The 49,115-nt window shown below is 63.3% G+C and carries 46 protein-coding genes and 3 pseudogenes; 25 read left to right on the top strand and 24 right to left on the bottom strand.

Features of this window, described 5'->3' with window-relative positions; genetic code table 11:
* The 5 genes from VKI00_RS21455 to VKI00_RS21430 form a co-directional block, all read left to right on the top strand.
* A partial coding sequence (locus tag VKI00_RS21455; protein WP_324440993.1) for an acyl-CoA dehydrogenase family protein occupies positions 1-502 on the top strand: 502 nt, incomplete at its 5' end.
* Positions 503-518: 16 nt separating this feature from the next.
* Positions 519-1,328: an enoyl-CoA hydratase/isomerase family protein gene (locus tag VKI00_RS21450; RefSeq protein ID WP_324440991.1), complete on the top strand. Its 810-nt coding sequence runs from the start codon at positions 519-521 to the stop codon at positions 1,326-1,328.
* A 19-nt stretch (positions 1,329-1,347) separates the two neighbouring features.
* Positions 1,348-1,992 carry an SDR family NAD(P)-dependent oxidoreductase gene (locus tag VKI00_RS21445; RefSeq protein WP_324440989.1) on the top strand — a complete coding sequence of 215 codons (645 nt, stop codon included), beginning with the start codon at positions 1,348-1,350 and terminating at the stop codon, positions 1,990-1,992.
* Positions 1,989-2,222: an SDR family oxidoreductase gene (locus tag VKI00_RS21440; protein ID WP_324440988.1), complete on the top strand. Its 234-nt coding sequence runs from the start codon at positions 1,989-1,991 to the stop codon at positions 2,220-2,222. Before VKI00_RS21445 ends, VKI00_RS21440 begins: the two co-directional genes overlap by 4 nt.
* A 547-nt stretch (positions 2,223-2,769) precedes the next feature.
* Positions 2,770-3,879 (top strand): adenylate/guanylate cyclase domain-containing protein, encoded by a 1,110-nt coding sequence (locus VKI00_RS21430; RefSeq protein ID WP_324440986.1) that lies wholly within the window; start codon positions 2,770-2,772, stop codon positions 3,877-3,879.
* Here VKI00_RS21430 and dmpG read toward each other — a convergent pair.
* The 10 genes and pseudogenes from dmpG to VKI00_RS21380 all read right to left on the bottom strand — a co-directional run bounded on the left by dmpG (position 3,863) and on the right by VKI00_RS21380 (position 12,619).
* A pseudogene (dmpG, locus tag VKI00_RS21425) lies at positions 3,863-4,901 on the bottom strand (4-hydroxy-2-oxovalerate aldolase). The gene VKI00_RS21430 and the pseudogene dmpG sit on opposite strands and share 17 nt — an antisense overlap.
* 122 nt (positions 4,902-5,023) lie before the next feature.
* Positions 5,024-5,419, bottom strand: a pseudogene (locus VKI00_RS21420) (acetaldehyde dehydrogenase); the annotation flags it as partial.
* A pseudogene (locus tag VKI00_RS21415) lies at positions 5,416-6,214 on the bottom strand (2-keto-4-pentenoate hydratase). The pseudogenes VKI00_RS21415 and VKI00_RS21420, both read right to left, overlap by 4 nt.
* Before the next feature lie 34 nt (positions 6,215-6,248).
* Positions 6,249-7,016 (bottom strand): SDR family NAD(P)-dependent oxidoreductase, encoded by a 768-nt coding sequence (locus tag VKI00_RS21410; RefSeq protein ID WP_324440984.1) that lies wholly within the window; start codon positions 7,014-7,016, stop codon positions 6,249-6,251.
* A complete protein-coding gene (locus VKI00_RS21405; protein ID WP_324440982.1) occupies positions 7,013-7,504 on the bottom strand; it encodes an aromatic-ring-hydroxylating dioxygenase subunit beta in 492 nt (163 codons plus the stop codon). The genes VKI00_RS21410 and VKI00_RS21405 overlap by 4 nt, the downstream gene beginning before the upstream one ends.
* The gene (locus VKI00_RS21400) at positions 7,501-8,811 is read right to left on the bottom strand and encodes an aromatic ring-hydroxylating dioxygenase subunit alpha (RefSeq protein ID WP_324440980.1); all 1,311 of its coding nucleotides are present in this window, start codon (positions 8,809-8,811) and stop codon (positions 7,501-7,503) included. The genes VKI00_RS21405 and VKI00_RS21400 overlap by 4 nt, the downstream gene beginning before the upstream one ends.
* Positions 8,808-9,644 (bottom strand): alpha/beta fold hydrolase, encoded by an 837-nt coding sequence (locus tag VKI00_RS21395; protein WP_324440978.1) that lies wholly within the window; start codon positions 9,642-9,644, stop codon positions 8,808-8,810. Before VKI00_RS21395 ends, VKI00_RS21400 begins: the two co-directional genes overlap by 4 nt.
* On the bottom strand, positions 9,641-10,717 hold the full coding sequence (locus VKI00_RS21390) for an extradiol ring-cleavage dioxygenase (RefSeq protein ID WP_324440976.1): 1,077 nt from the start codon (positions 10,715-10,717) through the stop codon (positions 9,641-9,643). The genes VKI00_RS21395 and VKI00_RS21390 overlap by 4 nt, the downstream gene beginning before the upstream one ends.
* Positions 10,623-11,636, bottom strand: coding sequence for an amidohydrolase family protein (locus VKI00_RS21385; RefSeq protein WP_324440994.1), 1,014 nt, complete (start codon positions 11,634-11,636; stop codon positions 10,623-10,625). Before VKI00_RS21385 ends, VKI00_RS21390 begins: the two co-directional genes overlap by 95 nt.
* Positions 11,637-11,887: 251 nt before the next feature.
* Positions 11,888-12,619, bottom strand: a complete 732-nt coding sequence (locus VKI00_RS21380) for a FadR/GntR family transcriptional regulator (RefSeq protein ID WP_324440974.1) — start codon at positions 12,617-12,619, stop codon at positions 11,888-11,890.
* Positions 12,620-12,704: 85 nt separating this feature from the next.
* Here VKI00_RS21380 and VKI00_RS21375 point away from each other — a divergent pair, with 85 nt between their 5' ends.
* From VKI00_RS21375 to VKI00_RS21310, 14 genes are all read left to right on the top strand, one after another.
* On the top strand, positions 12,705-14,384 hold the full coding sequence (locus tag VKI00_RS21375; RefSeq protein WP_324440972.1) for an AMP-binding protein: 1,680 nt from the start codon (positions 12,705-12,707) through the stop codon (positions 14,382-14,384).
* 429 nt (positions 14,385-14,813) lie between these two features.
* Complete coding sequence (locus VKI00_RS21370; RefSeq protein ID WP_324440970.1) at positions 14,814-15,584, top strand: ABC transporter permease; 771 nt, start codon at positions 14,814-14,816, stop codon at positions 15,582-15,584.
* A 9-nt stretch (positions 15,585-15,593) separates the two neighbouring features.
* Positions 15,594-16,448 (top strand): ABC transporter permease, encoded by an 855-nt coding sequence (locus tag VKI00_RS21365; RefSeq protein ID WP_324440968.1) that lies wholly within the window; start codon positions 15,594-15,596, stop codon positions 16,446-16,448.
* 4 nt (positions 16,449-16,452) lie between these two features.
* Positions 16,453-17,865 carry an MCE family protein gene (locus tag VKI00_RS21360; RefSeq protein WP_324440966.1) on the top strand — a complete coding sequence of 471 codons (1,413 nt, stop codon included), beginning with the start codon at positions 16,453-16,455 and terminating at the stop codon, positions 17,863-17,865.
* Between the two features lie 46 nt (positions 17,866-17,911).
* Positions 17,912-18,940, top strand: coding sequence for a virulence factor Mce family protein (locus VKI00_RS21355; RefSeq protein WP_324440964.1), 1,029 nt, complete (start codon positions 17,912-17,914; stop codon positions 18,938-18,940).
* Positions 18,937-20,277, top strand: a complete 1,341-nt coding sequence (locus tag VKI00_RS21350) for an MCE family protein (protein ID WP_324440962.1) — start codon at positions 18,937-18,939, stop codon at positions 20,275-20,277. Before VKI00_RS21355 ends, VKI00_RS21350 begins: the two co-directional genes overlap by 4 nt.
* Complete coding sequence (locus tag VKI00_RS21345; protein ID WP_324440960.1) at positions 20,277-21,638, top strand: virulence factor Mce family protein; 1,362 nt, start codon at positions 20,277-20,279, stop codon at positions 21,636-21,638. Before VKI00_RS21350 ends, VKI00_RS21345 begins: the two co-directional genes overlap by 1 nt.
* Positions 21,635-22,792, top strand: coding sequence for a virulence factor Mce family protein (locus VKI00_RS21340; RefSeq protein ID WP_324440958.1), 1,158 nt, complete (start codon positions 21,635-21,637; stop codon positions 22,790-22,792). The genes VKI00_RS21345 and VKI00_RS21340 overlap by 4 nt, the downstream gene beginning before the upstream one ends.
* A complete protein-coding gene (locus tag VKI00_RS21335) occupies positions 22,793-24,247 on the top strand; it encodes an MlaD family protein (protein ID WP_324440956.1) in 1,455 nt (484 codons plus the stop codon). It abuts the gene before it with no gap.
* A 58-nt stretch (positions 24,248-24,305) separates the two neighbouring features.
* Positions 24,306-24,908, top strand: coding sequence for a mammalian cell entry protein (locus VKI00_RS21330; protein WP_324440954.1), 603 nt, complete (start codon positions 24,306-24,308; stop codon positions 24,906-24,908).
* Positions 24,905-25,558 carry a hypothetical protein gene (locus tag VKI00_RS21325; RefSeq protein ID WP_324440952.1) on the top strand — a complete coding sequence of 218 codons (654 nt, stop codon included), beginning with the start codon at positions 24,905-24,907 and terminating at the stop codon, positions 25,556-25,558. Before VKI00_RS21330 ends, VKI00_RS21325 begins: the two co-directional genes overlap by 4 nt.
* Before the next feature lie 19 nt (positions 25,559-25,577).
* Positions 25,578-25,949 (top strand): DUF732 domain-containing protein, encoded by a 372-nt coding sequence (locus VKI00_RS21320; protein WP_324440950.1) that lies wholly within the window; start codon positions 25,578-25,580, stop codon positions 25,947-25,949.
* A gap of 19 nt (positions 25,950-25,968) precedes the next feature.
* A complete protein-coding gene (locus tag VKI00_RS21315; RefSeq protein ID WP_324440948.1) occupies positions 25,969-26,652 on the top strand; it encodes a CAP domain-containing protein in 684 nt (227 codons plus the stop codon).
* 795 nt (positions 26,653-27,447) lie between these two features.
* Positions 27,448-30,942, top strand: coding sequence for a protein kinase domain-containing protein (locus VKI00_RS21310; protein ID WP_324440946.1), 3,495 nt, complete (start codon positions 27,448-27,450; stop codon positions 30,940-30,942).
* Between the two features lie 6 nt (positions 30,943-30,948).
* Here the strand turns inward: VKI00_RS21310 and VKI00_RS21305 are convergent, their stop codons facing one another.
* The 14 genes from VKI00_RS21305 to VKI00_RS21240 form a co-directional block, all read right to left on the bottom strand.
* The gene (locus VKI00_RS21305) at positions 30,949-31,335 is read right to left on the bottom strand and encodes a DUF2834 domain-containing protein (RefSeq protein ID WP_324440944.1); all 387 of its coding nucleotides are present in this window, start codon (positions 31,333-31,335) and stop codon (positions 30,949-30,951) included.
* Positions 31,336-31,392: 57 nt separating this feature from the next.
* Positions 31,393-32,226, bottom strand: a complete 834-nt coding sequence (locus tag VKI00_RS21300) for a hypothetical protein (protein ID WP_324440942.1) — start codon at positions 32,224-32,226, stop codon at positions 31,393-31,395.
* A gap of 126 nt (positions 32,227-32,352) precedes the next feature.
* Positions 32,353-33,378, bottom strand: coding sequence for a phosphotransferase family protein (locus tag VKI00_RS21295; RefSeq protein WP_324440940.1), 1,026 nt, complete (start codon positions 33,376-33,378; stop codon positions 32,353-32,355).
* Positions 33,378-34,310: a DUF7064 domain-containing protein gene (locus VKI00_RS21290; RefSeq protein ID WP_324440938.1), complete on the bottom strand. Its 933-nt coding sequence runs from the start codon at positions 34,308-34,310 to the stop codon at positions 33,378-33,380. The genes VKI00_RS21295 and VKI00_RS21290 overlap by 1 nt, the downstream gene beginning before the upstream one ends.
* Positions 34,307-35,161, bottom strand: a complete 855-nt coding sequence (locus VKI00_RS21285) for an enoyl-CoA hydratase/isomerase family protein (protein ID WP_324440936.1) — start codon at positions 35,159-35,161, stop codon at positions 34,307-34,309. Before VKI00_RS21285 ends, VKI00_RS21290 begins: the two co-directional genes overlap by 4 nt.
* On the bottom strand, positions 35,158-35,970 hold the full coding sequence (locus VKI00_RS21280; RefSeq protein ID WP_324440934.1) for an enoyl-CoA hydratase/isomerase family protein: 813 nt from the start codon (positions 35,968-35,970) through the stop codon (positions 35,158-35,160). The genes VKI00_RS21285 and VKI00_RS21280 overlap by 4 nt, the downstream gene beginning before the upstream one ends.
* Positions 35,971-35,985: 15 nt before the next feature.
* On the bottom strand, positions 35,986-36,768 hold the full coding sequence (locus VKI00_RS21275; protein WP_324440932.1) for an enoyl-CoA hydratase/isomerase family protein: 783 nt from the start codon (positions 36,766-36,768) through the stop codon (positions 35,986-35,988).
* A 41-nt stretch (positions 36,769-36,809) separates the two neighbouring features.
* Positions 36,810-37,568 carry a glucose 1-dehydrogenase gene (locus VKI00_RS21270; protein WP_324440930.1) on the bottom strand — a complete coding sequence of 253 codons (759 nt, stop codon included), beginning with the start codon at positions 37,566-37,568 and terminating at the stop codon, positions 36,810-36,812.
* A gap of 36 nt (positions 37,569-37,604) precedes the next feature.
* Positions 37,605-38,549, bottom strand: coding sequence for a hydroxymethylglutaryl-CoA lyase (locus tag VKI00_RS21265; protein ID WP_414687257.1), 945 nt, complete (start codon positions 38,547-38,549; stop codon positions 37,605-37,607).
* A complete protein-coding gene (locus tag VKI00_RS21260) occupies positions 38,543-39,769 on the bottom strand; it encodes an acetyl-CoA hydrolase/transferase family protein (RefSeq protein WP_324440926.1) in 1,227 nt (408 codons plus the stop codon). The genes VKI00_RS21265 and VKI00_RS21260 overlap by 7 nt, the downstream gene beginning before the upstream one ends.
* Positions 39,766-40,968, bottom strand: a complete 1,203-nt coding sequence (locus VKI00_RS21255) for a thiolase family protein (protein WP_324440924.1) — start codon at positions 40,966-40,968, stop codon at positions 39,766-39,768. The genes VKI00_RS21260 and VKI00_RS21255 overlap by 4 nt, the downstream gene beginning before the upstream one ends.
* Positions 40,968-41,744 (bottom strand): SDR family NAD(P)-dependent oxidoreductase, encoded by a 777-nt coding sequence (locus VKI00_RS21250; protein WP_324440922.1) that lies wholly within the window; start codon positions 41,742-41,744, stop codon positions 40,968-40,970. Before VKI00_RS21250 ends, VKI00_RS21255 begins: the two co-directional genes overlap by 1 nt.
* Positions 41,744-42,910, bottom strand: coding sequence for an acyl-CoA dehydrogenase family protein (locus tag VKI00_RS21245; RefSeq protein WP_324440920.1), 1,167 nt, complete (start codon positions 42,908-42,910; stop codon positions 41,744-41,746). The genes VKI00_RS21250 and VKI00_RS21245 overlap by 1 nt, the downstream gene beginning before the upstream one ends.
* Before the next feature lie 107 nt (positions 42,911-43,017).
* Positions 43,018-44,094, bottom strand: a complete 1,077-nt coding sequence (locus tag VKI00_RS21240) for an acyl-CoA dehydrogenase family protein (protein ID WP_324440918.1) — start codon at positions 44,092-44,094, stop codon at positions 43,018-43,020.
* A 242-nt stretch (positions 44,095-44,336) separates the two neighbouring features.
* On the opposite strand from VKI00_RS21240, the gene VKI00_RS21235 reads away from it, so the two are divergent.
* The 6 genes from VKI00_RS21235 to VKI00_RS21210 all read left to right on the top strand — a co-directional run.
* Positions 44,337-45,641, top strand: a complete 1,305-nt coding sequence (locus VKI00_RS21235) for an ATP-dependent 6-phosphofructokinase (protein ID WP_324440916.1) — start codon at positions 44,337-44,339, stop codon at positions 45,639-45,641.
* Positions 45,642-45,810: 169 nt separating this feature from the next.
* On the top strand, positions 45,811-46,836 hold the full coding sequence (locus tag VKI00_RS21230; protein WP_324440914.1) for an NAD(P)H-dependent glycerol-3-phosphate dehydrogenase: 1,026 nt from the start codon (positions 45,811-45,813) through the stop codon (positions 46,834-46,836).
* 178 nt (positions 46,837-47,014) lie between these two features.
* Positions 47,015-47,791, top strand: coding sequence for a hypothetical protein (locus VKI00_RS21225; RefSeq protein WP_324440912.1), 777 nt, complete (start codon positions 47,015-47,017; stop codon positions 47,789-47,791).
* On the top strand, positions 47,778-48,389 hold the full coding sequence (locus tag VKI00_RS21220; protein ID WP_324440910.1) for a cytochrome c oxidase subunit 3: 612 nt from the start codon (positions 47,778-47,780) through the stop codon (positions 48,387-48,389). The genes VKI00_RS21225 and VKI00_RS21220 overlap by 14 nt, the downstream gene beginning before the upstream one ends.
* A complete protein-coding gene (locus VKI00_RS21215) occupies positions 48,389-48,664 on the top strand; it encodes a cytochrome C oxidase subunit IV family protein (RefSeq protein WP_324440908.1) in 276 nt (91 codons plus the stop codon). The genes VKI00_RS21220 and VKI00_RS21215 overlap by 1 nt, the downstream gene beginning before the upstream one ends.
* 207 nt (positions 48,665-48,871) lie before the next feature.
* Positions 48,872-49,115 (top strand): ATP-binding cassette domain-containing protein (locus VKI00_RS21210; RefSeq protein ID WP_324440906.1); only part of this gene is annotated, 244 nt, incomplete at its 3' end.

The following is a 49,115-nucleotide window of genomic DNA, read 5'->3' as shown; positions in this document are numbered from 1 at the left end:
TCCGGCAACGCACCTGATCGGCCACGAGAATGATGGCTTCGTCCAGGTGATGCAGGGCTTGGATTACAGCCGTGCCCTGATCGGGCTTCAGTGTCTGGCGGTCGCCCGGCAGTCGCTCGAGGAAACCTGGTCGTCCACCGCGGAGAGGACCAGCTTCGGCAAACCGCTGATCGCGAATCAGGGTGTGTCGTTCCCGTTGGCCGAGGCCGAGACCCAACTGGAGGCGTGCCGGTTGCTGTGCTTGAAGACGTTGTGGCTCAAGGACCAGGGGCTGCCGCATACCGCTGAGGCGGCGATGTGCAAATGGTGGGGACCCAAGTTGGCGTTCGGCACCGTTCAGACCTGTCTGCTGCTTCACGGTCACGGTGCCTACACCGAGGAAATGCCCTACGCGCAACGCCTGCGCGATGTCCTGGGCCTGCAGATCGGGGACGGCACCGCCCAAATCATGAAGCTGATCATTGCCCGACACAAAGCCGGCCGCAGCGCGGTCTCGGCATGACTCCCGAGGGAATTCGATGACCAAGGTGATCTACGAAAAACGCGGTCAGATCGCGTACATCACGCTGAACCGGCCCGAGGTCCACAACGCCATCGACACCGAGACCGATGAGCTGCTGTTCGAGGCGTGGACACATTTCCGCGACGATCCGGACATCCGTGTCGCGATCCTCACCGGGGCCGGCGACAAGACCTTCTGCGCGGGCGCCGACCTCAAATCGCATGTCGATCCGTGGCTCAACGCCGGGCCCGAACTCGGACGCAGCCTGCTCGACAAGGGATTCGCGGGCCGGATCACCCGAGGGCTGCACCGGACGCCTAAACCGATCATCGCGGCGCTGAACGGTTGGGTCATCGGGGGCGGCATCGAACTCGCCCTGGCCTGTGACATCAGGATCGCGTCCGAACGCGCGAACTTCGGCTTCTTCCACATGCGGCGCGGCATGCATTTCGCCGACGGGGGCATCGTCCGGCTGGTCAACACGGTGGGGGTGGGTATCGCGATGGAATTGGAACTAATGGGCGAGCCCATCGACGCGCAACGGGCCAAGGAAGTACATCTGGTCAATCGCGTTGTGCCCCACGGCGACCTGATGGCAACGGCCGAGGACATCGCGGCAAAGATTCTGCGAAACCCCAGGGCCGCAGTGGAATCAGCGAAGCAGACAATCCTTGAGGTCGTGGGCCGCCCATTGGACGACCAGCTCAGGCTTGAGTGCCTGTATGGATATTCGACCATGGGTAATCCGGAGATCGTCGAGCGCCAGCTGGAGTTCCTCGAACGGCGCGACGCCGACCGGGTAACGACGCGCTCCGACCGCAACTGACGAGCCCAGGACGGAACACGTGTCATACAAGTCGATCTACCGTCGCGACCTATTTCGTGACCACATCGTCGTCATCACCGGCGGCGGCAGCGGTATCGGGCGTTGCACCGCCCATGAGTTGGCCTCGCTCGGTGCCCATGTCGCGATCGTCGGGCGCAACGAGGACAAACTCGAGCGTGTGCGCTGTGAGATCGCATCCGACGGTGGTTCGATTTCCGCCCATGTCGCCAACATTCGCGATGAACACGCGGTCATCGCCACCGTCGAGCGGGTGCTGGCCGACCATGGCCGCATCGACGGCCTGGTGAATAACGCGGGCGGCCAATATCGCGCTCCGATGAGAACGATCTCGACAAAGGGGTTCGAGGCCGTGGTCAGAAGCAATCTGACCGGTGGATTCATCGTCATGCGGGAGGTCTACAACCGGTGGATGATCGATCACGGCGGCGCGATCGTCAACATGATCGCCGACATCTGGCACGGGTGGCCGCATTTCTCGCATTCCGCGGCGGCGCGCGGCGGAATGCTCACGCTGAGCGAGTGCGCGGCGACCGAATGGGCCGAATCGGGTGTCCGTGTCAACACCGTCGCCCCCGGATCGATCGCGTCGCAGGGTCTGGACACCTACGAAGACAAGGACGCAGCGTTTATTCGAACGACTTGACGCCAGGTATCCCGTTGCAGCGGTTCGGAACTGAAGCCGAAGTCTCGGCGGCGATCGTCTTTCTGCTGTCGCCGGCGGCGAGCTATATCACCGGCTCCTGCATCCGCATCGACGGGGGAGCGCCGAACGCCCGCCGTGGATGGTGGGATCTGCAGCCGGCCAAGAACAATGTGGCCTTCGATGGGTTCCACCGGTCCTCGCTTCCCGCGATCCTCGACGAGGTGCCGTGATCTCTGTGCAGTCCGAGCTTTCGCCGACTGAGGTCTTCGATCGCGTTGCGGCTCGCCATGGTGGCCGGGTGTCCTTTAGCGCGGCCGTCGGTCGTTGTTGCCAAATTGATGCCTGCTCAAAGAGCCGCCGGTGCGGTAGCAGATTTAGAGGATCTGCCGCTGCACCGATCCTCGCATCGCCCGCTGCTACCCCGCATCTGGAAGTTGCGGCATGTCGTTACACCCCCTATGACGCTGCGTACGTCGCATTGGCCGAGGCCTTAGACGTTGTCCTTGTCACCGATGACGGTCGTCTCTCACGGGCTTCCGGCGTCGAATGCGAGATCGAGGCGATTGGCGCGGCTGGCCGAAGTTGACGCTCAGGTCAGGTGGCGGTTCCGCCAGCGTGCGAGGCGGTTTCTCGACACGTCGGTCGCGGCCATGATCCGGCTAGCGGAAATCGGCACCGGTCAGGCAAATCCCTGGAGAAGAGTTCAAGGCCGAAGTGAAGCTGTGCTGCGCCCGCACCGCCCCGCAGGCTTAGATGGGCAGGCTTTAGATTGGCAACGTGGCAGCAGACTTCGATTTCGAGGCGTTGGGCCTGCTTGACGGTCTCGACGGAGCGGCGCGTGCGGAGCGCGCCGAACTCATCCAATGGCTGCTCGACCGAGGCTTCAGTATCGAGCACGTATGCGCGTCGGCCGCCGCCCCGCTGATGCTGCCGGCGAGCAATGTGCTCGGCGACGACGGCCACTACGTGTCAGCCCGTGAGGTCAGCGAGGCGACGGGGATTGAGCTGGACCTGTTGCAACGGCTGAACCGGGCGATCGGCTTGGAGATCGATGACCCCGACGCGGCCGTCTTGCTGCGGGCGGACGGCGAGGCCGCCGCGCGCGCGAAGTTCTTTCTCGATCTTGGGTTCGATCCTGACGACACGGTCGCCTTGATGCGAGTGGTGATCGAGAACCTGGGCCATGTCGCGGAGATCATGCGTGATGCAGCCCTGAAGACGCTGTTGCGCCCCGGAGCCAGCGAGGTCGAACTGGCTCAAGCGTCTGAGCAAATGGCACTGCAGTCCGCCCCGACGCTTGGGGCGGTGATGGAGGACCTGATACGCCTTGAACTGCGCCGCTCATTCGAGACGGACGCTGTCACTGCCGCCGAGAGGGCGGCGGGCACGCTCCCGGGTGCGCGCACTGTGACGGTGTGCTTTGCCGACCTCGCCGGATTTACCAGGTTGGGTGAGGCGATTCGTCCCGAAGATCTGGAACGCATTGCCAGCCGATTCGCCGAACTGGCCCACGATGTCGCGCGATCACCGGTGCGATTCATCAAGTCGATCGGCGATGCGGTGATGCTCATCAGTTTCGACGCAGTGCCGCTGCTGCACGCTGTCCTTGACTTGATCGACGCCGCAGCGGAAAACGATTTGCCCCCTCTACGAGTTGGCGTCGCCTCTGGACTCGCAGTCAGCCGGGCCGGCGACTGGTTTGGCAGTCCGGTGAACGTGGCGAGCCGTGTCGCTGCCGAAGCCCGTCCCGGAACCGTCATGGTTGCCGACTCCGCGCGTGATGCCGTCGGCAACGCCGCGGGTTTGGAGTGGACGCCGGCGGGCGCACGACACCTCAAAGGTGTCCCCGACGAAGTGAAACTATTCCGCGTCAGCCGGCCGCATTGACGCCCGACCGCAGCGGCGTGGAAGGTGCCCTGCCTACGCCGAACAGGTCCAGTGCAACATCGCCAATCATGTCCTCCTGGCCCCCGACCAGACCGCGTCGGCCGACCTCGATGAGGATGTCGCGCACGTCCAGGCCGTATTCCTGCGCACTACGCTCGGCGTGCCGCAAAAAGCTTGAGTAGACACCGGCATACCCAAGCGTCAGTGTTTCGCGGTCGACGCGGACCGGTCGGTCCTGCAATGGGCGAACTAGGTTTTCGGCGGCATCCTGCAAGGCGAACAGATCACATCCGTGCTGCCAGCCATAGATGTCGGCGACCGCGACGAACGCTTCGATCGGACAGTTGCCCGCTCCCGCGCCATGACCGCACAGCGACGCGTCGACACGGTAAACACCTTCTTCGACGGCGATTACCGAGTTGGCGACCGATAGTGACAGGTTCTCGTGCGCGTGAACGCCAATCTGAGTATCCGCCTCGAGCACGTCGCGGTAGGCGCGCACCCGGTCCCGCACATCGCGCATGGTAAGGCGGCCGCCGGAGTCGGTGACATACACACAGTGCGCTCCCGCATCCTGCATCAGCTTTGCTTGTCGCGCAAGCACATCCGGCGCCGCCATGTGGGACATCATCAGGAAGCCGGAGACATCCATACCAAGGTCGCGCGCTTTGGCGATGTGCTGTTCGGCGATGTCGGCCTCGGTCGCGTGGGTCGCTATGCGCACCGAAGTGACACCGAGGTCGTGGGCGGCGACAAGGTCGTGGATGGTGCCGATCCCGGGCAGCAGCAGGGTGGTGAGCCGCGCCCGGTTGACTACCTCGGCTGCGGCGGTGATCCATTGCCCGTCGGTCGAGCTGGCCGGTCCGTAGGTGAGGCTGGAGCCGGCTAGGCCGTCGCCGTGGGCCACTTCAATCGCCGCGACGCCGGCGGCGTCGAGTGCGGCAGCGATGCCGCGCAGTTGGTTGACCGGCAGCCGGTGACGGATGGCGTGCATGCCGTCGCGCAAGCGTGACGTCCTGGATATACCAGCTGCGTCATGACACTCGTTCTTCCGTTCGCGCGCTGATACTTTCGCCGACTCGGAGTTCTCCGCGTAGAGCACCGGCGTAGCTGCGGCGACCGCTGCCACGACGGGGATTGTGGCCTGACCGCCGCAGGTCACCATGTTGACGTTCGGGCTCTCAAGGTGTTCGCGCAGGTTTACGGTCGGCACCACGAATGGGCCAATCGCTGCAGGAGTGAGGTCGACCAGCCTCTTGTCGTGCGGGGCAAGGAGGCGGGCGTTGTCCAGATGCGCGGAAGCCGACGTCGCATCGAAAACCACAGCGATGTCGTCGAACTCCGGCATCTCAATGAGACCCCGCACGCCGTGCGGGGTGGTCGGAACCCCCAGACGCTGAGCTCGTTGCAACCCGTCGGATGCCGGGTCAATCCCCACCATTGCGCCCATCTCAAGATGTTGAGACAGCCGTAATACCTTGATCATCAGATCGGTGCCGATATTGCCCGAACCGATGACGGCAACTTTGGTGCGCGTCATGGCATCACCTCCGTGAAAGACACCTCGGCCGAACCGATTTGGTCGATGTCAGCCGTGTAGCTGCTGCCGGGACGCACCGGCACCATGGGCCCCAACGCGCCGGAAAGCACAATGTGGCCGGCGCGCAACGGAGAGCCGTTGTCCTGAGCGGTGCGAGCCAGCCACCGTAGCGCGTTGAGCGGGCTGCCCAGACAGTCCGATCCCCGCCCAGTAGAGACGACGACGCCATCCTGTGTGAGTTGCATCGTGCGCGAGACGAAATCGAGGTCGGCCGCAGCTGCCACTTGCGAGCCCAGTACGAACAGGGCGGACGAGCCGTTATCGGCGATGGTGTGCGACAATGCTGATCGACCAGTCGCGCACCCGCGAATCGACGATTTCGATGGCTGGCATCGCGATTCCGGCGGCGGCTCTGATTCGTGAATCGGAGAGGTCGCCCTCGAGGTCCTCGGCGAGAATGAAGGCGATCTCGGCCTCGACCTTGGGTTGCAACAGCAGGTTGGTGGCGACAGTCGCCCCCGACGGAACCTTCATATCGGCGAACAGCACGCCGGAATCAGGCTGATCCACGCCAAGCTGGTGCTGCACTGCCGGGGATGTGAGGCCGATCTTGTGACCGATGATCCGGCGTCCGCGCCGCTCTGAATCATCGGTGAGCAAACGCTGTACCGCGTAGGCCGCTGCGATATCCGTTCCGCCCAGGATGTCACGTACCGGGTCGCATTGCTCCGGCGCAGCAGCGGCTGCGATCAGCCGGTCTGCGGCCGCGCGTAAGCCAGTGGCAGTGAGGGTCATCAGTTGTTGTCCTTCGGTGAGGGGGGAGGGCCTTTCAGCCCATGCTGCTGCCGCCGTTGACGTAGATGGTTTGGCCGGTGATAAATCTGCTGTCATCGCCGGCAAGGAAGCAGACCGTCGCCGCGACTTCCGCTGGATCTCCAGGGCGTCCAAGCGGGACAATGGCCGTCGCCTCCTCGACGACGTGCACCAGACCCGCTGGCGCATCGCCGGATACGAGCAGGGCGGTCAATTCGGGTGTGCGCACATAGCACGGTGCCACGGTGTTGGCGGTGATACCGGCACTGGCGAACTCGCGCGCGATGCCGGTGACCATTGCATGCACGCCGCCCTTGGCGGCGTTGTACATCGCGTGGTCCACCAGGCCGCTGCGCACCGAGTCCGCACCGATGTTGACGATGCGTCCGTGGGTGCGAGAAACCATGTGCGGTAGCACCGCTCGCACGCAGTAGATCGTCGTCCACAAGTTGTTGTCGACGGTGGCCCGCAGCGTCTCTTCGGTGTGTTCCAGGGTTGGCCGGATCACCCCGCCACCGGCGTTGTTGATCAGAACGTCGATATGGCCGAGCGTCTCGATCGCCGCAGCCGTCAGGTCGTCAGCTACTCCGGGTTGATGGAGATCGCCGGCGAAGCCGCCCGCGATGGCTGCCTGCTGGTACACACGTTGCAGGTCTTCCTTGCCGCGGGTTGCAGCGAAAACCGCTGCACCATCGGCGATCAGCCGCGAGGTGATCCCCAGGCCGATGCCGGAGGCAGCGCCGGTGACGACCGCTGTCCGGCCTGCCAGTGAGCCGGGGCTCATAGGATGATGGCCACATCGGCAACGGAACGCAGATCCGTCATGTCCAATTCGACACGCTTGGAGGCGATCCGGAAACCCTCGTCGATACTGCGTAGTCGGTAGCGGTACCGGCCGACATAGCGACCGGTGCGCCCAGCCCGGAACCGCCACACCGTAAACGACGCCGTCACCGATATCTCTTCTGCCGACCCGTCTACCCGCACGTTGAACACCTGATGATTGGTGCGGGAGTGCGGGTACTCGCGGTGGGCGCGTCGGCTGTTGAGCCGTTCGACTCTGGCCGTCAACCGCGTGTAGTTGTCGTCGATAAGCATCAGATCACGTGCAGGATCGCCGTCGAGAGCGTCGTTAGACGGCACCTCGTACTTGGCGTCCTCATCGAAAAGCTGCAGCCACTCGTCGAGCGCCCACGAGTCCAGCAGTGCCGCCTCGGCGTAGAGGAAGTCCTCAATCTGCTGGCGGGACACCGCAACGGTCGCCACGGTCATTGGGCACCCGCCAGGTCCGCTGCGGTCCCCATCTGGTGCTGCCAACGCCGCCAGAACACTCGCATTTGTTCTTCATCGTTGGCCTCCGGGACGCGGCCCATGCCGCGAGATATGTCGTTCCACTCGACACCACCGCTGGCGAAGCCCTGCTGGCAGGATTCCAGCGCCTCCATGTCATCCGGGGTGGCGAAGCCGCCCGGACCAAGAAAGGTCAGGAAGCTGTCGAGCCGTCGGTGACGCAGGGCAGCGGGCTCGTTGCTCGGTGCCAGTGCCCACGCGGTGACGTCGACGACGTCAGGCGCCGGCGGATAGAACGTACGCACCGTCACCGCCATGATGTCGTTGATGATCAGGTTCGGGTAGATCAACATGTTGCGATTCACTTCGGTCATTGCGTGCGCACGCTGTTCGCCGTAGTGGGCGACCAACTCCGCTCGCAACCTGTCGATGTCGGTGCGGGCTTCCTCACCGAACAGCGGCTCCCATTTAGCGACGGGCCGTCCCCACGGCGAGCTGTATTCGATCACAGCGTGGCCGTTGCCGAGGTCGACTGATTGACCACTGACGCCACCGCGCAGGTCGGTCCCGATCGACACCAGGTACTTGAAGTAGGTGTCGTGCGTAGACTCGGCGTGGTAGCCATCGAAGCTGTTCTCCACCAGCAGCTTCCAATTCGCGCCAAAGCTGTACTCGTTTGTGCCACGAGCCATCTCGACCGACCCGCCGCAGCCGTCGACGACAAGGTCGATGTAGTCCTTGGCGCCGGCCAGATAGCTGGGCAGGTCTTCGATGCCGGGATCGAAGCTGGCGAACACGAAGCCCCGGTACGAGTCGACACGCGCCACCCGCTTGAGCCCCAACTCGTCGAAGTTCACCCCGCCGGCGTAAGCATCGCGGTCCGGCACGCCCTTGAGTCGGCCTTCGGAATCGAAAGTCCACGCGTGGTAGAAGCACTGAAACACCTTGGAATTGCCTGAGTCTTGGCGGCATACCAGCGCACCGCGGTGCGTGCAGGAGTTGTGAAACACGTTGACATTGCCGGTCTTGGCTCCGCGAACCATGAAGATCGGCCGTCCGCCGACCGGTCGTCGGACGAAGTCGCCGGGTTCGGGGATCTCGGATTCGTGGCCGACGTAGAGCCAGGAGGTATTGAAGATCCGCTCGACCTCAGCTCGGTGTATCTCCGGCGAGGTCATCGCCGATCGATGCACCCGAAATCGTTGGGCTGCGGGATCGTCGACGACGATCGGCATGCGCGGTGTAACCTCGGTTGCCCGGCTGACCCTCGGCTGGACGTCGGTGCTCATGATCGGCTCAGGTAGTCGGCGACCAGCGCGGAGAACTCATCTGCGCGCTCGATTTGGGTCCAATGCCCGCATGCGCTGAACACATGCAGATCGGCGTTGGGCAATAGCCCCAGCATGGTGATTGAGACTTGCAGGGGTACCACCCGATCCTCGCGGCCATGGATGAGCAGCGTCGGGGTGGCGATGGCGCGCACCTCGCTTTCGGTGATGCCCAGTTGGGATCCGGCATGCCGCGGGTCAAAGAACATCGCGCGATAGGCCTCGTAGGCGCCGTCGGCGATGCTGGCTTCATAGCGAATCGCGACGAGCTCGTTGGTAATCATCGCGGGGTCGACCGCGAAGTAGTTGCGTAGCAGTTCGCGCATCGCGTCATGTGACGGCTCATAGGCGCGCAGTGCGGCAAGACCCTCGGTGTGTGTCATGCCGGCACCCGGCACCCCCATCAGCACCATCCTGGTGATCCGGTCGGGCTGGTCGGTGGCCATTTGCAGCGCGATGCGCCCGCCCAGCGAATTGCCCACGACTCTGGCTTTTTCGATGCCGTGTGCGTCCATGAACGCCCAGATGTGATCAGTCCAGGTGCGCAGCGAGTACACGATGTCGTCGGGCCGGTCGGTGGTGCCGAAGCCGACGATGTCCGGAGCGAGCACGTGGAACCGTTGCGCCAGCGTCGGTATGTTGCGCTGCCAGTTGGCCAGCGCTGAGACGCCGGGGCCGGACCCGTGCAGCATGAGGACAGTTTCGCCGGAACCGGCCTCGAGGTAGCTGGTTTCGATACCTCCGGCATCGATCATCCGTGGCTCGAACGCGATTCCTGGGACTGTCGATGTCATCGCGTGCCTCCTTCCGTGAACACTGCAAAACACTTGTTGGAGTTGAAGACATCTGTGGTGACGAGTTCCGACCAGGCCAGGTCCAGGTCGAGTTCCTCGACCGCTCCGGTCAGGCAAAACCAGTTCAGCATCTCGTGCTGACCGGAATCGACGATGTCGCGGCTGGGGGTGGCTTGCCACGCCTTGTAGTCCCGGTCGACGAACAGTTGATACAGCCGGCGGTCGGCCTCGGTGTCAGGTGTGATGTGCCAGGTCTTATCGGTCAGGAATGCGTGCGACCAGCTCGACGACGCCACCAGAGCGACACGTAAGTCAGTGTCGCGGAATGCGTTTGCGACTGCGCGACCCAGTGCGAAGCAGCGGGCAGGTGTCGGTCCGGATGGGTCGAGCCGTTCCTCTGCGATGGCGGCGAAGCGGGCCAGGCCGCCCTGGCGGGTGATCGCGTGCTGTCCGTAACAATTAACCGTGATGGGGATCAGCCTGTAGTCGAAGTGCGATCCGGCGCCGGGGTAGTCCAGGAACAGCTGGGTGTTGACGATTGCGTGCGGAAACGGTGCTTCACTGCGCTTCTTGTAGGAGTAGGCGATGTCGAATCCTTGGCCGATGAGGTCGTCGGTAAGTCTGCGCGCCTCGCTGGCGTCACCGTGCAGGGTAATCGTCGTCTCGTCGGGCAGCCCCCATGCATTCGGGCTGCCGCGGTGCGTCATCAGCTCGAACGGGTTGACGTCGACGTCGCCGTAGGCGAGCACGCAGAACGGCGGGATGACTTCTTCGCGGAAGTTCTCGTACTGGTCGTCGCCCCACACCACGACGACGTCAGGAGCGAACTCGTCTAGGGCCTCGCGGCAGCGAGCAAGGTTCTCGACCAATAGCTTTCGGTGATGTGCAGCAGCGTCGACGCCGCCGTCGCTGCCCCATTCGGCGCGCATCGACGCGGACCAGGTGGCGGGGTCCTTCGCCTCGGCAGGAATGTCGGGGTCAGTTAGCGTCCAGCGCAACAGGTCCGCCATATGCTCGTCGGTGCCGGCCAGTAGCGGATAGTGGGTCATGCCCAGACCCAGGAAGTGCGCCATATTGCTCCTCCAAATTTGTGCGGCAGATCCTGCGACGCAAGTCGGCGGGCAGGGTGGTGACGATGTCGTCAAGGGGTTGCGGCATCGCCGAAAACGGGTAGTCGGATCCGAAGACCACGTGGTCGTGGCCGAATACCTCGACCGCGGCGTGCAGCGCGTCGGGGTGGTATGTCAGGCTGTCACACCAGAGTCGTCGGGCCAGCCGACTCGGGAGCTCGGATGAGTCGGCGGCGATGCCGGCCATCCTCGCCCCTGTGTCGAGTCGTCCGATCATCGCCGGCAGCGCGCCACCACCATGCGCCAGGCAGATTCGCACTTCTGGCCGGCGTGCGAGTGCGCCGCTCCTGATCAACGCCGCCGCTGCCAGAGCCGTCTCGATCGGCATCCCGGCACCAAAGCCCAATCCAAGTGCGGTGACCCGGGACGGTAAATCCTGGTCGCTGGGATGCACTAGGACCAAAGCGCCGAGTTCATGTGCGACAGCAAAGAAGCGATCGAGGCTGGGGTCGGCGAGTTCGGTATCCCCGACCCGCGTGCCGATCTCGACACCGAGAAATCCCGGGTAGCGCATGCAACGGCGCACCTCCTCGACGGCTCGGTCGGGGTCCTGCAAAGCGACGGCGCCTAGCGCAGCGAAGCGGATCGGGTGCTCGTGGGTGATCCGGGCGAAGAACTCGTTTTGTGCTACCGCTAATTCTGCGGCGCCGGCCGCCGATGCGGAGTAGCAGAACGTCACCGGTACCGGGGAAAGCACCTGCCTCACAACGCCTTCACGGTCCATATCCATGATCCGAGCTTCCGGTGACCAGCACCGGTGATCGATCGGGCGGTAGGCAACCCCACCGAACAGCAGTTGTGCGTCGGTCTCGCCGGTGCGCTCGACGCTCGGCCAGCGATCGTGCGGATAGGCGCGTCGCAGGTCGGGCAGATCGACGTCGATGGCATGTGTGTGGACATCGACGAGGCCGAGGTTGGTCAGTTGAGCGTTGATGATTAGCTCCGCGCAACGCGTGGGACGGGCAGGTTCTTCTCTAGACTAGATAATGTGCATACATAATTCAAGATGTATATGCACAATGTTGTGGATCACACATAGTCGGTGGTAGGAGTTAGCGGCATGCAGGCAGCATCGACCCTGGGATCATCAGGGAAGAGACCGCCGAGGTCCAGTCAGGGGTGCTGCGGCGTGTTGGGGGTGCGGTCCGGATCGTCGGCGCGGATCAGGTCTTGATCATGGCGGTTGATGGCGTCGACGAACGACGCCTGATCGTGCAGGGCAATCGCGGCCACGATGTCGTCGTGGACGTCGAGACTCTTGGCAAGAAGCGGTTCGTGATCGTGGACGAACAAAACCCGGCTCAGCACAGCCTTGATGCTGGTCACGACGAGCTGGTGCATCCCCTCCAGGACGGGGATATGGGCAGCGGCCGCGACGACGCGATGAAACGTGAGGATGGCGTCAAAGAACGCCGGGGCATCGGTGCTGGCTCGCATCGTGGCCATCGCCGACCGCATCGCACTGATGTCTTCGGCGGTCGCCCGCTCGAAAGCTGCCTTGGTCATGCCGAATTCGAGGTACAACCGCGCTTCGAACAGATCCAGGGGATGGGGAGTCGACGGCTGGAACCACAAATCCAGCGCTCCCAGACGGACCTGCGGGGGCGCAGTCGCCACGGTGATCCCGCCCCCCGGTCCCGGCCGGACATTCACCAGGTCGCGATCCCGCAGAATACGCAGGGTCTCGTTCATGACGGTCGGGCTGATCCCGAACCGGTCCATGATCTCCGAGCGACGTCCGAGGTGGGCCCCGACCGGGAGACGCTCGCTGAGGATCTCGTGTTCGAGATCGGCCGCGACGCGCTCAGCTCGAGAAGACCGCAACGCGGGATCGCGACCTTGCACGCGGCCTCCTTCGAATCGCCACCGGCCCCGTCGTGGGCTGTCATCGCAAGTTTCCCAGATGAACCCATGTGAGGAGTCCAGACCGATGGACCGAACAACCGGCGGAGAAGCTTACCGCGCTGCACGCGACATCCTGGTGCGGCACCGCGATGACTACGACGCGGCCGTCGCAGCCTTCCGCTGGCCGGTTATCGGGGAACGATTCAACTGGGCGCTCGACTGGTTCGACTCAATTGCAATAGGTAACCGGCGAACTGCGTTGCGCATCATCGGTGAGGACGGGACCGATCGTTCTTACTCTTTCGCCGAGATGGCCGCGCGCTCAGATCGGCTCGCCACATCGCTGGCCGCCGCCGGCGTCGCGGCCGGCGATCGCGTGATGGTGATGTTGGGCAACCAGGTTGAGCTATGGGAGTCGATGCTGGCGGCGATGAAACTCGGCGCGGTCATCCTGCCGGCCACGACAGCGCTGGGGCCGCACGACCTCGCTGACCGCGTGATCCGCGGGGCGGTGTGTCATGTCATCACCACTGCCGACCAGGTCGACAAGTTCGCCGACGTTCCAGGGGATTTCGGCCGTATCGCGATCGGGGATGCTCCCCGTGGATGGCGACCGTATCGACTGGCTGACGCAGCGGCCCCTTCGTCCGCGCGTGCGACCGCCACCCGCCCAGACGATCCGATGCTGATCTACTTCACGTCTGGCACCACTAGCCATCCGAAACTGTTGGAGCACACGCACCGTTCGTATCCCATCGGGCATTTGTCGACGATGTACTTCCTTGGATTGCGTCCTGGCGACGTCCACCTCAACATCAGTTCGCCGGGCTGGGCCAAACACGCGTGGAGTTCGTTCTTCGTGCCGTGGATCGCTGAGGCGACGATCCTCGCCTACAACTACTCCCGCTTCGACGCATCGCGCTTCCTGACGATGCCGCGGAACGCCGACGTCACGTCGATATGCGCGCCGCCGACGGTGTGGCGCATGCTTATTCAGGCCGACCTTGGTGCCAAGCCGCCCGCGTTGCGGGAGGTGGTGGGTGCAGGGGAACCGCTCATCCCGGAAGTCATCGAGCAGGTCCGGAAGCATTGGGGGATAACGATCCGCGATGGCTTCGGGCAGACCGAGACCACGGCATTAGTCGGCAATACCCCTGGCGCACCAGTCAAGCTCGGCTCGATGGGGCGGCCACTGCCTGGCGTTGAAGTCGAAATCCTCGACCCAGTGACCGGGCAGCCCGCCAGCGAGGGTGAGATCTGTCTGCGGCTTGATCCGCGACCGGTGAATCTGATGGCCGGTTATCTCGGCGACAATGGCCGCATCGGCTCGGCGTCCGCCGACGGCTACTACCACACCGGGGATGTGGCGAGCCGCGACACCGATGGCTACCTCACCTATGTCGGCCGCACCGATGATGTATTCAAAGCATCGGATTACAAGATTTCTCCATACGAACTGGAAAGCGTTCTCCTCGAGCATCCGGCGGTGGTCGAGGCTGCTGTGGTACCGGCTCCCGACCCGACGCGGTTGGCGGTACCCAAGGCTTACATCTGCGTGGCTGGGGGGTGGGAGCAGGATCAGGCCACCGCCGACGCGATCTTCGCCCACGCCCACCGAAACCTTGCGCCCTACCAACGTATCCGGCGTATCGAATTCATGGAGTTGCCGAAGACCACCTCCGGCAAGATCCGTCGCGTCGACCTTAGAGCGCGGGAAAATTCAAGCGAGCCAGACGCTTTGATGGATGAATATCGCGACCGTTGAGTCGCGCGGCTGGATTCAGCTGGCGAATGCTGCAGCATCCCGTTATATGACGAACGGCTCGCAGAGAGCCCGACGGGCGCGGGGTCCGACGGCTGTTTCCGACTTGTGCCTGAGTTGGGCTTTCGGCGCGGTCCTTGTCATTCAACACATGCCCAGCAAATCCGGGCTGAGGAGCCGAATAACCGCAGAGTGACCCTGACGAGGGACCCATAATCCCCCTTGGTGGAGCAGCCACTGTGACGGCCGCGTCGATATCGTTCCGCCCATGCTGCCGGCCGAGCATGACCATTCGCAACCGCGGACCGGGGGTTTCCTCGCCGTGGCGGTGTCCCCGGGCGCACTGGGCGTTGGCGGTCGTGCTCATGAAGTGACGCGTCAGGCGCCCGGCATCACTGGTCGCCGGCTGACGACAGCGTCCCGGAGGCGCGGATGGTAACTGCGTATCAGATCGCCAAGCCCGTCCGGGTGATGGGCGGCTTCTTTGCGATGGCGCTCGACGGTGCGATGTTGACCTTCAGGCCGCCGTTCGCCTGGCGTGAGTACCTACTTCAGACCTGGTTTGTTGCGCGGGTGTCGATGCTGCCGGCGCTGATGATGACGCTTCCGTATTCGGTGATCCTGACGTTCATCTTCAACATTTTGCTCACCGAAATCGGTGCCGGGGATTTTTCCGGAACCGGCGCCGCGATCGGCACCGTAAACCAGATCGCGCCCATCGTCACGGTGCTGGTGGTTTCCGGCGCTGGCTCGACGGCGATGTGTGCCGACCTGGGAGCGCGAACGATACGCGAGGAACTCGACGCGATGCGCGTCCTGGGTATCAATCCTGTTCAGCGGCTGGTGGTTCCGCGCGTGCTGGCGGCCACCACAGTCGCGTTGGCGTTGGAATCCGCGGTGACCGTGGTCGGCCTTGCCGGCGCCTTCTTCTTCACCGTGTACGTCCAACACGTTTCGGCGGGTGCGTTCGTGGCAGGGCTGACGACACTCACCGGTCTTGCCGACGTCGTCGTGTCGATGATCAAGGCGACGCTATTCGGATACGCCGCAGGCATGATCGCCTGCTACAAGGGCATCTCGGTCGGCGGTGGTCCGGCGGGTGTCGGCAACGCGGTCAACGAGACCGTCGTGTACACGTTCATGGTGTTGTTCGCGATCAACGTCGTCGTGACCGCCGTCGGTATCCAGTTCACGGTGTCGTGAGGTGAACCCGTGAGCCTTGCCGTTCCGAGCGCCCTTCATCCGCGGCTGCAGCGCAGCATGAATGTGGTGGTCCGCGAATGGAATCGGGTCGGATCCCAGATGCGGTTCTACGCCACGACACTCGGTTCGATTCCCGATGCGCTCGTTAACTACAGGACCGAGACGCTGCGGTTGATCGCGCAAATGGGGTTGGGTACCGCCGCGCTCGCAATGATCGGTGGGACCGTCGTGATCGTCGGCTTCCTGACCATGACCACCGGCGCGTTGGTGGCGGTTCAGGGCTACAACCAACTGGCGTCCGTCGGTATAGAAGCCCTCACCGGTTTCGCGTCGGCATACTTCAATGTCCGGCTCATTGTCCCAGGAACTGCTTCCGTTGCGCTGTCGGCGACCATTGGTGCCGGCGCCACCGCTCAGATGGGTGCAATGCGGATCAACGAGGAAATCGACGCGCTTGAGGTAATCGGTATCCGCAGCGTCAGTTACCTGGCGTCCACCCGGGTGGTCGCGGGAGTCATCGTGGTCATCCCGTTGTACTGCATCGCAGTCATGATGGCCTTTCTGGCCTCACGCGCCGGCACCACCGCGATCTATGGCCAGGGCACAGGCGTCTACGACCATTACTTCAACACGTTCCTCAGTCCCCGCGACCTCATTTGGTCGTTCTTGCAGTCGGTGGCGATCACCGTCGTGGTCATGCTGGTGCACACCTACTACGGGTACAACGCGCGCGGCGGGCCGGCCGGGGTGGGGGAAGCCGTCGGCCGCGCCGTGCGAGCTTCGATGGTGGTCGCGGCGGTGGAGATCGTGATGATTACGCTCGCCGTCTACGGCCAGTCCGGCAACTTCCACCTGGCGAGCTAGTGACATGAAGCAACGCAAGCCAGGCGAACACCGCATCCCCACCGGTTGGTGGACGTTGATCCTGTTGGCGGTGGTGGGCGTATTCATGTTCGCGACCACGGCCGCCTTCAGTGGGACGTTCCGGTCATACGTGCCGGTCACCCTGACATCAGAGCGGGCGGGGCTGGTTCTGGAGACCAACGCCAAGGTCATGCTGCGTGGCGTCCAAGTCGGCCGGGTCAGCCAGATCGGCAGTGGCCGGGATGAGGCCAACTTGAGGCTGGAGATTGACCCTGACCAGATCCGGTACATCCCGGCCAACGTACAGGCGCAGATCAGTGCCACCACCGCTTTCGGCGCCAAGTTCGTCGACTTGGAATATCCGCCAAACCCAGCTCCTGCGCGGTTGGCCGCCGGCGCGGTGCTGCATTCCAAAAATGTCAGCACTGAAATCAACACGGTCTTCGAAAACGTCGTCGACCTCCTCAACATGGTCGATCCGCTCAAGCTGAACGCGGTGCTGAGCGCGGTGGCCGAAGGCGTCCGCGGACAAGGTGAACGGATGGGCGAGGCCACCACCGACCTCAACCAGGTGTTGCTGGCGCTCAACGCGCGCAGCGACACCATCCGTGCGGACTGGCGCAAGCTCGGGGAACTCAGCAGCACCTACGACGCGGCCGCCCCGAACATCCTGACCATCCTGAACGCCGCCAGCACCACCAGCACCACCATCGTGGATCACAAGAAGGCGCTGGACGACTTGCTGCTCAACACCATCGGCTTCGCACAGGCCGGAACCAACCTGCTCGGCCAGAGCAAGGACAATCTCGTCGCGTCGGTCAACACCCTCGAACCGACGACGAACCTCCTGCTCAAGTACAACCCCGAGTACACCTGCTTCCTCCAGGGCGTCACCTGGTATCTGAACAACGGCGGCTATTCGGCGTTTGGCGGCGCCGACGGCCGGACGCTTCAACTCGACGTCGCTTTGTTGCTGGGCAACGACCCGTACCTCTATCCCGACAACCTGCCCATTGCGCAGGCCAAGGGTGGGCCCGGCGGGCAGCCGGGGTGCGGGTCGCTGCCGGATGCCACGAAGAACTTCCCGGTGCGCCAGCTCGTCACGAACACCGGTTGGGGAACCGGGCTCGATATGCGGCCCAACCCAGGCATTGGGCGTCCCTGCTACGGGTCATACTTCGGGGCCACTCACCCGTGGCCAGAACCGCCGCAGGCGAGGCTCGATGACCCGGCCTCGGCGACGAGCAGGCGCTTCCGTGCTTGCCTCCCCGGAACGGCGGTCGGGCCGCAGCCAACCCAAGGGTTTGCGACGCCGCCGTACGGCGCGCAGCTGTACGGGCCGGGCGGGGTGCCGCTGTTTCCCGGGGTGCCGCCGGCACCGCCGCCTCCGCCGGCGCCGGCAGCGCCGCCACCGTGACAGCCATTGTCACCGCCGACGATCCACAGACGCAGGAGAGAACGCTATGAAGGAAAACCTCAAAGGCACCGCCGTGGGCCTCGGTATCTTCCTGACGGTCTGCGCGCTTTCCGCATTCCTGCTGGTTTCAGTCTTCGGCCAACTTCGGTTCGGCGAAGGCAACACCTACTACGCCGAGTTCACCAACGTGACCAACCTGAGGAAGGGCAAGCTGGTCCGGATCGCCGGGGTGGAGGTCGGCAAGGTCAAGAACATCTCCATCAACCCGGATGCGACGGTGAGGGTCGAGTTTACCGCCGAAAAATCAGCCACTCTCACAGAGGGAACCCGGGCGGTGCTGCGGTACGACAACCTGTTCGGCGACCGCTACCTAGCGCTCGAAGAAGGGCCGGGGGGGCTCAAGACGCTTAATCCCGGTCAAACGATTCCGCTGGCTCGCACCCAACCCGCGCTCGACCTCGACGCGCTGATCGGCGGCTTCCGCCCGTTGTTCCGGGCGCTGAACCCGGACCAGGTCAACGAGCTGAGCAAAGCGTTCGTCCAGGCGTTTCAAGGCCAGGGAGCCACGATCGGAACGTTTCTGGATCAAGCGGCCGCGGTGACCAACACATTGGCCGACCGCGATCTGCTGATCGGGCAAGTGGTCGACAACCTCAATGTGGTGTTGGGAACGCTGGGCGGCCAGAGCGACCGATTGGACCAGGCGGTAACGTCGCTGTCCGAGTTGGTTCACGGGCTGGCTGCCCGCAAAACCGACCTCTCCACCGCGGTGGCCTACATCAACGCCGGCGCCCGCTCGGTCGCCGACCTGATGTCCCAAGCCCGCCAGCCGATCCGGAAAGTGGTCCAGCAGACTGACCGGGTCGGAAACGTTGTGCTGGCTGACAACAAATACCTCGACAACCTGCTTAACACGCTGCCCGACAAATACCGGGCGATGGACCGCCAGGCGATGTACGGCGACTACTTCAGCTTCTACTTCTGTGATGTCGTGCTCAAGCTCAACGGCAAGGGCGGCCAGCCGGTGTACATCAAGGTCGCCGGTCAGGCCACGGGACGGTGCGCGCCAAAATGAAGCTGTTCTCTGACACGAAGTTGTTCTCTGAACGCAACCCGATGATCATCGGCGCCATTGGCCTGACCGCCGTCGCAGTCTTTGTCCTCGCCGCGCTGGAGTGGCAGAAGCTGCCCTTCCTCAACCAGGGCAGAACCGTGTCCGCCTACTTCGCTGACGCGGGCGGCTTGCGGACCGGCAACGGCGTCGAGGTCTCCGGTTTCCCGGTGGGAAAGGTGTCCAGTATCGAACTTGACGGGCCCGGCGTGCTCGTCAAATTCAAAGTCGGCAACGGCATACATCTGGGGAAGCTCACCGAGGTGGCGATCAAAACCAAAGGCCTCCTGGGTGCCAAGATCCTCGACGTCATACCCCGCGGCGACGGCCAGCTCCAAGGCAGCATCCCGATGGACCGGACAGTGTCGCCCTACCAGCTGCCCGACGCCCTTGGCGACCTGGCCACCACAATCAGCGGGATTAACACCGAACAGCTGTCCGGATCGCTGGCCACCATGGCGCGAACCTTTGCCAATACCCCGCCGGATCTGAGGAACGCACTACAGGGGGTGGCGAGGTTTGCGCAAACAATCGACGAACGCGACGCCCACCTTCGTAGCCTGCTCGACAACGCGGCCAAGGCGACGGGAGTGCTGGCCAAGCGCACCGACCAGGTGGTCAGCTTGGTGAAGGACACCAATGCGTTGCTGGCGCAGCTACGGACGCAGAGCGCGGCCCTCGATCAGGTCTGGATGAGTGTCTCCGCGGCGTCGCGGCAACTGCAGGGATTCATCGCCGACAACCGGCAGGAGCTGCGGCCGGCACTGGACAAGCTCAACGGTGTGTTGACGATCATCGACAATCGCAAGGAGCGCCTGCAGAAGGCCATTCCGATGCTCAACGCCTACGTCATGTCGCTTGGCGAATCGGTTGCGTCCGGCCCGTTCTTCAAGGCATACGTGGTCAACCTGCTGCCGGGCCAGTTCGTGCAGCCGTACATCAATGCCGCGTTCTCCGATCTGGGACTGGACCCGGCCACATTGCTGCCATCGCAGCTGACGGACCCGCCGACCGGTCAGCGGGGGACTCCGCCATTGCCGATGCCGTATCCGCGGACCGGCCAGGGCGGCCAGCCACGGCAAAGTCTGCCCGACGCGATCACCGGCAACCCGGACGACCATCAGTGCGGTGTGCCCGGCGTGGCTTTGCCCGGTCCTGGCTGCTACCCCTATCGGCAACCGCCGCCGGCCCCGCCACCCGGCGGTGCGCCGCCGGGGCCGCCCCTTGTTCCTATTCCCGCACCGACGCCCAAGCCGGTCATTGTGAACGACCCGCCGACGCGACCGGGAGGCCAACCGTGATGGGCTGGCTGAGAAACAACTCCCGCGTGGTGCTCGCAGGCACCCTGGCGTTGGTGCTCGTTGCCGGGTTGTTCGTCGCGATGCAAGTCAGCGATCAGATCGCCCGCACGTTGGTGGTCGGTTACTTCGACAACAGCAGCGGCGTGTTTCCCGGCGACGACGTGCGCATCCGGGGCGTGCCGGTGGGCAAAGTCGTAAAGATTGAACCTGAGCCGCTGCGGTCCAAGATTTCGTTCTGGTTCGATCGAAAGTACAAGGTACCCGCCGATGCCAAGGCGGTAATTCTGTCGCCGCAGCTGGTGACGGGTCGGGCCATCCAGCTGACCCCGCCCTACACTGGCGGGCCCACGATGGGCGTCGGCGCGGTCATCCCCCAGGGGCGCACGGCGGTGCCGGTCGAGTGGGATGACCTGCGAGACCAACTCCAGCGCGTCACCGAGTTGCTGAAGCCCACCCAGCCAGGCGGCGTGAGCACGCTGGGTTCGCTCATCAACACCGCGGCCGACAACCTGCGCGGCCAAGGCCCCACCATCCGCGACAGCATCATCAAACTGTCGCAGACGGTGGCCGTGCTCGGCGATCACAGCAAAGACATCTTTTCCACATTCAAAAACCTGTCGACACTGGTGACGGCGCTGCACGATAGTGCCGATCTGCTCGAACAGCTGAACCGCAACCTGGCCGCGGTCTCGTCGGTGCTGGCCGACAATCCAAACAAGGTCGGTCAGACGGTGGAGAGCCTCAACGGGGTCCTGACCGACTTGCAGAGCTTCGCCGCAGACAACCGTGAAGCCATCGGCACAACGTCGGACAAGCTGGCGTCGATCACCACGGCGGTGGTTCAGAGCCTCGACGACCTGAAGCAGACGCTGCATGTCGGCCCAACGGTATTGCAGGACTTCAACAACATCTTCGAGCCGGCCAACGGTTCGCTGACCGGCGCACTGGCGATCAACAACTTCGCCAACCCGATCGCCTTCCTGTGCGGGGCCGTGCAGTCCGCCTCCCGGCTCGGGGCCGAGCAAGCGTCGAAACTGTGCGCGCAGTATCTGGCGCCGATTTTCAAAAACCGCCAGTACAACTACCCGATGCTCGGAGAGAACCTCTTCGTCGGACCACAGGCCAGGCCCAACGAGGTTACCTACAGCGAGGACTGGATGCGGCCCGACCACGTTCCGCCGGCCAATACCTCGCCGCCGGCCCAGGCGGCGGCACCTGGCCCGCCGCCTGCCGCCGGGCCTCCGGGTGCGCCGTTGCCCGCCGAAGCGCCGGGCCCAGCTACTCCGGCCACCGCGACGGTTGCCACGAACCCGGCGGCCGGACTGCCCGGCCTGATGGTGCCCCAAGGAGGTGGCTCATGAGACGCACCCGCTTGCGCCGCGTAGCGACGACTCTGGCGACACTCGTCGTCTTGACCGGGATATCCGGCTGCGGTTGGCGCGGGCTGAATTCGCTGCCGCTGCCCGGCACCCAGGGCAACGGCCCGGGCTCCTTCGTGATTCAGGCGCAGATGCCCGATGTCAACAACATTCAACCGAACTCGCGGGTGCGGGTCGCAGACGTGACGATCGGCCATGTGACGAAAATCGAGCGCCAGGGCTGGCATGCGCTGCTGACCATGCGGCTCAACGGCGATGTCGACCTGCCCGCCAACGCGACCGCGAAGATCGGCACGACCAGCCTGCTGGGTTCGCAGCACATCGAGCTGGCACCGCCGACACACGAAACGCCGCAAGGCACGCTGCGCAACGGCTCACTCATTCCGCTGTCGCATGGCGGCGCCTACCCGACCACCGAGCAGACGCTGGCCGCGCTGTCGCTGGTGCTCAACGGCGGCGGAATCAGCCAAGTACAGGACATCGCCGAGGCGTTGAGCACCGCGTTCCGCGGCCGCGAGCAAGATTTGCGAAGCCTGATCGGACAACTGGACAAATTCACCGCGTACCTCAACGACCAGAAGGGTGACATCATCGCAGCCGCCGAGAAGCTCAACCACCTGGTCGGCAAGTTCGCCGATCAGCAGCCCGTGCTGGACCGGGCCATCAAGACCATTCCCGACGCGCTCACAGTGCTCAACAAGGAGCGAGACGACCTGGTCGATGCGGCCGACCAGTTGGGCAAATTCGGCGCCCTGACCGCCGACACGGTCAACAAAACCAAAGAAAACCTGGTCAAGGAGTTAAAGGAAGTCGGACCGGTGTTGGAGTCGCTCGCCAACGCCGGCCCCAGCCTGACACGATCGCTGAGCCTGATTCCCACCTTCCCATTTCCGAACGAAACGTTCGAAAACTTCATGCGCGGTGAGTACAACAACCTGACGGGGATCATCGACCTGACGCTCAGCCGCATCGACGCCGGACTATTCACCGGCACGAAGTGGGCGTGCGATTTGACCGAGCTAGAGCTGCAGTGGGGCCGCACCGTCGGCCAGTACCCCAGCCCGTGCCTGGCGGGAGGCCCGTTCAACCCTGGCAATCCGCTCACGATTCCCTACCACTGGGACCAGGGGCGGTAGATGCATCTACACAGACGAGTCAAGATCCAGCTGGTGGTCCTTACGGTGATCGCGCTCATCGCCTTGACAGTGATGTCGCTGCACTTCGTGAAACTGCCGGCCATGCTGTTCGGCGTCGGGCGGTACACGGTGAAGATGGAACTGCCGCAATCAGGCGGGCTGTATGAGACCGGCAACGTGACTTATCGCGGGACCGAAGTAGGCCGGGTGCAGTCGGTGCACCTAACCAATGCCGGCGTCGAAGCAGTGCTGTCACTGAAATCCGGCATTCACATCCCGAGAGACCTCAAAGCCGAGGTGCACAGTCAATCGGCGGTCGGCGAATCGTATGTCGAGTTGCTGCCCCGCAACGGCACCTCGTCGCCGCTCAAGGACGGCGATGTGATTCCGCTGACCGACACCTCCGTACCGCACGACATCAATAACTTGCTCAGTGCCGCCAACACGGCTCTGCACGCGATACCTCACGACAATCTGAAGACCGTTATTGACGAGTCGTACACGGCCGTGGGCGGGCTCGGTCCCGAGCTGTCCCGCATTGTCAAGGGCGGGTCGAACCTTTCGATCGACGCGCGCAAGAATCTCGACCCGCTGATTGCGCTGATCGACAATTGGCAGCCGGTAGCCAATTCCCAAATCCAGACGTCTAATGCGATAGCGGCGTGGGCATCGAATTTGGCCACGGTGACCAGCGAATTGCAGACCCACAACGAGGCCGTCGCAACCCTCATCGACAAGGGCGGCTCTGGGTTGGCGGAGACACGCCAACTTCTCGAGCGGCTGCAACCCACCCTGCCGATTCTGATGGCCAACCTGAACAGCGTCAGCCAGGTCGCGCTCACCTACCAAAACGACATCGAATCGCTGCTGGTGATCTTCCCCGAATCCATCCAAGCCGAACAGGCCGGCATCTTGGGGAACGTGAACACCAAGCAGGCTTATCGAGGCCAATACCTCAGCTTCAACCTCAACCTCAACGTGCCGCCGCCGTGTACCACTGGGTTCTTGCCGGCCCAGCAGCAGCGGGTGGCCACGTTCGAGGACTACCCGGAACGGCCCGCCGGCGACCTGTACTGCAGGATCCCGCAGGACTCGCCCATCACCGCGGTGCGCGGCGCCCGCAACATCCCGTGCGAAACCAGGCCCGGCAAACGCGCACCGACGGTGAAGTTGTGCGAAAGCGACGAACAGTATGTGCCGCTCAACGACGGCTGGGCCTGGAAGGGCGATCCCAACGCCACCTATTCCGGCCAAGACATCCCGCAACTGCCGCCTGGGTCGCCGCGGCAGGCCCCGCCGGCTCCCGCGCCACCGCCAGTGGCCGCCGCCGAGTACAACCCCGCCACCGGCACCTATATCGGGCCAGACGGGCATGAGTACACCCAATCCGATTTGGCGCACACCGCGCCGAAGGACAAATCATGGCAAACGATGTTGCTGCCGCCGGGCAACTGACAGCAATGGCTCGCGACCCTAACGACCACGACGAACGGAGGACGGCATGCAAGTAGCGATGGATTCTGAAGTGGCCCAGGACGACAACGCCGAAATCGACATCGACATCGAGGACTTCGAGCCGGAGTCCGCTGCCGACGATGCCGATGGCGAGCCGACGCCGCCGTCTAAAAAGCCGATAGCGCCATCGTTGCGCGTAACGCTGTTCGGTGTGGTCATGGTTGTTGTGTTGGCAGGACTGGTCGGGTGGTTGGGGTTTCGCGCTCACCAGTCGCAGCAGGCGCAGACCCAACGAAGTCAGTTTCTGCAGGTGGCCAGGCAGGGCGCGCTGAATTTGACGACGATCGACTGGCAGCATGCCGAAGCCGATGTGCGTCGCATTCTGGACGGGGCCACTGGGGAGTTCTACGACGACTTCGCCAAGCGGTCACAGCCGTTCATCGAGGTGCTCAAGAAAGCTCAGGCGAAGACGGTCGGCACGATCACGGAGGCCGGCTTGGAGTCGCAGACGGCCGACTCAGCCCAGGCGTTGGTGGCCGTGTCGGTGCAGACCTCGAATGCCGGTGAGGCAGAGCAGGTTCCGCGGGCATGGCGGATGCGTATCGACGTGCAGAAGGTAGGTGACCAGGTGAAGGTTTCTAATGTCGGGTTCGTGCCATGAGGTGGTTCGCGTCGCGCGGCGCAGACGATCTAAGTGCGGCCGACTCGGTGGAGGAAACACCGGCCGAGTCGGTGCAGACAGTGACCATTGCCGACGATACCGAGGCGAGCGAAGCTGACACGGAGGTCGATGGACCAGACCATGATGGGCAGCCAACGGCGCGTCACATACGCTGGTCGCAGGCGATCGTGTTTGTGGTGTTGCCCGCGCTGGCGCTGTTGCTGGCTTCGGCCGCGGGCTTTTTGAAGTGGCAGGACGGCTCGGCTCGCGAAGCCAGCGTGGCTCGCGCTGAATCCGTGCGAGCCGCCACAGCCAGCACCATCGCACTGCTTTCCTATAAGCCCGACACGGTCGAGAAGGACCTTGACGCTGCGCGGAGCCGGCTGACCGGTTCGTTCCTGAACGCCTACACATCGCTGACCCACGATGTGGTCATCCCGGGAGCAAAGCAGAAGCAGATCTCGGCCATCGCAACCGTTCCGGCCGCCGCGTCGACTTCGGCGACCGAAAACCATGCTGTGGTATTACTTTTCGTGAATCAGTCCGTCATCATCGGTCAGGATGCGCCGACCAGCACGGCATCTAGCGTTCGAGTAACCCTCGACAAGGTCGGCGGCCGGTGGCTGATTTCCCAATTCGACCCCGTATAAACCGAGATGCAGTGAACCGGTGAAGATTTGGACTCTGGCGATCACAGCGGCTGCGGGTGTCGCCGGCTCGCTCCCGGCGGGGCCAGTACCGCGAGCGTACGCCGCCCCGGCACCTGAGGTCGAGTACGTGTATGACGTGATGGTGCGGCGGCACTACGACAACTTTGCCAATCCCGCCGACGCCGTGAGCTACGGATACGGGATCTGCGACAAGGTGGGCCGCGGCGAGGGCTATACCCAAGTCATGGGTGACGTGAAGAACGACATCAGGCCCAATGACGAATTCGCAGCTAATTACCTTGTCTCGTATGCGGTTAACTTGTTATGCCCCGCACAGATTTGGCAACTGCGCAACTCCGCAGGCCACTACCAGCCACCGCCTGGCGGCTGAGAAAAGGAAGGAGACCGACATGCAGTTCTGGCCACTTACTCTGCCTGGCTTGGTGCTCGCCGCCGGCGCCGTGCTGGGCGCGCCTGGTGCGCATGCGGATGGCGACAACAACACGCTCATACCGAACAACAAGCGGCTCAACGACAGTGTGGTTGCCAATGTCTTCACCATTGAGCATCAGGCAGGCTGCACCAACGACGTCAGGATCAACCCACAATTGCAACTCGCCGCCCAGTGGCACACCAGGGATGTGCTGAACAACCGCAACCTTGACGGTGATATCGGCTCAGACGGGTCCACACCACAAGATCGCGCCAACGCGGCAGGCTTCCATGGTCAGGTGGCGGAAACCGTGGCGATCAACCAGTCCATAGCTATCAGCGGCAACGATTTGCTAAATCGGTGGTACTACAATCCCGCCTACAAAGCCATCATGTCCAATTGCGCTAACAGCCAAATGGGAGTGTGGTCGGAAAACAGTCCGGATCGCACCGTCGTGGTGGCCGTGTACGGGCAGCCGCCGCCATCAGCCAATCCCAACCAACAAGTCGTCGCGGAACTTCCTCCGGGCTCCCAGGCGAACAACATCCCGCTCGACCCCAGCCCCGACTATGACGCCAGCGATGAGATCGAATTCGGTAACAACTGGTGGGCGTGGATCTTGCGAGGTGTGTATCCGCCGCCGGGTATCCCGCCGCAATAGGCGAGTGTAAGAGCGCCGTCGGCATGCGGCCCACGGGTCTACCTCGCGCGACCGTTGCAATCGTTGCGATGGCAACGTTCGTAGTATCGGCGATCGCCCCAAGTGTCTCTGGCGATTCGCTATCGCTGGGCCAGGCGGTAGAAAAAGCGGTCACCGATCGAGCGCCACGTCGCCTGGCGTGATCAGCAGGTGCATCCTCGATGAACGCCGCGCCTCCTACGCTGGGGATGGTGCCACCTGAACTCCCGGCAGGGCACTGAGCACATGGACGGGCTCGGGAAGCGGCCGAGCCGTCGTGGTCCTACGCCTGTTGGCGATACGCCCGAATCTGGTTGAGCAGAAATGGATCACAGTGACGGTAAGTGGGATCAGCACTGGGAATACGACTAGCAGAAGCATCCCGAAAAGGGTCAGATAGGTGGTCATTGTCTCACTTTCATTGGGTTGAGCCTCGATTTTGTGCCGGCCTACGCGGCCATGGCAGGCATGCCTGAAGCGCGTTTAATGCGTCCTTGCGTGGTCCTGTTGTCCTCCAAGTGTCTCCGGCTCCAGCCCAGTACGCGTCCCCTCATCGGGCGGTTCTCATCTCCCCGATAGGGGCAAAGCAGGCGTGAATCCGCGCGCAGCGGAGCGAATCGCGCGAACCGCATTAGCGGCCAGCCGACGAGAGCTAGGGTAAACAGCAACGAAGGAATCTGCGATGGGAACGCTGGCACCGAGTCATTTGGATTGTTTGCTCTACCGGTCGGACCAAATCCGCCCAGCCAGTGGAGCTCGGTTGCGGTTGGACTAGCGGTGGAAAATCCCGACGCCACTCAAACTAGCCCTGCTTCGGGAATCGTTGCCGAACTCGAGGCAGAGGGCTACCACGATGCCGAGCCGGTGGGGCGCGGCGGGTTCGGAGTGGTGTATCGCTGTAACGAACCGTCGCTTGACCGCGTCGTTGCGGTGAAGGTGCTCAGTTCCGATCCGGACGATGTCGACCTCGAACACTTCAACCACGAGCAGCGAGCGATGGGGCGGGTCTCCGGCCACCCGAACATCGTGCCCGTACTGCACAGCGGCGTAACCTTCGCCGGGCGACCGTACATTGTGATGCAGTATCACCGTCGAGACAGCCTCGGTGCCTGGATCCGGGGTCACGGACCACTCGGGGTCCGCGAGGCGTTGGAGACAGGGGTGCGCCTGGCGGGTGCCCTGGAAACCGCGCACCGGGCGGGCGTACTTCATCGCGATGTCAAGCCCTCCAACGTCTTACTCACTGCTTACGGGGAACCGCAACTTTGCGACTTCGGCATTGCGCGCATCGTGGGTAGCCGTGAGACCTCCTCGCAGCGAGTGGTCGGATCCCTCGCCTACATCGCGCCGGAGCTCTTCGAGGGCGCCGCCGCCTCGGTCCCTGCGGACGTTTATGGCTTGGCGGCCACGGTCTTTACCGTGCTCAGCGGCAACCCGCCATTCACGGTCCGATCAGGCGAACATCCTATTGCGTTTGTTCGTCGCGTGATAGCAGGTCCGATCCCCGATCTCCGCGCGAAAGGCACCCCAGACTCGATCTGCTCGGCAATAGAACTCGGGTTGAATATCGATCCAGCACGCCGGCCGAGCGCTGCGGCAGCATTCGGCGAAATTCTGCGAGCAGCCGCCAAACATGTCGGACTCGGCATCGCCGACGTTCCACTGGAGTTACCGGCACCGCCAACCGACGCTGACGAATCGGCCTCCGGCACCGGAACTCCCGGATCAGCGGGGCATTCCGCCGCTATCGGATTGCGGTCGGACGGATCGGCCTCGATCCAGCGAGCGCAGTACCCGCCGAGCGCGCCGACACGATTTCGACCGCCGACATTCACTCGCCCGACGGTGCCGAGGCAACGAATCCTCGACCGCCTCGGGTCGGGGCCAAGACCAAAGCTGGTCTTGATTCACGCGCCCGCCGGCTACGGCAAAAGCACCCTGGCCGCGCAGTGGGCCCAAACGCTCACCCGACAGGGCTTGAAGAGCGCATGGTTGGCTATCGACAACGACGACAACAACATGGTCTGGTTTCTTGCTCACCTGATTGAGGCGATCCGGCGCACCCTGCCAGATCTCGCCGACACCCTACAGCAAGAATTCGAAGGGCATTTGGAAAATACGCAACACTACGTCCTGAATGCCTTGCTCAACAGCCTGCATTCCGACAAACAAACCCTCGCGCTGGTGATGGAAGACTGGCATCGCGTAGACAATAACGAGACTACGGACGCTTTAGCTTACCTGCTTGAGAATAGTTGCCATCACTTGCATTTGATTGTCACTAGTCGTACGCGCGCAGGACTTCCGCTCTCCACGATGGCGGTCCAGCGGGAGCTGGTAGAAATCGACTCGTCGCTTCTCAAGTTCGATGTGGCCGAATCCCAGGCGCTGCTGGTCGATCAATGCGGCCTCGACCTCACGCCCGCCAACATCGCCGAACTCGAAGACTCCACCGACGGATGGGCTGCCGCTTTGCAGCTGGCATCATTATCCCTTCGCGGCCACCCCGACCCGACCGCACTTATCGAGAATCTGTCCGGCCGACACCAAGCAATAGGCGACTATTTGGCTTCCAACGTCCTAGACAGCCTCGAGCCGGATCTCCTCGATTTCTTGTTGTCGACCTGCGTCACCAAACAGGTCTCCAGCGGGTTGGCGACTGCGCTCACCGACAACCGGCACAGCCAAAGCGTCCTCGAAGAGATCGAAAAGCGTGACCTGTTTCTGCGCAGAACCGACGCTGAAGGATCGTGGTTCCAATACCATCACCTGTTCGCCGACTACCTGCTGCACCGTCTCGAGCGCGACGCAGCAGATCGTGTACCAGAGCTACATCGCAAGGCCGCGCAGTGGTTTACCGAACACCAGATGCTCAGTCAGGCCGTCGATCACCTGATCCTCGCCGGGGACGCGCGGCAGGCGGTCGACGCCGTCGAGCAAGCGGCTCCGGATCTGAACGAACATTCCCAGATGAGCACGCTGATAGGGCTTGCCGCCAAACTCCCGGCGCAACTTGCCGATGCCCGCCCGAGGCTACAGGTCGACCTTGCGTGGGCAAACGTTGTACTTCACCGTCTGGCGGCGACCGAGGACGCACTTCGGTTGGCCGAGTTCGGCATCGATTCGCTTCCGGACGACCAAGTCGCCGACCTCCGCGCCGAGATGGACCTGGTGCTCCCCGTAATTGGCGCATTCCAGGATCGCCTCGATCCTGCGGCCGCCGATGCCGTTCAGGCTTGTGTCGACAGAGTTGACACGCTTCGACCCTGGATTCTCAGCCGGGCAGCCGACGTCGGCTCGTTTCGTGCGATTCGGGTGTTCGACTTCGATGACGCGCTGCGTTGGCAGAGGTGGGGACGCCAATACCATCAGCGGACGTCCGGGGCGCTCAGCGGTAGCTACGGATACTGCTTCGCGGCGATCGCCGCGAACGAGCAGCTCGACGTCGCTGGTGCCGAAGCGCACCTGCGACACGCGATCCGAATCGCGCTGCTGCCGTCCGGACGCCCAACCTATGTAGCAAAGCTGGCCGGATCTTTGTTGGGGGAGCTTCTCTACGAGCGCGACCGCCTCGACAAAGCGGAGACGTTGCTCGATGACGCCTACGAACTCGGTGCCGAGGGTGGCCTGGTTGATTTCATGGTTGCTGCTTTCGGAACTGGGGCGCGGCTGAAATTCGCCTGCGGTGACAGGACCGCCGCAGACCTGCGACTAGCAGAAGGTTTGGACATCGCGAAAGCGCTACAACTACCGCGACTCGAGGCTGCCTTGGTGTATGAGCAGGTCCGATTAGCCGCAATGTTGGGTCAAGACATCGACGTATCGCTGGCGCAGCGAGTCCGCAGCCAAGGTGCACAAGTTTTCGACGGAATCGGTGACGTGACAGCAGAATTCAGAGAGGACTCGCAAATCAGGTTACTGCTCGTCGACGGAGAATCGTCAGCCCATGCCGAGGCCTGCAGCCGTGCGCGAGTTCGCTATGACTACATTGATCAGCAGAAGCGTCGCCGCGCACATCTTCGGGCCTCGCTTCAGTTGGCTTATTGCCTGGCGGTAGCTGGGAATAGTGCAGAGGCCTCGCGGGTTTTGGCGCCGGTGCTGACGACCTGCGCCGCGCTTGGACTGAGTCGTTTGCTTCTCGACGAGGGGCCGATGATCGTGCGCCTTGCGAAGGAAACCGCGGCAGAAGACGAGTTCAGCTCCGCCGACCCGGCGATGGCAGAGAACGTCCGAGACTTCGTCCTGGCACTGGCTCAGACGCCGGCCCTGTAGTTTCGGTCAGGCCGCGTAGGTACTCAATTCTCCCGTGCGAGCCTGTCTGTCGAGAAAGCGCTCACGGGTAACGAGGTACACAGGGAACGCCATCGATACACCGATATAGGACAACCCCACGAAGATCCAACCCCACTTGTATCCCAGCCCAATCCGCTTGCTATCGAAGACGACCCACACCATGAACACGAGCCAGGCGATCGCCATGTCGATGCTCAGGAATGCGGCGGTTCCACCGGGAGCCATCGCATCGCCGAAGAACGCGATCGGGTTGAGGATGTTGCCACCGTCCGCCATCCACTGAAAAGCGTGTGGCCAAGTCAACACCAGCGCCACAACACCGGCAAGGATGAAGAAGGCGTGGCGAATATTGATGGAGGTGGATGCGGACATTGGCAAGCTCCTTCTGTTGCGCAGGCATCGCATACGGCCTAGTGAGCGACCGCGTCATCACCGTTCCGCGACGCTGGCCTTGCCGGGAACGAACTCGCTGTGTTTTGTGCGAGATTGATTCGGACGGTTCGCGCCACCCTCAGTTGCTCGCCGCGGCAACAACGACGCAGCAGCTCGCACAAGAACCACCGCGAAGCAGATGCTCACCACCGTGCCCGCTATGACGGCTGGCGTCGAGGTGTGCTTGAGATGCACAGCGATGATCGTGGGCCAACCGGCGCCGAAGTTGGCCATGAAAAACGTGCAAGGGAAGAGCACGAAGAGGCCCAACAGTTGCCACCGACTGGTGTGGCGGTCACGCAACACCGCTGATGCGATCGCAAAGCAGATCACCTGAGCGGCTTCGAGCACACCAATCACCAACGGGTACTGGAAGATCCGGAACACATGTGGCCCCCAGTACGTGTAAAGGCCGCCGTTGATTCCGATCATCTCGAACGCGGCTGATTCAAGCAGCGTGATGCCCGCCCAGACGAGCAGCCTGCGGCGGGTCATCGCATCGCGTGCGATCAGGTGGGTGATGTAGACCGCCGGGGCGGCGTACAGCACGACATAGCCGCTATGCGTCCAGATCGGTTGCGGGATGTCGAACGCGGTGAAGTGGGTCCACATGCCGGGTGTGGAGTAGAAGTACAACATCATTGCCACGTCGTAGAGCGGCTCGGCGAATGCGCCGAATAAGGCTCCCAACACCAACAGCGCATAGAACGGCGTCCGCTCGCGCATACCCATCCAGACCGCGATCACCAGGAGAACGACGGTCAGCGCCCAACTGATGTCCGTCAGGATCGCCTGCATGGTGAGATTCAGTTCGTGATCTATGGGTGGCACGCCGTCACGGTATTCGATAAATCACCTGGTCGCGTCCCCCCTGTCAGGGATTTTCACCTATGCCGAGAGTGACAGCGCGCGAACGGAAGTGACGGACACTACCGGCAGACGGTCGTCCCATCTAATTCAGGCAAGCGCAGAGTTTTTGCCCGCCAGCCGTTCGCCGGTAGCCAGGAAAGAACTGACCAGCCCAGGATCGGCGTAATAGGGGTCGCCGACACCACTTTCGAACCGCCTGCGGCTGTACTCGTAGAGCGCGGCGAGTTTGTACATCGCCAGCGCCGCATACCAATTCACCCCTGACACATCAGCGCCGGTGCGGTGGACGTACCGATCGAGCAGCTCAGCGCGTCCGGGATAGCCCGGTTCCAGAACGGCTGTGCCCATCGCGGATGTCGGCACCAGCGGCTCACCCGGACCAGGGTAGGAGCTGAGGAAGTACCCCAGGTCGGCCAGTGGGTCTCCGATAGTGGCGAGTTCCCAGTCAAGGACTGCTGCGATGGAGCCGACCTTCATGTTGACGATCATGTTGCCGATACGGAAGTCGTTGTGAACAATTGCTACTCGCGAGTCAGGCGGGAGGTGGGCATGCAGCCAGCCGTCCAGTTCGGCGAAAGGCTTTGGTACCGCACCGTCTGTAGCGATCAGCGACCGCATTCGCCGCAATTGTCGGGCGTTGAACCCTTCGGGCTTGCCGAAGTCGCTGAGTCCGATCGCGCGCCAAGCCACGCTGTGTAACTCGGCGAGGGTGTCCACCAGTGATTCGCCGATGCGCCTGCGTATTCGTGGGTCATCGTCGGGTGCCGGTGTCGAGTTGGTGATCACGGCACCATCGACGAAGTCCATCACGAACGCTGGAACGTCGAGTAGCTCACCTGCCTCTGCGGTTGCCAACACGGCCGGCGCTGGGACGAGAGTCTGGGACAACGCCGTCAGCAGCTTCGCTTCCCGCAGCACATCGTGGGCGCCGGGGGGTAGCGGGGGTGGCGGTGGTCGGCGCACTACTACCTGCGAATGTCCATCCGATACAAGGAATGTCAGGTTCGAATGCCCGTCCCCGATGGCCTGAGCGGTGACAATCGGGCCGCACAGGCCACGGTCGGCCAGGAAGCGGCCCAACCGTTGGAGCTCGGCCTCGGACCACGACCACATCACGTTTCCCGTTCCGACAGGTAGTCCAGGTAGTTTCCCTGCCAGTGTGTCTCGAACTGCCCCGCCCCTTGTTCGCCGTCGATGACGGCTCGGCAAGCGCCTTCGCGAATAACAGTCTGCAACCGGTCGTGGGTTGGTAACTCGATCACACCGAAGACGTCGAGCTCCAGCTCGGTTTGCGCACCGGTGATATCGGTCAAAGTCGCCTGCAGCCGACGTTGGCGCATCTGTTCGTCGTAGTCGGCGCGGTGGTTGATATAGCGGACTGGGTATGTGACTCCGTCGCGCACGACGTAGCCGGCGAAACCCCACTCGCCCTTGGCGATCCAAATCCAACCATTGAGCGCCCGGCCCGATTCGGTGTAAGCGACGAACCATTTCCAATGCTGCGGGACGCCCCAGTCGCGAACCCCCCAGGAGTGATCGCGATGTCCCATTCGGTCCCACTCGATCCGGCGGCCTGCGACTTCGAGTGCTCCGTGCACCCTTCCAGTTTGCTCGATCCGGTTCACCGCAAACCAAGAGGGCAGCCCATCGGGATTAGAGTGGTAGCTGAACGCATCGTGAATGCCGGTAAACGCGAAATCGATTCGTACGTCGTCGCGTTGGTAGGTCAGCACACAAGACTTGCGCAACTCAGGCTGCGTGAGCGTCAGCCCGTCGAACGAAAATTCGTCGAGATCGGCGTGATCGGGTACCCGCCCCTGGTGGAGGTGCAGCGCCAGAGGGCGCGCGTCCGAGCCCCAGATGCAAACGTTGTAGCCCGCTTTGCCGCTGCCGGTGAGATAGAGATAGACCTGCATACCCAGTTCTTCTTCCGGCACGATCAACTCCCAGAACAGGCTGTCGCGTGTTCTCTCCCCGGCGACCGGCCGGTGCCGAAGGTCGTCAGCGGGGCCGAGCCGGTTGCGCAACTCCCCGGAAGCCGTCACTGCGACTCGCCCCCGAGCTTCAGCAGTGCGCTGCGGGTGGCCGGCGCCTGCAGGGCTAGCGCCTGGCCGCGGGTGTCCATCTCCAGCGCGGACCTGAAGGAGTTGTTCTCGAGATTGCGGACTAGCGCATTCTTGGTGGATCTCGTGCTGTCGTCGGAGTTTTCCGCAATGACTTGGGCCAGCTCGATCGCTGCGTCGAGCGCGCTGGCCGTCTCGGTGAGCCTGTCGGCTAGCCCAATGCGATGGGCTTCGACCGCTCGGACCGTGCGCCCGGTGAATGCCAGCTCCGCAGCCCGGCCGGGTCCGATCAGCCGGACCAGGTTCCATGATGTGCCAAGTTCGCCGATGGACAAGCCGACCCGAACGAACCCGGCGCTGAAACTCGCGGTGTGGTCCGCGATCCGGATATCGGCCGCCAGCGCGAGTGACAAACCACCACCGGCCGCCGGGCCGCTCACCGCGGCGATCACCGGGTACGGCAGGCCGCGCAACCCGGTGGAGCCGGCGGCGGCGGTCTCAACGAGATCCGTGAACTCTGACACCGACATCCGGGTGAGGACGTCCACCTCGTCCAGGTCGAAGCCGGTGCAGAACGCCCTTCCGCCCGCTCCGGTGACGAGCAATGCATGTAGCGGGGCATTGCGCAACAGTGCAGTGGCCCAGGCTATTTCGCCGAACATTTCGACGGTCTGCGAGTTCGCGCGGTGTGGCCGGTTCACCGACATGACGACGATGCCTGGTCGATGTTCGTCGAAGGTCAGGGTGCGTGCCGTGTAAAGCTCGTCGAGCACGTCGGCCAGCGGGCGCCGCGAAGCCCGATTCCATTGTGATGTGGCGGTGCTCATGCTCATCGCCCGGAGAATTTCGGTGGTCGCTTGGCTTTGAAGGCCTGCAACGCTTCGGTCATGTCGTCGCAGCGGGTCAATAGTGCCTGTCCCCGGTTTTCCAGTTCAAGCGCCGCGGCGAAGGAGGCGACTTCCATGTTGGCCTGCAGCGCTCGTTTGGACATTCGGATGCCGCCGGGGGAGTTGGCGCAGATTTGTGTTGCCATGGCCAGCGTTTGGTCGAGGAGGTCGTCGGGACCGGTGACCCGGTTGAGCAGGCCGAGCCGTTCTGCTTCTTGTGCCTCGACGATACGTCCGGTGAAACCGATTTCTGCGGCGGCCGACGGACCGATCAGCCGGGGCAGCAGCCAGGAAGCCCCCAGGTCACCCGCCGAAAGCCCGATCCGCACAAACGCGGCATTGAACTTTGCCGCAGGCGACCCGAGCCGGATGTCGGCCATCAGGGTGAGCGACATGCCGCCGCCGGCGGCGGGTCCATTCACCGCGGCGATCACCGGTACCGGTATTGCCCGCACGGCGCTGAGCGCGCGGGCCGCGCGCTCCTGGCGGTCAAGCATGCCCAAGGCCGACAACGAGGCCAGTTCCTCGGCTTCGTCCAGGTCGTAGCCCGCGCAGAACGCCCTGCCCGCACCTGTCAGGATCACTACCCGGACATCGCGATCGTCGGCGATGGCGCGTGCTGCCGCTTCGAGTTCGCCGAACATAGCGACCGTCATCGCGTTGAACCGGTCAGGCCGATTCAACGTCACCTGGACTACAGCGTCGGCGGGGGAATCGAGAAGCAATGTCTCGTAACGCTGTTCGAGATCAATCATCGAAGTTCCTTCTGGTCAGGCGAATTCGGGTGCGCGCTTGTCGATGAACGCACGGATGCCCTCGAGTGCCTCACCCCGCTCGAACAGTTCTTGCACTTGTTCGGCCTCGTAGCGCAGGCCCTCGGCCAACGGTCGGTCGTAGGCGGCGTCGATGGCGCGGACCGCGGCCAGTTGGGCAGGTGTCGAGGTCGCGGTCAACTGATCGGCCAGCTGCCATGCCGTTGCCCGGGCGGTGGTGTCCGGTTCGGCTAACCGGTCGATCAGTCCGGTCCAGAACGCCTCGTCGGCCTCGACCTCGCGTCCGGTGAGCACGAGGTCTAGTGCTCGGCCGCGTCCGATGAGACGGGGTAGGCGCTGCGTCCCCCCCGCGCCGGGGATAAGGCCGAGTTTGACTTCCGGCAGACCAAACCGCGCCCCCGCAGCGCCAACACGCAGCGTGCACGCCATCGCCAGCTCGAGACCACCGCCCAGGGCCAGCCCGTCGACGGCAGCCACCGACACCGCAGGGTGGGCTGCCAGGCGCTCGACGGCGCCGCGGAGGGCGTCCCCGTACGCGCTGAACGATGCCGCGTCCACAGACGACATGTGCTTGATGTCGGCGCCCGCAGCGAAGAAGCCGGGCAGCGCCGAGGACACCACAATGACTTTGGCGGGCAACGCGTCAGCGGCATCGAGCCCGCTGTGCAGCCCTTCGATGATCGGCATGCCTAGTGCGTTGGCCGGTGGCCGGTTGAGCGTGATCTCGACCACCGAGCCCGCGATGCGCAGGCTTACCGGTGAACCGTTTTCGGACTGCATCACTGATGTCCCTCCTTGGTTTGTGCGTAACGGTGTGACCGCTACGCCATGGTGAGGCCACCGCTGACCGACAGCGTCTGACCGGTGATGTATTCGGCCGCATCGGATGCGAAGAAGGCGACGGCGGCGGCGATGTCCGACGGCTGAGCCAGCCGCTTCATGGGCACCGAGCGGGTCATCCCGCCGATCACCTTGTCGGCATCCTGCCCGGAGCTGTCGGCGAACTTGCGCAGCGCCGGGGTGTCGGTGGGGCCCGGGCAGACCGTATTCACCGTCACACCCTTGGTCGCCACCTCGCGGGCCAGGGTTTTCGTGAACGCGATGATGCCCCCCTTGGCGCCGGAGTAGACCGCTTCCAGCGAGGAGCCGACGCGGCCGGCATCCGAACCGATGTTGATCACCCGTCCGAACCCGCGTTCCACCATGCCGGGCACGACGGCGTGGATGACACGCAGTGCGCCCTTGAAGTTGATGTCAAGAATCTTGTCCCAGAAGTCCTCTGAAGTTTTCAGAAACGGCATGAAGTCGTCCCAGCCGGCGTTGTTGACCACGATTTCGATGTCCCCGAGCTCGTCGGCGACGGTCTTGACCGCACCGCGTACCGAGTTGGTGTCGGTCACATCGACGTGGACCGCGATGGCTTCGCCGCCGGCCTCGGCAATGCGCTTTGCGGTAGCTTCGGCCGCCTCCAGGTTGAGGTCTGCGACGGCGACCCGAAACCCGTTGGCGCCCAAGGTTTCAGAGATGCCTTGGCCGATGCCTTGGGCTCCGCCGGTGACGAATGCGACGCGGTTGGTCATATCTGTTCTCTCCTTTGAGATGAGTGATGGGATGGTCTAACGGCAAGAGGGAGCGTTTGGGTTCGGCGCCCAGTCGATCGGACCGGCGACAATGGAGTGGCTGGTCAGTTTGCGACCGAGCACGCTCTGAGCGGCGCGCGCCGCGCCGATCATGGCCGGCAGCGATACCCCGGTGGACACGTCCATCTCCTGGAACATGCTGATCAGATCCTCCGAGGCGATGTTTCCGGTCGAACCGGCCGGCACCGGGCAGCCGCCGAGTTCGCCGAAGCTGGATTCGAAGCTGGTGCACCCGGCTTGCAGCGCGGCGTAAGCATTGGCCAGTCCCTGGCCACGGGTGTTGTGGAAGTGGGCGGTGACCTCGACACCGGGTAGCCGTTCGATAGCGGCGGCGAAGAACTCACCGACGTAGGCGGGGTTGGCCATCCCGGTGGTGTCGCCGAACCCGACCTCGCTGGCGCCGGCCGACGCGAACTGCTCGGCGATGTCGAGCACCCGGTTCATCGGCACCTTGCCCTCAAACGGACAACCGTACGAGGTCGCGATGACGGCGGCGCAGCGCAGATCCTCGGCGACGATGCGCTTAGCGATGACTTCGTTGTCGGCCATCGACTCGGCGATGCTTCGGTTCACGTTCTTCTTGTTGTGTGTCTCCGAGGCGCTGACGAAGATTGCCACCTCCGAGAAGGTCTCGCGCACCTTGAGCGCGTTGTCGAGTCCTTTGCTGTTGGGCACCAGCACCATCAGCGACACGTACTCGGGCACATCGATGCCGCGCAGCACCTCGACGCCGTCGGACAGCTGGGGGATGACGTCTGGTCGCACGAAACTGGCAACCTCGATGCGGCGCAGGCCAGTTCGGGCCAGCTGGTTGATCAGATCGATCTTGTCGGCGGTGGCGATGGTTTCCGGTTCGTTCTGGAAGCCGTCGCGCGGACCCACCTCGCGGATATCGATATGCGCGGGCAATCTACTCACAATGTGCTCCTTTCGCGGTCAAGCTGGTCGCGGAACTCGGGGGCGGCGATGGCGGCCATTCGTCGGGCCCGTTCCCTCAAGCCGCAGCCACGCAGATGCGCAACACCGTATTCGGTGACGACGGTGTCGACGTCGGAGCGCGTGGTGGTGACCACCCCGCCGTCGAGTGAGGCTTTGATCGTGGACTGGCCGCCCGATGTGGCCCGCAACGCGATAATCGAACGTTTGCCGGTGAGCGCGGCGGCCCGGGTGAAGTCCACCTGCCCGCCGACAGCGCCGATATATACGCCGCGGCTGACCTCGGCGCCCACTTGCCCGCTCAGGTCGACCTCGACTGCGAAGTTCACCGAAACCAGCGAGTGCAACTGCGAAAGCACCTGCGGGCTATGGGTGTAACTGGTTGGCAGGAACCTGGCGGGAAGCTCGGGCACCCGGTTGTACAGCTCAGCCGTACCAAGCGCGGTGCCGGCCACAATCAGTCCGGGGTCGATGTCCTTGCGGCTGCCGGTCGCCACGCCTTTGTCGACCAGCCGGAGCAGCCCGTCGGTGACCATGCCCGTGTGAAATCCCAAATCCTCGTGTTCGGCCAGTGCATCGAGTATCGCGGCGCCCAGCGAGCCGACTCCCAACTGCACGGTGTCTCCGTCGTCGATCAGCTCGGCGACGTGGGCGGCGATGCGCTGCTCGGTGGCACCCGGTGCGCGGGTGGGATCTTCGGCCAGCGGCCGGTCTGTGCTGATGGTCGCCGCGAACCGGTCGAGCGGAATTCGTTGGGTGCCAACCGTGGCCGGCATCCTCTGGTTGATCTCGGCGATAAGCACCGGCGTGTGCCGCATCGCATCGGCGACGTAGTCGACACCGATGCCCAAAGAGCACATCCCGCTGCGGTCAGGTGCGGACACCTGCATCAGGCCGACGTCACATGGCAGCCGGCGTTCGGCGAACATCCGCGGTAGCGCCGAATAGTGGCACGGCACCACGTCCAGGCGTCCGGACCGGCTCAGCTCCCGAAGCTCGCCGAGCCCGCCATACGACACCATCGACATCCGGCCGGGCATCGTGATGGCGAGCTGGTCGTTCCAGCTCAGCCCGGTGAACGTGCGGATCGGACCGATCCGGGGACTCTGCAAGATCAGCGCGTCGACCAACGGACGCGGCTCCGCGGCGGCCTGACCCCACCAGACTCCGTCATCTCGGGACAGGAATTGTCTGAAATCGATCACGTCGGTACCCGTTGGATCAAGGTTCCTGTCCCAAGGCCCCCGCCGCAGCACATCGTCACCAGGCCGAGGTCGGCCTCGCGGCGTTCGAGTTCGGGGATCAGGGTGGCGATCAGCCTGGCCCCGGTCGCGCCGACGGCATGACCCAGCGCGATCGCACCACCGTTGACGTTCACGCGGTCGATGTCGGAGCGCAGCTCGCGCTGCCATGCCAGCACCACTGAGGAGAACGCCTCGTTGACCTCGAACAGGTCGATGTCATCGATGCTGAGATTGTTGCGCTGCAACAACTTCCGGGTTGCCGGAATGGGCCCGGTCAGCATGATGATCGGATCGACTCCGACGGTGGTCTGGTCGACAATGCGGGCATGCGCCCGCAATCCGAGCCGGTGCACGGCGTCGCCGGAGCACAGCAGCACTGCTGCGGCGCCGTCGCTGATCGGCGAGGAGGACCCAGCGGTGATTCGCCCAACTTCCTTGCGGAACACCGGTTTGAGGTTGGCCAGTGTTTCCACTGTGGTCTCCGGGCGCACGCACTGGTCGGCGTAGCGAGTCTGGCCGTCGAGTGTCATCGGCACCATCTCGGTGACGAACCGGCCGTCGGCGATGGCCTTGGCGGCGTTCTGGTGCGATCGCGCGGCGAAGCTATCCATCTCCTCACGGCCCAGGTCCCAACGGTCGGCGATGAGCTCGGCGCTTTCACCTTGGTGCACAAAGGCGTAGCGGCCGCGTAGCTCGGCCGGCCAAGGGTCGCCGTACAGTTCGGAGATCTTGATGGGGGAGTCGATTGGAATATGTCCCATGTGCTCGACGCCGCCGGCGATGACGATGTCGTGCGTACCCGACGCCACCAGCGCGGCAGCCATTTCCACTGCAGTTTGCGCTGAACCACAACGCCGGTCGAGTGTTGTGGCCGGTACTTCCGGCGAATATCCCGCCTGCAGCCAGGCGTTGCGGGCGATGTTGCGTGACTGTTCGCCGAACGGGGCGGTGCAGCCGATCACGAGGTCTTCGACTTCTGTGGGCTGGATTTCGGTGCGTTTGATCAGCTCGGTGTAACAGGCGGCCAGCATCGCGTTGGGGTGTATGTCGCGGTACCACCCACGTTCGGGATGTGATTTGCCTACCGGAGTTCGCACCGCTTCGACGATGTAGACTTCGCGGCCAGTCGAGGCGAACGGCCCGGTCACGTTGCGGGGCATCAGATTACCGTCCCGCCGTCGACCGGCAGTACCTGACCGGTGATGTATGACGCGGCGTCAGAGGCCAGGAAGACGAACGTTGGTGCTATCTCATCTGGGAAGGCCCACCGCCCCAGGGGAATTCGAGCCAGAGTTTTCGCTGCCAGCTTTTCGTTGCTGCGGATGTTGGCGGTCATGGCGGTCGCAGCCAGCGGCGCGACGGCGTTGACGGTGATGGATTGACGCGCGAGTTCGCGGGCAAGCGACTTTGTCAGGCCGACGATGCCCGCCTTGGCCGCGCCGTAATTGGCCTGGCCGATCGTTCCGGTGAGGCCGGCCGCCGAGGTGACGTTGATGATGCGCCCGGTGCCATCGGACCGAAGGTGATGCAACGCGGCCTGGCTGCAGACGAAGCTGCCGATGAGATGGATGTCGATGATACGACGGAACTTTTCCTCGGAAAGGTCGGCAAACATCGCAGGTGCGATGGCGCCGGCGTTGTTGACCAGGATGTTTAGTGCGCCGCCGCCGAGTTCGGCTGCTGCTCCGGCGGCCTCTTTTGCCGCTGCCGAGTCGCGCACGTCAAGCACGAACGGCTGCGCGGTGCCGCCCGCGGCGCTGATCGCTTCCGCCGTGGCAACGGCGGCGTCCTTGTCGACGTCGGTTACCAGAACAGCGGCGCCGGCGGCCGCGAAGGCGCGGGCGATCGCCTCACCGAGTCCGCTGCCCGCACCGGTGACCAGGGCTGAGCGCCCGTCGAGCCGGAACACGTCACGTTGCGGCTGCTGTTGTGTCATCAGTAGCTCCTCGGCAGACCCAGCACATGCTCACCCAGATAATTGAGCACCATCTCCTGGCTGATCGGGGCGATGCGGGTCAGTCGCGCCTCGCGGAAGTAGCGGGCCACGTGGTACTCCTCCGAGTACCCCATACCGCCGTGTGTCTGTAGCGCGCGGTCAGCTGCGTCGAACGCAGCATCTGCACACAGGTATTTAGCTGTATTCGCCTCGCGCGCACAGGGTTTCCCGTTGTCATACAGCCAGGTCGCCTTGCGCAGCATCAGCTCCGCGGCGTCTAGTCGGGCAAGCGAGTCAGCCAGCGGGAACTGCAGTCCCTGGTTCATGCCGATCGGCCGGCCGAACACCTCGCGCTCGTTGCCGTAGCGGACTGCGGCGCGCAGGGCGGCGCGCCCCATGCCCAACGCCTCAGCGGCGACTAGACAGCGTTCGGGATTGAGGCCGTCGAGGATGTAGCGGAAGCCCTGGCCCTCTTCGCCGACGCGGTCCTCGACGGGAATCTCGAGGTCGTCGATGAACAACTCGTTGGAGGACACCGCGTTTCGGCCCATCTTAGGGATCGGGCGAATCTCGACCTTGCTGCGATCGAGGTCAGTTAAAAACAAGGTCATGCCATCGGTTTTGCGCTTTGCGTCCTCGAACTTGGTGGTGCGAGTCAGCAACAGCACTTTCTCCGATTCCAGCGCCTTGGAAATCCATACCTTGCGCCCGCGGACCACGTAGTGATCGCCCTCCCGCCGCGCAAACGTGGTGATCTTCGTGGTATCCAGTCCGGCGCCCGGCTCGGTGACGCCGAAACACACATGCAGATCACCAGTGACGATGCGGGGCAGCGTGCGGGACTTGAGCTCCTCGGACCCATGGACGATGACCGGATGCATTCCGAATATCGACAGGTGCATTGAGCTTGCGCCGTTCATCCCGGCGCCGCTGGCAGCGACCTCCTCGAGCAAAATGGATGCCTCGGTGATGCCGAACCCATGGCCGCCGTATTCCTCCGGCGTCGTGATGCCGAGCCAGCCGCCTTCGGCGAACGCGTCGTAAAACTCCGTCGGGAACTCGTGCTGTTGGTCCTTGGTCATCCAGTAGTGGTCGTCGAACTTGCCTGCCAGTTCGGCCACCGCAGAGCGGATCGTCTGCTGGTCATCGCTCAGCTGGAAGTCCACGACGCTCTCCACTCGAGATTGGGGGTGTTCAGTCTAAGGACTAATCATACTAATGGACAGACCAAAAAGGAACCCCGCGTGTCGTTGCTCTCGTCAACTACGGATCGTCACGCCGTGTCTGGCAGTAACGGCAGTATGTCCGCGATGCGCTCGTTCCACGCGGCCGGTGTGCCGAACAGCACGCGGTCGAGCTTGGCCCGCTTGTAGAAGAGGTGCAGATCGTGCTCCCAGGTGTACCCGATGGCGCCGTGGAGGGTCAGCGCACTATCGGCGAGCGCAGCGGCACCTGCGGTGACTTGTGCCTTGGCGACCGCCGCATGAGTCGCGCGGTCAGGCAAACCTTCCTCAGCCGACTCTGCCGCGTAGCAGACAATTGACAGCGAGGACTCCACCGTGACCAACATCTGGGCGGCGGCATGTTTTACCGCCTGGAATGCTGCGATCGGCTGGCCGAACTGCTGTCGTTGCTTGCTGTAGTCGACGGCAAGTTGGAGCATTCGTTCCGATGCGCCCAATGCGTCGGCGGCTACCAAGACCGCTGCTCGGGTTGCGATTTCGGTGATCGCCGCGGTCGCGTCGGTGTCGAGCCGCTGTGCCGGTACGTCGTCAAGCGTGACATCAGCGGCGTACCGCGAGCGGTCCAGCAACGACCTGGGATGAAGCCCTACGCCGCGGTCAGCGCCGTCGACCAGCCACAGCGACAGATTTCCCTCGTCGGCCACCGGAACCAAAAAGCGCGCCGCCCGGGTTGCGCCCAGTACGCAAGGTATCCGTCCGTGCAGCCGGTCAGCCCGGCTCTCGACCGAGGACGCCGCCGGAATGCGGTCGGCCCGTGCCGCCAACGCGGTCAACTCGCCAGACTCGCATGCGGCCTGGATCAACGCCGGCTCGTCGGCTAGCGCCGGGACAACAATCGCCGACTGCATCCAGCTAGCCGACGGCGCTGCCGCCCGCCCAAGTTCTCGCGCGGTAAGCGCGAGTTCGAGTAGGCCACCGCCCTGGCCGCCGAGCTCCTCGTCGAAGCCGACCCCCGCCCAACCCTCACCGGCGAAGAGCCGCTCGAAGCTGGAATGGTCACCGGCTTCCAACCAGTCCCGGACCGCAGCCGGCTCGGCGCGTTGGGCCAACCACTCCCGCAGTGAGGTGGTGAACAGCTCTTGCTCTTCGGAGAGTTCCCATCGCATCAGCTCGTCTCCCGCCAACCGCTGCCGAAATTGAATAAATTGTCTTTATGGTCAGACCATAAACCATGAGCGCCGTGAGAGGGAAGTGGCGCGATGCTGCGACTGGAGGCCTTGACTGCGCGGCTCTGAGGCAAACCTGCGGCTTATGACCCGAGTTGGAGAGCAAAAGGTGCTCGTTCGGGGGAAGCCTGGCTCGGCTGGGTCGGCGACGATGGCGACGTCTCTGAGGGGGCACACGCAATATGACGCCAACGACGCCAGATTTCAGTACCGACAGCATGGGCGAGTGCACCGTCGTTTCGCCTCTGCGTACCGCGCATTTCATGGATACGTCGAAACGACTCTTGTTCCGCGCCGACATCGACGAACTGCGCGCACAGGTGCAAGCAGGCGTGGATCCGGCTGCCTTCGAGCTAGCTGGGCCGCGAGAACAGATTTACTTCAACCCCGGCGAACTACGGTGCGGGATTGTCACGTGTGGTGGCCTATGTCCCGGCTTGAATGACGTCATCCGCTCTATCGTCTTTTGCCTGCAGGAAAAGTATGGCGTTACATCAATTTGCGGCTTCCGGTTTGGCTACGCGGGTTTAGCTGAGCCAGACGCACTGAAACCGATCGAGTTGACCACACGCCGTGTCGGTCAGATCAACGAGGTCGGCGGTACTGTCCTGGGTTCCTCCCGTGGTCCGCAACCGGTCGATGAAATGGTTGACGCTCTGGAGCGACTTGGGATTCAACTGTTGTTCACGGTCGGAGGGGATGGAACGCTCCGCGGCGCGCATTCGATCGTCGAGGAGATCCGGCGTCGGAAGCTGGACGTCGCCGTAGTTGGTGTGCCGAAGACAATCGACAACGACATCTCCTATATCGACATGTCTTTCGGATTCGACACCGCGGTCGAGGCGGCACGCCAGGCAACGCGCGCAGCGTTTGTCGAGGCGTCGTGCCACAGGTATGGCATCGGTCTGGTGAAATTGATGGGTCGCGACGCCGGGTTCATCGCCAGCTTCGCGACGCTCGCCGATACCCAAGTCGGTTTATGCCTTATCCCGGAGATTGAGTTCAACGTCGATGGGGTCATCCGAGCGGCGTCGCAGCGGATCCAAAGAGATGGTTATGCGGTAATAGTCGTGGCCGAGGGGGCCGGCCAGAATCTGCTCGGTGAGACAGCGGAGTTTGATGCGTCAGGGAATCGTCGCCATAGCGATATCGGGGTGTACCTCAAAGACGTTATCCCGGAGGTGTTTCGGGCTCGGGGAACTTCGGTAAGCCTCAAGTACATTGACCCCAGCTACATGATCCGCAGTCTGCCAGCGAACGCTCGGGACGCCAACTTCTGCCTTCGGTTGGGTCACGCGGCTGTTCACGCTGGCATGGCGGGCAAGACCGACACCGTGATCGGTTCTTGGCGACGCCGGCTGACTCATGTCCCTATCCCGATGGCGGTCGCCTCACGGAAGCAGGTCGACACCAACGGCTACCTCTGGCAGACAGTGCTTTCGGTGACTGGTCAGCCAGATGATCTGGTCTCTCCGGTTACGGTTTGACCCCGTTCAGTCTGGTTATTGCCGGTGTGCCCCGAGGAGGCAAGCAAAAGGTGCCTCGTTGGGGGAAGCCCCACGTCGGCCTAATCGGCGACGATAGCGACATCTGAGTTCGTGCAGCTGAAACGGCTGCGAAAGGCGGCCATCGTGTGGCAGTGAAAGCGTGGTCCACGTGACACCCACCCAGCGTGCACCCCACGTCGTGGTCCTCGGCGGAGGCTCGTGGGGCACGACGATCGCGTCCATCTGCGCACGCCGCGGACCCACACTACAGTGGGTGCGCTCGGAGGAGACCGCTAAAGACATCAACGAGAACCACTGCAACAGTCGCTATCTCGGCAACGAGGTTGCATTGACTAACACGCTGCGCGCCACCACGGACTTCGCAGAGGCGGCCGATTGCGCCGACGTCGTTGTCATGGGGGTGCCCTCACACGGCTTCCGCAACGTGCTCACCGAGCTAGCCAGTCAGCTTCGCCCGTGGGTGCCGGTGGTGTCGTTGGTCAAGGGCCTCGAACAAGGCACTAACATGCGGATGAGCCAGATTGTCGACGAAGTTTTGCCGGGGCACCCGGCCGGTATTCTGGCCGGTCCCAATATCGCCCGCGAAGTGGCCGAAGGTTACGCGGCCGCGGCCGTGCTGGCGATGCCCGATCAGAATCTGGCCGCGAATCTTGCCGGGTTGTTTCGCACCAAGCGATTTCGGACGTACACCACCGACGATGTGATTGGCGTCGAGATGGCGGGCGCGCTGAAGAACGTCTATGCGATCGCTGTCGGTATGGGCTACTCGGTGGGCATTGGCGAGAACACCCGCGCGATGGTGATGACTCGCGCGGTGCGCGAGATGTCCAAGCTCGGCGAGGCGGCGGGCGGACAGCGCGACACCTTCGCCGGGCTGGCCGGCATGGGCGATCTCATTGTCACGTGCACCAGCCAGCGCAGCCGTAATCGGCACGTCGGCGAGCAACTCGGTGCGGGCAAGCCGATCGACGAAATCATCGCGTCGATGAATCAGGTCGCTGAGGGAGTCAAAGCCGTCAACGTCGTGATGGAATTCGCCGATTCGTACGGCATTGCTATGCCGATTGCTCGCGAAGTCGACGGGGTCATTAATCAGGGCGCTACCCCCGAAGACGCATACCGCGGGCTCGCGGCGGAGACCCCCGGCCACGAGGTTCACGGGGCTGGCTTCTAGCAGTCGCATTGGCGCGCAAGCGGCGGCACTCGGGCGAATGTCCCCGAACGGGGGAGGGGATCGCGCTCTTTCGGGTGAAGCCTGAAAGGGCGGCGTCGGTCACGATTGGTGAGAAGCCCGTAGGTTGCGGGTCGCCGACGTGTGTCTCTGCACATCAGTTATTCAAGGAGCAGCTCCGATGGCAATACATGCCGAGTCCGCCACCTCCGCCGCGCACGACTTATCGCCGTACCGCACCGACTACACGTCCTGGAAGATTCTCGCGTGGACGGGTCCAGTGTTTCTGTTCGCGGTCTTCGTGCTCTGGGGGATCGTTGCTCACAATATGCCGCCATTCCCGCCCAGCGCGACGCCGGAACAGGTTAAGGCGCACTTTCACGATTTCCGGCTTCCGTTGTTGATTGCGTTGAGCATCTGCGTCACGATGACCGCTTTCTACATGTCATTCAGCGTGGCGGTCGCTCGCGTGATGGAACGTGTCGAGGGTCCTGGCGGCTTGTTGTCCAAGCTGGAGATGATGGGCGGCACGATCACCTGCGCACCGGTCATGGTGACTTTGGCGATTTGGCTGACCGCCGCACACGAGGTTGACAACCTCACTCCAGGCATCATGCACATGCTCTATTGGATGGGCTGGCTGCTTTTCGACTTGGCGTACTTTGTCACGTCGTTGCAGATCGCGGCGATAAGCATCGTGTTCATGCGGGACAAGCGCGAGAAGAAGCTGGTCGGGCAATTTGTCATCTGGTGGGGTTGGGTCACGTTTGCATCGTTCTTCGCGGTCAGTGCCATCCCGTTCGTAACGACCGGACCGCTGGCCTTCAACGGCGTGATCAGCTTCTGGATCGCGTTCTTCACCTGGTTCATCTGGATCCCGTCGCTGTCGTACTACATCATCAAGGCTGTTGATCGGATCAAGGCCGAAGACGAGGCCGCGGGGCGTGCCAACGATTAGCGACGCGGAGGTCATCACCGCCGATGAGCGCGTGACACCCAGACGCCTTCCCGGTGTGGATGGCGTCTGGGTCGCAATCGGCGCCGACTCGGTCATTTTCGCGATCCTGTTCGGCAGCTTCATGCAGGCGCGACTGCACAACCCGGCAGTCTTCGAGGCTTCCCGGCATACGCTCAACATGAACCTGGGTGGCGTCGACACGCTGATCTTGCTGACCAGCTCATGGTCGGTGGCTCTTGCCATTCAAGCCCTCAAACGAGGTCTTGTGGACCGAGTGCCGCGCTATCTGCTCGGTGGTGTGCTCACCGGTTTGATGTTCATGACGTCCAAGTCTGTCGAGTACTTCGAGAAGTTCGCTCAAGGCATTCGCCCGGCGACCAACGACTTCTACATGTGGTACTTCACTCTGACCGGAATCCACCTGTTGCATGTCGTGTTCGGCACCAGCCTGCTGACCTACCTGTGGGTCCGCGCCCGGCGCCGCGCCTACAGCAGTTCGCGACGAGTCGTACCGGAATGCGTCGCTTCCTACTGGCACCTGGTGGACCTGTTGTGGATCGTCATCTTTCCCCTGCTCTACTTACAGAGGGCAGTCTGATGTCAGTGTTGGGCCAACGGGTCACCGGAGTGTGGCTGGCCCTGATGGCGCTGACTTGCGTGACGACATGGGGACTTTCGAAAGATCTGTTCAGCCCCGCCGTCGCCGTGGTCGGGGTTTTTGCGATCGCTGCGGTGAAGGTTAGTTACGTGATGCTCGACTTCATGGAGCTTCGCGATGCACCCATACCCGTACGTGTCGCGTTCCAGGCATGGCCCGTAATCGTGGCCGTGATGATTCTTGGCTTTTGGTTCGCCACCTCCTCCCTGGCGTGAGCAGCGTGTAGGCCGCTGGCGCGCGACGGAAAGTCGGATTCCTGCCCCCAGGAGGAGAGCAAACTGTGCTCTTTCGGGGGAAGCGGGCACCGATCGGGGTCAGCGACGATAGCAACGTCGTACTAGCAACGAGAGGCCCATGCGCGCGACACGGGAATCGCAGTTAAGTCGTGCCGCCGAGGGTGTTTCATGGAGGGCAGTCGTCGAATGGGTATTGGTATCCAGGTTGAGGGACTGACGAAGTCCTTCGGCTCCCAGCGGATCTGGGAAGACGTCACGCTGGAGATCTCGGAGGGTGAGGTCAGCGTTTTGCTGGGCCCGTCGGGTACCGGTAAGTCCGTCTTTTTGAAGTCGCTGATCGGGTTGCTGCGCCCGGAGCGGGGTTCGATCATCGTTGATGGCACCGACATCACCGAGTGCTCGGCCAAGGAGCTCTACGACATCCGCACGC

It is taken from the genome of Mycobacterium sp. (assembly GCF_035314665.1).
Classification (GTDB): domain Bacteria; phylum Actinomycetota; class Actinomycetes; order Mycobacteriales; family Mycobacteriaceae; genus Mycobacterium.
The sequence above is the reverse complement of the archived record's forward strand: the minus strand, read 5'-3'. Positions and strand labels throughout refer to the sequence as shown.

Coding starts and splice junctions, on each gene's coding strand:
- VKI00_RS21350 (WP_324440962.1), top strand. CDS start 18,937: ATGAAGCTGTTCTCTGACACGAAGTTGTTCTCTGAACGCAACCCGATG.
- VKI00_RS21335 (WP_324440956.1), top strand. CDS start 22,793: ATGCATCTACACAGACGAGTCAAGATCCAGCTGGTGGTCCTTACGGTG.
- VKI00_RS21370 (WP_324440970.1), top strand. CDS start 14,814: ATGGTAACTGCGTATCAGATCGCCAAGCCCGTCCGGGTGATGGGCGGC.
- VKI00_RS21345 (WP_324440960.1), top strand. CDS start 20,277: ATGGGCTGGCTGAGAAACAACTCCCGCGTGGTGCTCGCAGGCACCCTG.
- VKI00_RS21390 (WP_324440976.1), bottom strand. CDS start 10,717: ATGGCGCACTTCCTGGGTCTGGGCATGACCCACTATCCGCTACTGGCC.
- VKI00_RS21400 (WP_324440980.1), bottom strand. CDS start 8,811: ATGAGCACCGACGTCCAGCCGAGGGTCAGCCGGGCAACCGAGGTTACA.
- VKI00_RS21240 (WP_324440918.1), bottom strand. CDS start 44,094: ATGCGATGGGAACTCTCCGAAGAGCAAGAGCTGTTCACCACCTCACTG.
- VKI00_RS21375 (WP_324440972.1), top strand. CDS start 12,705: ATGGACCGAACAACCGGCGGAGAAGCTTACCGCGCTGCACGCGACATC.
- VKI00_RS21395 (WP_324440978.1), bottom strand. CDS start 9,644: ATGACATCGACAGTCCCAGGAATCGCGTTCGAGCCACGGATGATCGAT.
- VKI00_RS21450 (WP_324440991.1), top strand. CDS start 519: ATGACCAAGGTGATCTACGAAAAACGCGGTCAGATCGCGTACATCACG.
- VKI00_RS21330 (WP_324440954.1), top strand. CDS start 24,306: ATGGATTCTGAAGTGGCCCAGGACGACAACGCCGAAATCGACATCGAC.
- VKI00_RS21275 (WP_324440932.1), bottom strand. CDS start 36,768: ATGCAGTCCGAAAACGGTTCACCGGTAAGCCTGCGCATCGCGGGCTCG.
- VKI00_RS21270 (WP_324440930.1), bottom strand. CDS start 37,568: ATGACCAACCGCGTCGCATTCGTCACCGGCGGAGCCCAAGGCATCGGC.
- VKI00_RS21340 (WP_324440958.1), top strand. CDS start 21,635: ATGAGACGCACCCGCTTGCGCCGCGTAGCGACGACTCTGGCGACACTC.
- VKI00_RS21280 (WP_324440934.1), bottom strand. CDS start 35,970: ATGATTGATCTCGAACAGCGTTACGAGACATTGCTTCTCGATTCCCCC.
- VKI00_RS21305 (WP_324440944.1), bottom strand. CDS start 31,335: ATGTCCGCATCCACCTCCATCAATATTCGCCACGCCTTCTTCATCCTT.
- VKI00_RS21405 (WP_324440982.1), bottom strand. CDS start 7,504: ATGACCGTGGCGACCGTTGCGGTGTCCCGCCAGCAGATTGAGGACTTC.
- VKI00_RS21360 (WP_324440966.1), top strand. CDS start 16,453: ATGAAGCAACGCAAGCCAGGCGAACACCGCATCCCCACCGGTTGGTGG.
- VKI00_RS21235 (WP_324440916.1), top strand. CDS start 44,337: ATGACGCCAACGACGCCAGATTTCAGTACCGACAGCATGGGCGAGTGC.
- VKI00_RS21250 (WP_324440922.1), bottom strand. CDS start 41,744: ATGACACAACAGCAGCCGCAACGTGACGTGTTCCGGCTCGACGGGCGC.
- VKI00_RS21285 (WP_324440936.1), bottom strand. CDS start 35,161: ATGAGCATGAGCACCGCCACATCACAATGGAATCGGGCTTCGCGGCGC.
- VKI00_RS21255 (WP_324440924.1), bottom strand. CDS start 40,968: ATGCCCCGCAACGTGACCGGGCCGTTCGCCTCGACTGGCCGCGAAGTC.
- VKI00_RS21325 (WP_324440952.1), top strand. CDS start 24,905: ATGAGGTGGTTCGCGTCGCGCGGCGCAGACGATCTAAGTGCGGCCGAC.
- VKI00_RS21215 (WP_324440908.1), top strand. CDS start 48,389: ATGTCAGTGTTGGGCCAACGGGTCACCGGAGTGTGGCTGGCCCTGATG.
- VKI00_RS21410 (WP_324440984.1), bottom strand. CDS start 7,016: ATGAGCCCCGGCTCACTGGCAGGCCGGACAGCGGTCGTCACCGGCGCT.
- VKI00_RS21225 (WP_324440912.1), top strand. CDS start 47,015: ATGGCAATACATGCCGAGTCCGCCACCTCCGCCGCGCACGACTTATCG.
- VKI00_RS21295 (WP_324440940.1), bottom strand. CDS start 33,378: ATGTGGTCGTGGTCCGAGGCCGAGCTCCAACGGTTGGGCCGCTTCCTG.
- VKI00_RS21315 (WP_324440948.1), top strand. CDS start 25,969: ATGCAGTTCTGGCCACTTACTCTGCCTGGCTTGGTGCTCGCCGCCGGC.
- VKI00_RS21355 (WP_324440964.1), top strand. CDS start 17,912: ATGAAGGAAAACCTCAAAGGCACCGCCGTGGGCCTCGGTATCTTCCTG.